This window comes from Reyranella soli (assembly GCF_007992495.1).
Classification (GTDB): Bacteria; Pseudomonadota; Alphaproteobacteria; order Reyranellales; family Reyranellaceae; genus Reyranella; species Reyranella soli.
Genome location: NZ_BKAJ01000122.1, coordinates 1 through 43,345 on the forward strand (window position 1 = coordinate 1; position 43,345 = coordinate 43,345).

Annotated in this window: 48 protein-coding genes; 25 read left to right on the top strand and 23 right to left on the bottom strand. The window is 66.8% G+C overall.

Annotated elements, in window-relative coordinates; genetic code table 11:
- Positions 1-42 precede the first annotated feature (42 nt).
- Complete coding sequence (locus tag RSO01_RS47710; protein WP_170303507.1) at positions 43-207, bottom strand: hypothetical protein; 165 nt, start codon at positions 205-207, stop codon at positions 43-45.
- Positions 208-218: 11 nt separating this feature from the next.
- Positions 219-1,268 carry an LLM class flavin-dependent oxidoreductase gene (locus tag RSO01_RS31700; RefSeq protein WP_170303508.1) on the bottom strand — a complete coding sequence of 350 codons (1,050 nt, stop codon included), beginning with the start codon at positions 1,266-1,268 and terminating at the stop codon, positions 219-221.
- Between the two features lie 38 nt (positions 1,269-1,306).
- Between RSO01_RS31700 and RSO01_RS31705 the strand changes: the two genes are divergently transcribed.
- On the top strand, positions 1,307-2,413 hold the full coding sequence (locus tag RSO01_RS31705) for an NAD-dependent epimerase/dehydratase family protein (protein ID WP_147154567.1): 1,107 nt from the start codon (positions 1,307-1,309) through the stop codon (positions 2,411-2,413).
- A 13-nt stretch (positions 2,414-2,426) separates the two neighbouring features.
- On the opposite strand, the gene RSO01_RS31710 is transcribed toward RSO01_RS31705, so the two are convergent.
- The 3 genes from RSO01_RS31710 to RSO01_RS31720 form a co-directional block, all read right to left on the bottom strand.
- The gene (locus RSO01_RS31710; protein ID WP_147154568.1) at positions 2,427-3,425 is read right to left on the bottom strand and encodes a VOC family protein; all 999 of its coding nucleotides are present in this window, start codon (positions 3,423-3,425) and stop codon (positions 2,427-2,429) included.
- Positions 3,426-3,588: 163 nt separating this feature from the next.
- Complete coding sequence (locus tag RSO01_RS31715) at positions 3,589-3,804, bottom strand: hypothetical protein (RefSeq protein ID WP_147154569.1); 216 nt, start codon at positions 3,802-3,804, stop codon at positions 3,589-3,591.
- 154 nt (positions 3,805-3,958) lie between these two features.
- Positions 3,959-4,825, bottom strand: a complete 867-nt coding sequence (locus RSO01_RS31720) for a LysR family transcriptional regulator (RefSeq protein WP_147154570.1) — start codon at positions 4,823-4,825, stop codon at positions 3,959-3,961.
- An 87-nt stretch (positions 4,826-4,912) separates the two neighbouring features.
- Between RSO01_RS31720 and dapA the strand changes: the two genes are divergently transcribed.
- Positions 4,913-5,788, top strand: a complete 876-nt coding sequence (dapA, locus tag RSO01_RS31725; protein ID WP_147154571.1) for a 4-hydroxy-tetrahydrodipicolinate synthase — start codon at positions 4,913-4,915, stop codon at positions 5,786-5,788.
- A 145-nt stretch (positions 5,789-5,933) separates the two neighbouring features.
- Here the strand turns inward: dapA and mscL are convergent, their stop codons facing one another.
- Both mscL and RSO01_RS31735 read right to left on the bottom strand, forming a co-directional pair.
- Positions 5,934-6,356, bottom strand: coding sequence for a large conductance mechanosensitive channel protein MscL (mscL, locus tag RSO01_RS31730; RefSeq protein ID WP_147154572.1), 423 nt, complete (start codon positions 6,354-6,356; stop codon positions 5,934-5,936).
- Between the two features lie 35 nt (positions 6,357-6,391).
- Positions 6,392-7,345, bottom strand: a complete 954-nt coding sequence (locus RSO01_RS31735) for an AEC family transporter (protein WP_147154573.1) — start codon at positions 7,343-7,345, stop codon at positions 6,392-6,394.
- Between the two features lie 137 nt (positions 7,346-7,482).
- Here RSO01_RS31735 and RSO01_RS31740 point away from each other — a divergent pair, with 137 nt between their 5' ends.
- The 4 genes from RSO01_RS31740 to RSO01_RS31755 all read left to right on the top strand — a co-directional run bounded on the left by RSO01_RS31740 (position 7,483) and on the right by RSO01_RS31755 (position 10,241).
- Positions 7,483-7,878, top strand: a complete 396-nt coding sequence (locus tag RSO01_RS31740; RefSeq protein ID WP_147154574.1) for a hypothetical protein — start codon at positions 7,483-7,485, stop codon at positions 7,876-7,878.
- 122 nt (positions 7,879-8,000) lie between these two features.
- A complete protein-coding gene (locus RSO01_RS31745) occupies positions 8,001-8,867 on the top strand; it encodes a sulfurtransferase (protein ID WP_147154575.1) in 867 nt (288 codons plus the stop codon).
- 14 nt (positions 8,868-8,881) lie between these two features.
- Positions 8,882-9,175, top strand: a complete 294-nt coding sequence (locus RSO01_RS31750; protein WP_147154576.1) for a DUF1330 domain-containing protein — start codon at positions 8,882-8,884, stop codon at positions 9,173-9,175.
- 55 nt (positions 9,176-9,230) lie between these two features.
- Complete coding sequence (locus tag RSO01_RS31755) at positions 9,231-10,241, top strand: hypothetical protein (protein WP_246158960.1); 1,011 nt, start codon at positions 9,231-9,233, stop codon at positions 10,239-10,241.
- Here the strand turns inward: RSO01_RS31755 and RSO01_RS31760 are convergent.
- The 4 genes from RSO01_RS31760 to groES form a co-directional block, all read right to left on the bottom strand.
- The gene (locus RSO01_RS31760; protein ID WP_170303509.1) at positions 10,178-10,600 is read right to left on the bottom strand and encodes an NUDIX hydrolase; all 423 of its coding nucleotides are present in this window, start codon (positions 10,598-10,600) and stop codon (positions 10,178-10,180) included. The genes RSO01_RS31755 and RSO01_RS31760 overlap by 64 nt on opposite strands.
- 5 nt (positions 10,601-10,605) lie before the next feature.
- A complete protein-coding gene (locus RSO01_RS31765; RefSeq protein WP_170303510.1) occupies positions 10,606-11,148 on the bottom strand; it encodes a lysozyme inhibitor LprI family protein in 543 nt (180 codons plus the stop codon).
- Positions 11,149-11,262: 114 nt separating this feature from the next.
- Positions 11,263-12,903 (bottom strand): chaperonin GroEL, encoded by a 1,641-nt coding sequence (groL, locus tag RSO01_RS31770; protein ID WP_147154580.1) that lies wholly within the window; start codon positions 12,901-12,903, stop codon positions 11,263-11,265.
- 50 nt (positions 12,904-12,953) lie between these two features.
- Complete coding sequence (groES, locus tag RSO01_RS31775; protein WP_147154581.1) at positions 12,954-13,271, bottom strand: co-chaperone GroES; 318 nt, start codon at positions 13,269-13,271, stop codon at positions 12,954-12,956.
- Positions 13,272-13,542: 271 nt separating this feature from the next.
- On the opposite strand from groES, the gene RSO01_RS31780 reads away from it, so the two are divergent.
- Positions 13,543-13,809, top strand: a complete 267-nt coding sequence (locus RSO01_RS31780; protein WP_147154582.1) for an usg protein — start codon at positions 13,543-13,545, stop codon at positions 13,807-13,809.
- A 99-nt stretch (positions 13,810-13,908) separates the two neighbouring features.
- On the opposite strand, the gene RSO01_RS31785 is transcribed toward RSO01_RS31780, so the two are convergent.
- The 3 genes from RSO01_RS31785 to RSO01_RS31795 all read right to left on the bottom strand — a co-directional run bounded on the left by RSO01_RS31785 (position 13,909) and on the right by RSO01_RS31795 (position 16,460).
- Complete coding sequence (locus RSO01_RS31785) at positions 13,909-14,886, bottom strand: NAD(P)H-dependent flavin oxidoreductase (protein WP_147154583.1); 978 nt, start codon at positions 14,884-14,886, stop codon at positions 13,909-13,911.
- A 13-nt stretch (positions 14,887-14,899) separates the two neighbouring features.
- Positions 14,900-15,736: a DMT family transporter gene (locus tag RSO01_RS31790; RefSeq protein ID WP_147154584.1), complete on the bottom strand. Its 837-nt coding sequence runs from the start codon at positions 15,734-15,736 to the stop codon at positions 14,900-14,902.
- Positions 15,737-15,833: 97 nt separating this feature from the next.
- On the bottom strand, positions 15,834-16,460 hold the full coding sequence (locus RSO01_RS31795; RefSeq protein ID WP_147154585.1) for a glutathione S-transferase family protein: 627 nt from the start codon (positions 16,458-16,460) through the stop codon (positions 15,834-15,836).
- 197 nt (positions 16,461-16,657) lie between these two features.
- Between RSO01_RS31795 and RSO01_RS31800 the strand changes: the two genes are divergently transcribed.
- The gene (locus tag RSO01_RS31800) at positions 16,658-17,434 is read left to right on the top strand and encodes an HpcH/HpaI aldolase family protein (protein ID WP_147154586.1); all 777 of its coding nucleotides are present in this window, start codon (positions 16,658-16,660) and stop codon (positions 17,432-17,434) included.
- Positions 17,435-17,469: 35 nt separating this feature from the next.
- Here RSO01_RS31800 and RSO01_RS31805 read toward each other — a convergent pair whose 3' ends face one another.
- Both RSO01_RS31805 and RSO01_RS31810 read right to left on the bottom strand, forming a co-directional pair.
- Positions 17,470-18,687 (bottom strand): cytochrome P450, encoded by a 1,218-nt coding sequence (locus RSO01_RS31805; RefSeq protein WP_147154587.1) that lies wholly within the window; start codon positions 18,685-18,687, stop codon positions 17,470-17,472.
- Positions 18,688-18,694: 7 nt separating this feature from the next.
- Positions 18,695-20,080 carry a DUF3592 domain-containing protein gene (locus tag RSO01_RS31810; protein WP_147154588.1) on the bottom strand — a complete coding sequence of 462 codons (1,386 nt, stop codon included), beginning with the start codon at positions 20,078-20,080 and terminating at the stop codon, positions 18,695-18,697.
- A gap of 157 nt (positions 20,081-20,237) precedes the next feature.
- Between RSO01_RS31810 and RSO01_RS31815 the strand changes: the two genes are divergently transcribed.
- Genes RSO01_RS31815 through RSO01_RS31825 form a run of 3 tightly spaced genes read left to right on the top strand, consistent with a single transcriptional unit; the run spans position 20,238 to position 23,273 of the window.
- Complete coding sequence (locus RSO01_RS31815; protein ID WP_147154589.1) at positions 20,238-22,160, top strand: potassium transporter Kup; 1,923 nt, start codon at positions 20,238-20,240, stop codon at positions 22,158-22,160.
- Between the two features lie 16 nt (positions 22,161-22,176).
- Entirely contained in the window at positions 22,177-22,875 is a 699-nt protein-coding gene (locus RSO01_RS31820; protein ID WP_147154590.1) for an alpha/beta fold hydrolase, read from the top strand.
- The gene (locus RSO01_RS31825; RefSeq protein ID WP_147154591.1) at positions 22,872-23,273 is read left to right on the top strand and encodes a GNAT family N-acetyltransferase; all 402 of its coding nucleotides are present in this window, start codon (positions 22,872-22,874) and stop codon (positions 23,271-23,273) included. Before RSO01_RS31820 ends, RSO01_RS31825 begins: the two co-directional genes overlap by 4 nt.
- 102 nt (positions 23,274-23,375) lie before the next feature.
- Here RSO01_RS31825 and RSO01_RS31830 read toward each other — a convergent pair whose 3' ends face one another.
- Together RSO01_RS31830 and RSO01_RS31835 are read right to left on the bottom strand one after the other, a co-directional pair.
- Positions 23,376-23,813, bottom strand: coding sequence for a CHRD domain-containing protein (locus RSO01_RS31830; RefSeq protein WP_147154592.1), 438 nt, complete (start codon positions 23,811-23,813; stop codon positions 23,376-23,378).
- 88 nt (positions 23,814-23,901) lie between these two features.
- A complete protein-coding gene (locus RSO01_RS31835; protein WP_147154593.1) occupies positions 23,902-24,783 on the bottom strand; it encodes a sigma-70 family RNA polymerase sigma factor in 882 nt (293 codons plus the stop codon).
- Positions 24,784-24,900: 117 nt separating this feature from the next.
- Between RSO01_RS31835 and RSO01_RS31840 the strand changes: the two genes are divergently transcribed.
- The gene (locus RSO01_RS31840; RefSeq protein WP_147154594.1) at positions 24,901-25,197 is read left to right on the top strand and encodes a hypothetical protein; all 297 of its coding nucleotides are present in this window, start codon (positions 24,901-24,903) and stop codon (positions 25,195-25,197) included.
- A 15-nt stretch (positions 25,198-25,212) separates the two neighbouring features.
- Positions 25,213-25,842: a DUF899 family protein gene (locus RSO01_RS31845; RefSeq protein WP_170303511.1), complete on the top strand. Its 630-nt coding sequence runs from the start codon at positions 25,213-25,215 to the stop codon at positions 25,840-25,842.
- On the opposite strand, the gene RSO01_RS31850 is transcribed toward RSO01_RS31845, so the two are convergent.
- From RSO01_RS31850 to RSO01_RS49115, 5 genes are all read right to left on the bottom strand, one after another.
- Entirely contained in the window at positions 25,843-26,325 is a 483-nt protein-coding gene (locus RSO01_RS31850) for a hypothetical protein (RefSeq protein WP_147154596.1), read from the bottom strand.
- A gap of 430 nt (positions 26,326-26,755) precedes the next feature.
- Complete coding sequence (locus RSO01_RS31855; RefSeq protein WP_147154597.1) at positions 26,756-28,306, bottom strand: hydantoinase/oxoprolinase N-terminal domain-containing protein; 1,551 nt, start codon at positions 28,304-28,306, stop codon at positions 26,756-26,758.
- Positions 28,303-29,385 carry an S-methyl thiohydantoin desulfurase family protein gene (locus RSO01_RS31860; protein WP_147154598.1) on the bottom strand — a complete coding sequence of 361 codons (1,083 nt, stop codon included), beginning with the start codon at positions 29,383-29,385 and terminating at the stop codon, positions 28,303-28,305. The genes RSO01_RS31855 and RSO01_RS31860 overlap by 4 nt, the downstream gene beginning before the upstream one ends.
- A complete protein-coding gene (locus tag RSO01_RS31865; protein WP_246158965.1) occupies positions 29,382-30,461 on the bottom strand; it encodes an S-methyl thiohydantoin desulfurase family protein in 1,080 nt (359 codons plus the stop codon). Before RSO01_RS31865 ends, RSO01_RS31860 begins: the two co-directional genes overlap by 4 nt.
- Before the next feature lie 56 nt (positions 30,462-30,517).
- On the bottom strand, positions 30,518-31,168 hold the full coding sequence (locus RSO01_RS49115; protein WP_147154600.1) for a flavin reductase family protein: 651 nt from the start codon (positions 31,166-31,168) through the stop codon (positions 30,518-30,520).
- A 140-nt stretch (positions 31,169-31,308) separates the two neighbouring features.
- On the opposite strand from RSO01_RS49115, the gene RSO01_RS31875 reads away from it, so the two are divergent.
- From RSO01_RS31875 to RSO01_RS31930, 12 genes are all read left to right on the top strand, one after another.
- Positions 31,309-31,629 (top strand): RedY/HapK family protein, encoded by a 321-nt coding sequence (locus tag RSO01_RS31875; protein WP_147154601.1) that lies wholly within the window; start codon positions 31,309-31,311, stop codon positions 31,627-31,629.
- Positions 31,630-31,636: 7 nt separating this feature from the next.
- The gene (locus RSO01_RS31880; RefSeq protein ID WP_147154602.1) at positions 31,637-32,650 is read left to right on the top strand and encodes an LLM class flavin-dependent oxidoreductase; all 1,014 of its coding nucleotides are present in this window, start codon (positions 31,637-31,639) and stop codon (positions 32,648-32,650) included.
- An 8-nt stretch (positions 32,651-32,658) separates the two neighbouring features.
- Positions 32,659-33,516, top strand: a complete 858-nt coding sequence (locus RSO01_RS31885; protein WP_170303512.1) for an FAD binding domain-containing protein — start codon at positions 32,659-32,661, stop codon at positions 33,514-33,516.
- Entirely contained in the window at positions 33,513-33,992 is a 480-nt protein-coding gene (locus RSO01_RS31890; RefSeq protein ID WP_147154604.1) for a (2Fe-2S)-binding protein, read from the top strand. The genes RSO01_RS31885 and RSO01_RS31890 overlap by 4 nt, the downstream gene beginning before the upstream one ends.
- Before the next feature lie 35 nt (positions 33,993-34,027).
- Entirely contained in the window at positions 34,028-36,253 is a 2,226-nt protein-coding gene (locus tag RSO01_RS31895) for a xanthine dehydrogenase family protein molybdopterin-binding subunit (protein ID WP_170303513.1), read from the top strand.
- 78 nt (positions 36,254-36,331) lie between these two features.
- A complete protein-coding gene (locus RSO01_RS31900; RefSeq protein ID WP_170303514.1) occupies positions 36,332-37,162 on the top strand; it encodes an IclR family transcriptional regulator in 831 nt (276 codons plus the stop codon).
- Positions 37,163-37,180: 18 nt separating this feature from the next.
- Positions 37,181-38,806 (top strand): ABC transporter substrate-binding protein, encoded by a 1,626-nt coding sequence (locus RSO01_RS31905; RefSeq protein ID WP_147154607.1) that lies wholly within the window; start codon positions 37,181-37,183, stop codon positions 38,804-38,806.
- Between the two features lie 10 nt (positions 38,807-38,816).
- On the top strand, positions 38,817-39,833 hold the full coding sequence (locus RSO01_RS31910; protein ID WP_246158966.1) for an ABC transporter permease: 1,017 nt from the start codon (positions 38,817-38,819) through the stop codon (positions 39,831-39,833).
- Positions 39,830-40,738, top strand: a complete 909-nt coding sequence (locus RSO01_RS31915) for an ABC transporter permease (RefSeq protein ID WP_147154608.1) — start codon at positions 39,830-39,832, stop codon at positions 40,736-40,738. Before RSO01_RS31910 ends, RSO01_RS31915 begins: the two co-directional genes overlap by 4 nt.
- Positions 40,735-41,712, top strand: a complete 978-nt coding sequence (locus RSO01_RS31920; protein ID WP_147154609.1) for an ABC transporter ATP-binding protein — start codon at positions 40,735-40,737, stop codon at positions 41,710-41,712. The genes RSO01_RS31915 and RSO01_RS31920 overlap by 4 nt, the downstream gene beginning before the upstream one ends.
- Entirely contained in the window at positions 41,699-42,667 is a 969-nt protein-coding gene (locus tag RSO01_RS31925) for an ABC transporter ATP-binding protein (RefSeq protein WP_147154610.1), read from the top strand. Before RSO01_RS31920 ends, RSO01_RS31925 begins: the two co-directional genes overlap by 14 nt.
- A gap of 94 nt (positions 42,668-42,761) precedes the next feature.
- The gene (locus RSO01_RS31930) at positions 42,762-43,328 is read left to right on the top strand and encodes an NADPH-dependent FMN reductase (RefSeq protein ID WP_147154611.1); all 567 of its coding nucleotides are present in this window, start codon (positions 42,762-42,764) and stop codon (positions 43,326-43,328) included.
- Positions 43,329-43,345: the final 17 nt, after the last annotated feature.

Below are 43,345 nucleotides of genomic sequence, written 5' to 3' on the forward strand. Positions count from 1 at the left end.
GCGCTCCGGCAAGAACATGAGCGCCACAGAGTGGCGACGTCATCACGGGACGTAGCCTTGGGGAGTTCGATGCGGATCGGCAGGTTCCCTGGGGCTCGGCGGCGCGTAGCCGGGAAACTCCTTGAAGGTATAGGGCGTGTACTTGTCAGCACACGCCCCCACCAAGCCGACAAGGGCAACGATGGCGAACTGGAGAAGGCGTTGCACGTCGTCGTCCCTCACTTGAAGCGCGGCATGACCTCCTGACAGAGCAGCCGCAGCGCCTCCAGCACCTGGGCGTGCGGAATGAGACTGCCCGGGTTGAGCTCGGCCAGAATGCCATTGAGGCCGAGCACGGCGCGCAACTCTTCCAGGCGGTCGATGACACGCTCGGGCCTGCCGACGATCATGCGCTCGCGCAGAACTTCCTCGTAGTCGATGTTCTGCATCTTGGCGCCGCGCTCGGCGCGATTCTCGATGGCACGCGCGCCCGAGGCGCTGGCCGAGGCGGCCAGTCGATCGCCGATATAGCGCAGCAGATGCATGACGCTCTCGCGCGGCTCCTCGCGTGCCTTCTCGTCGGTGTCGGCGACGTAGACCGGCACGCGCAGATAGACCTCGCCCTCGCCGGGATGACCTGCCTTCTTCCAGGCCTCGCGATAAGTCTTCACCAGCGGTGCCAGCTCGGAGATGTTGCCGGTACGCGCGGCGACGAAGATCGGATGGCCGAGCTCGGCCACCTCGACGTAGGTGTCGGGGCTCGCCGCGGCGACACGGATCTCGGGCCAGGGCTGCTGCAGGGACTTGGGCGCCAGCCGGACGTTCTCGTAGGTGAAGTACTTGCCCGAATGGCTGAAGCGTTCCTCGGTGAAGGCACGCTTCAGGATATGCAGCGTCTCGGAGAAGCGTTCGCGGCTTTCGCCGTAGTCGACGCCGTAGGTCTTGTAGGTATGGGCGAAGCCCGAGCGGCCGACACCGAAGATCAGGCGGCCTTTGCTCAGCTGGTCGACAGTGGCGACCTCCTCGGCCAGCCGCAGCGGATGGCAGAGCGGCAGCACCTGCACGGCCGTGCCGATCTTCATGCGCTCGGTGCGCTGGGCGATCGTCGCGGCGATCATCATCGGCGAGGAGAGCACCGAGCGCTCGGGCGCGAAGTGCAGCTCGGCGAGCCACATCGCGTCGAGGCCCCACTCTTCGGCGGCATCAACCTGCGCAAGCGAATTGGCGAAGGACTGCTGGGCGGTCTCGCCGGGCAGCGCCTGAAACTCGTGGAACATTCCGAATTCCATCGGTCCTCCTCGACAGGCGGCCATGGTATGACCGAATCATGCCGTCCAAAAGGGTCCTGATTGCCGGCGCAACCGGTCTTGTCGGCTATGCCGCCCTGAAGCACTTCGGCTCGCAGAAGGACTGCGAGGTGATCGCCCTCTCGCGTCGCCAGCCGGACGAGACTTTCGGAGCGCGATGGCATCCGCTCGACCTTACCGACGCTGCAGCCTGTGCGAGCCTCGTCTCCGGGCTCGGCGCCATCACCCATCTGGTCTACGCCGCGCTCTACGAGCGGCCGGGGCTGGTCGCGGGTTGGCAGGAAGACGAGCAGATCCGCACCAACGACCTGATGCTGCGCAACCTTCTGGGGCCTCTGGAGCAGGCATCGTCGTTGCGCCACGTCGCCCTGCTGCAGGGCACCAAAGCTTACGGCGTGCATGTCCGGCCGCTCACCGTGCCGGCGCGCGAGAACCGCTCGGAGATGCACGAGCAGCCGAACTTCTATTGGAACCAGGAGCGCTACCTGCGCGAGGCCCAAAGTAAAGCGGAACTGGCGGGCAAGGCGTGGAGCTGGTCGATCCTGCGGCCGGTGCTGATCGTGGGCGATTCCGTCGGCAGCGCCATGAACGTGATCCCCGCCCTCGGCGCCTACGCCGCGATGATGCGGCGCGCCAGCAAGACTAGGCTCGACTATCCCGGCGGCGTCGGCCGCGTGGCACAGGCGGTCGATGCCGACCTGCTGGCGCGCGCCATCGCCTGGTCGGGCGAGTCGACGAAGGCGCGCAACGAGATCTTCAACGTCACCAATGGCGACGTCTTCGTCTGGCCAAATGTGTGGCCCGCCATCGCCGATGCGCTGGGCTTCGAGCCGGGCGAGCATGTGCCGCTCCGCCTCGACAGCGAGATCCGTCCGCAGGAGGCGGCATGGGCCGAGATCCGCGCGGCGCACGGGCTGACGTCGGGCACGCTCAAGGAGTTCGTCGGCCTTTCGTTCGAATATGCCGACTACACGATGGGCTACGGCCGCGACCGGCCCGGTCCGCCCGCCATCGTCTCGACCATCAAGCTGATGCAGGCGGGCTTCTGCGAGGTGATGGACACCGAGATGATGTTCCGGAAGGCCTTCGCCGAGATGCAGGCCAAGAAGCTGCTGCCGCCGCGCTGACCATACGCCTCGATCAGTAGAAGATCGACAGGTCGGGTGCCGGCGTCTGAGCCTCGCCGGCGATGTCGGGCGTTCCGTACTGGATGAAGCTCTCCGGCAGGGCGGCGCCCCAATAGGTACCGGTACCGCGCTCGCGCTCGTTCCAGGTCACCGGCCGCCAGTCGGGTGCCAGCACGAGGTAGCTGCCCGAGTAGATCTCTACGCGGTTGCCGCCGGGCTCGTAGGAATACAGATAGAAGCCCTGCGAGTTGTTGTGCTTCGACGGGCCGGCCTCGATGAAGACGCCGTTCTCGACGAGGATATCGGCAGCGCGCAGCACGTCCTCGCGATTGTCGACCCACAGCGAGAAGTGATGCAGGCGACCGTGCCCACCCTTCACGTCGGCGACATAGGCGAGCTGGTGGTGAATGGCGTTGGGGCTCATCCACGAGCCGATCTCGTTCTTGCCGTCGTCGAAGACGACCTGCTCGCGCAGTTGGAAGCCGAGCAGTTCCTGGGCGAAGCGGCGATTGGTGGCGACGTCCGACGCCAGGAGCGCCAGATGGTCGGTACGACGCACGCCGACGCCCCGGCCGGTGTATTTCTGCGGCTGGTTCTTCAGGGCCGAGCGCAGGCCTTCCGCGGCTTCGTAGCGCTGTTCCTCGAAATAGATCTCCATGTGATGGCCGTCGGGATCGCGGAAGCGGAAGGATCGGCCGCGGCCGAAGTCGCCGTTGGTCCAGCCGATGCCCAAACCCACCTCCTGCAGTGCCGCGGCGCGGCGTTCCAGCGCTGCCGGACTTGTCGCCCGCCAGGCAATGCCGCCGACGCCCGGCGACGGCGCCTGGCTGAGCTTCAGCGTGCTGGCGGCATAGTCGCCATAGCCGCGCAGCCAGGCGGCGGCGGCCGTGCGCTGGACGACCTCCATCCCCAGGAGATCGCGGAAATACCACAGGCTCTTCTCGAGCTGTGGCGTCAGAAGCTCGACCGAGCCGAGGTGGGCGATATCGTGCAGCGGTTCCGGCGACGTCATCCATGAAAGCCTGAGCAATCACCTCACAGCCTGCCTTGACCCAGATCAATCGGCAGCGGTCCGTTGGTCGCGCGATGAGCCAGGTCGGAAAAAGAAGGACCCGGATCGCGATCCGAAGATCGCGGCCCGGGTCCATCGACGCCCCCTCAAAACACTGGCGCGATTACTTCAAGCTGTCGGAAATCTGCTCGAGGTTGGCCTGGGTCTGATTCGCGATGTCGCTGACCTGCGCATTGCGATTGACCCACTGGCGGGCCACCGGCGGCACCTCGAAGCCCATCACCGTCTCAGGCAGCTGGACCTTCAGATTGCCTGTCATGGTGAGACAGACGACGGCCAGGAAGCCGAGCTTGACCGTCCATCCGAGAAGAAATCGCATGCCCGGATGATAGTTTCACAGGCTCCGCCATGACAGCAAACGATCGTATCAATTGTGTAGGGCGTTTCGCGTCATGTTCTTCCGGACCGCGCGCTTCCAGCGCGCTCATGAGCTTGAGCGCGCTAAAAGCGCGCGGTCCGGAAGAGCATGAGGACTACCGCAACGCAAAGCTCGCGCGCACGTGGTCGGCGAGATCGCGCGCGGCGGGCGACAGGCCGGGCGGTGCGTAGAGATTGATGCGGAACTCGGGCAGCGGCGGCAGGCGCGCCTCGCGTGCGGCCTTGCCGTCGAAGATCTCGAAGCGCGGCGGCACCGAGGAGCGCAGCAGCGGCGCCACCGCCAGCCCCGCCTCGATCGCGGCATAGACCGGCTCGAGTCGGCTCACCTCGCAGACCGCGCGCCAGTCGCGCCGCAGGCGGCCCAGCGCCTCTACGGCGACGGGACGGAACACGCAGGTCGGCGCGCCCAGCGACACCGGCAGTGGATCGCGCAGATGGGCCTCGCCGCCCGATGCGCCGACCCAGACCAGCCGGTCGGTGCGCAGCGTCTCGCCGTGGCGGCCGCAGTCGGTCTCGGTGGTGAGCGCGAGATCGACGGCGCCCTTGCGCAGCTCGTCGCGCACGACGCGCGAATCCTCGCACACCAGGCTGACGCGCACGCGCGGCTGCGCCTTGGCGAAGCGGCGCAGGATCGGCGGCACGAAGCTGCCGATGATGTCGTAGGGCACGCCGAGCCGCACCTCGCCCTCGAACGAAGGCGTGCGCATGGCCGACCACACCTCGTCGTTCAACGCCAGCAGGCGCCGCGCCTGGGCAAGCAACCTCTCGCCCGCCGGCGCCAAGGCGAGCTTGCGGCCCCGGCGTTCGAACAGCCGGCAGTCGAGCGCCTCCTCCAGCCGCTTGATCTGCTGGCTGGCGGCAGCCTGGCTGACGCCCAGCGCCGAAGCGGCGGCGGTGACGCCGTCGGCATCGACGACGCCGACGAAGGCGCGGATCAGGGAGATGTCGAGGTCTCTTCTCATAACGGATACTGAACGATCATATCTAAAACATTCGTTTTCATTATAGCAGATCTGCTCTTACCGTCATCTGCGATCGGAGGACGACGAATGATCACAGGTCTTTGGCTGCCCATCGTGACGCCGTTCAAGGATGGCGCCGTCGACTTCAAGAGCTACGAGCGGCTGATCGAGCACTACCTGGCGTCCGGCATCGACGGAGTGTTCCCGCTCGGCACCACGGGCGAATCGCCGGCCCTCGATGCGGTGGAGATCGACGAACTGGTCGAGCGCACCGTGGCGACGGTGGCCGGCCGCGTGCCGGTGTTCGTGGGCGTCGGCGGCAACGCCACCGCCAAGGTCGAGAAGGAGCTGAAGCGCCTGGAACGCCATGCCTTCGAGGGCATCGTCTCGGTCTGCCCCTACTACAACCGGCCGAGCCAGGACGGGCTCCTGGCGCATTTCCGCGCCGTCGCCGCGGCGACCGACCGTGACGTGCTGATCTACAACATCCCCTATCGCACGGCGGTGAATCTCGCCAACGATTCGCTGATCGAGCTTGCCGAGGTGAAGAACATCGTGGGCGTGAAGGACAGCTCGGGCAGCATCGCCCAGTCACTCGAGCTGCTGGCGCGCAAGCCCAACGACTTCTCGGTGCTGACCGGCGAGGACGCGCTCTACTTCACCATGATGGCCAACGGCGCCGAGGGCGGCATCCTGGCGGCGAGCCATGTCATGACCGAACGCTTCGTCGAAGTCGGGCGGCGCTTCGCTGCCAACGACATCGTTGGCGCGCGTGCCGCGTGGGCGCCGCTCGCGCCCCTGGTGCCGCTGCTGTTCGCCGAGGCCAATCCGATGCCGATCAAGTACCTGTTGTGGCGTCAGGGCCTGATCGCTTCGCCGGAGTGCCGCCTGCCGTTGACGCGGATCTCGGACGGCCTGGCGCGGCGGCTCGATGCCATTGTCGGCGAGCGGCTGGCGGCATAACGCTCCGGAGCGCGGACCTCCAGGTCCGCTCATGCTCTTCGTCTTCCGGACCGCGAGCTTCCAGCTCGCTCATGATTCATGAGCGAGCTGGAAGCTCGCGGTCCGAAAGAACATGAGCGGACCTGGAGGTCCGCGCTCCAAAGAACTAAGCCCTCGCCTTCAGGAGATCGCGGATCTCCGTCAGCAGCTCCTGCTCCTTGGTCGGTGGCGCGGGCGGCGGCGGGGCGGCAGCTTCCTGCTGGAACAGGCGGTTCATGCCTCTGATCACCAGGAACAGGATCCAGGCGATGATGATGAAGTTCACCGTCACGGTGATGAACTGGCCGTAGCCCAGGGTGGCGCCAGCTTTCTTGGCGGCGTCGTAATTCGTGGCCTGGCTCGACGCCGAGGTGAGGCCGATGAAGTAGTTGGTGAAGTCGAGCCCGCCGAAGACGCGGCCGATGATCGGCATCATGATGTCGTTGACCATCGAATCGATGATCTTGCCGAAGGCGGCGCCGATGATGACGCCGATGGCGAGATCGACGACGCTGCCGCGCATCGCGAATTTCTTGAATTCCTGGAGCATCTCCACCCTCCGTCGGTTGGACCGGTCGTCGGTCGTCAGGACACGCGAAGCAGCACGAGCAAAGCAGAAACGGTGATCACCGAGAAGGCCGTCGACAGCAGAACTGACGCTGAATTCTGCTCGACCGCAATGTCGAACTGCTTGGCCAGCACGAAGGCGTTGGCCGCCGTCGGCAGGGCCGCCATCAGCAGCGCCACCTTGCCCGGCACGGATGTTAGGTCAATGAACAGCGGCAGCACCAGCCACGCCGCAAGCGGCTGCAGCAGGAGCTTGATCACTGTGGCGCATCCCGCCTCGGCAAGCCCGCTCCTGATCGACTTGTCCGACAGGAAGAGGCCGATGGCGAACAGCGCACAGGGTGCCGCCGCCGCGCCCAAAAGGTCGAGCCACTTCTCGACCGGCGTCGGAATCGGCAGGCCGACCGCGGACACCACGATGCCCAGCGCGATCGACACGGGCAGCGGATTGCGCGCCACGTTGAACGCCGCGCGCAGGAAGGTCCTAAGCGGCCCGTGCCCCGCCGCCACCTCGAGCTCGATCAGCATGACGCCGATCACCATGGCGACGATGGCGGTCACGATCACTGTCAGCATGGCGGGCGGCAGTCCGCCCTCGCCGAATGCCGCCAAGCAGAGTGGCACGCCCATGTAGCCGACATTGCCCCAAGAGGCGGCGATGCCCTGCAGGCTCATGGCGGCCAAGCCACCCCCCTTGCCCGTCACTCGCGAGACCAGCCGGGTCGTCGCCATGCCGAGCAGGAAGGTCGCCAGGACGACGACGCCGAAGCCCAGCATCAGGGCCGGGTCGAGCACGGCGGCCACCGGGGTGCGCGCCAAAGTGCCGAAAAACAGCACCGGCAGGGCGAAATAGCTCACGAAGGCGTTCAGGGCGGCGGTCGATTCCCCGCCCAGGATGCGCCAGCGGCCGGCCAGATACCCCGCCAGGATGACGCCGAAGATCGGCAAAGCGACGTTGAGAATGGCCTGCACGGGGCTGCCAGCGCCTTCAATTTCAGTTCTTGTAACTCATTAGGAAATTGACATAAATAACACAAATCCCATAATATTTCGGCACCATAACGAGGCCGCACCCGTCCCCTCCGCCAGCGGCCCGGGAGAGATCGAAAATGCGTCTGTTGATCGCCAGCATGGCCGCTTTGGCGGCTGTCGCCCTTGCCGCCCCGTCCTACGCCCAGACCCCGGAAGACAGCACGACGGCGCCGGCAGCTCCGGCCCCGGTTCCGACCGCCAAGCCCAAGCCCGGCACGGCGGCCTACTGCCAGAGCCTGAAGACGTCCAGCTCGCGCAGCTCCTGCCTCAAGAAGGTGAGCAGCGCCAGCAAGACCACGACGACCAAGGCGTCGGCCACGACGGCCAAGAAGACCAAGAAGAGCACGACGACGCCGGCCGCGCCCAAGCAGCCCGACGTCGGCCAGCTCAGCGCCCCGCCGGCCGCCGCTCCTGCGGCGACGACGCCGTCGGGCAGCGTCGCCGTTCCGCCGCTGCCGCAGAAGACCATTTGACGGGCGAAGCCCGTCACCCTGAGCGCAGCCGAAGGGTCTACAGCGCGACGAGGCCCCTCGACTTCGCTTCGCTTCGCTCGGGGTGAGAGATAAAGTCGCCTCCCATTTTTCGGGAGAGCGACATGGCCGGCCATTCCGCGGCGTTGATATCGACCGAAGAGCTCGCGCGCCGCATGGACGCGCCGGGCCTTCGCCTCTTCGACTGCACGACCTATCTGCGCCCCCGGCCCGAGGGCGGCTACAACGTCGAAAGCGGCCGCGCCAACTACGACCAGGGCCATATCCCGGGCGCCGCCTTCCTCGACATCGCCGGTGAGATATCCGAGCCGGACTCCAAGCTGCGCTTCACCATGCCGTCGCTGGGCGCGCTCACCACCGCCTTCGCGGCCAAGGGCATCGGGCATGGCACCTTCGTGGTGCTGTACAGCCATGCCTCGCCGAACTGGGCGACGCGCGTCTGGTGGATGCTGCGCGCCATCGGCTTCGACGACGCGGCGATCCTCGATGGCGGGCTCGACAAGTGGAAGGCCGAAGGCCGGCCGCTCAGCACCGCCGTCACGCGCTATCCGGCCGCGACACTCACCTTGCGCGGACGGCCCGAGATCTTCGTCGACAAGGAGGCGATCAAGGCGGCCATCGGCAAGACCGACACGCTGACGCTGAATGCGCTCAGCCACGACCAGCACAAGGGCACAGGCGGCGTCGTCTACGGACGCGCCGGACGCATCGCGGGATCGTCATGCGTGCCGGCAGCGAGCCTGTTCGGACCGGACAAGACCCTGAAGCCGATCGCCGAATTGCGCGCCGCCTTCGAAGGCGTCGGCGCGGCACCGGACAAGCGCGTGCTGGTCTATTGCGGCGGCGGCATCGCCGCCACGCTCGACGCCTTCGTGCTGACGGCTCTGCTCGGCCACAAGAACGTCTCGGTGTATGACAACTCAATGCAGGAATGGTCCAACGACGCCAGCCTGCCGATGGAAACCGGTTGATCGAGGAGGATGCCATGCCCGCTTACATGATCGTCGAGGTCGAGACGACCGACGAGGCCCTGATGGCCGAATACCGCAAGCACACGCCGGGGCTGGTCGCCAAGTTCGGCGGCAAGTTCATCGTGCGCGGCGGCAAGACGCGCACGCTCGAAGGTGGCTGGACGCCGCCGCGCGTCGTGGTGCTGGAATTCCCGAGCTACGAGGCGGCGGAGAAGTTCTACGAGTCGCCGGAATACAAGCCCGTGCTCGAGATGCGGCTCAAGGCCGGCAAGTCCAAGGCGATCCTCGTCGACGGCCACAGTGGCTGATTCTGGGGCTGATACGGCCGCGTATCGCGCGGTCGGCACTCTCTACAACGCACTGATGACCGCCCTGATCCTGGGGCTGGTCACGCGGCGTGGTGAGGACACCGCGCGGGAATATGTCTTTCGCCATTTCCGCCGGCAGCACCTCGAGAAGTTCTTGCCTGGCTTGCAGAAGCTCGGCATCGCCGGCGTGCCCGACGCGCCGGCCTGTGCGCTCTATCACTATCATTCGAATGCGCTGGGCGGCGTGAAGACGGGCTACCTGCGCGAAAGCGACAGGAAGGCCTGGGTGCGCTATCCGCCGCCGCGCTGGATCTGGCGCGGCACGGCGATCGCGGCCGTGCCGCATGCGGTGTCGGCAGCGATGCTGCACGGCTGGCACGGCCACAACGGCGTGTCGCTCGGCAATCCGGGCCTTGGCTTCGTCTGCACCGGCATGACGGTCGACGGCATGCCGGGCCTCGAAGGCTACTATTTCGATTACGGCCGGCCGCTCAAGGAAGAGGAGCGCGTGCGCTTCGCCTACGGCAAGGAAGAGATGCCGCGCGTCGATTGGGCGGCGCAGCCCAAGCTCGAGACGGCGAACTGGCCCGAGGAGCGCCGGCAGCGCACCTTCCGCGCCTATGCCCTGGAATATCTGCGCACCATGCTGCCGACGCTGCAGGAGCTTTTAGGACCCGCCGACGCGCAGATAGAGCTCGGCCGCGTGGCGCGCCTGGTCGGCCTGCAGTTCCATGAGGAGACGGCGCGCGACATGGGGCTGCCGACCGACGTCGAGCGCGGCGACCTGCAAAGCGCCCGCGACTTCGCGCGTTGGCTGGCGGCCGTGCTGGCGGCAGAGGGCGAGGAGGTCGAAACCTCGGAAGCCGATGGCGCGGTGACGGTGAGACAGGACGGCTGGCGTGCGGTGCGGGAGTTGTCGCTGCCTGATCCGCTGAAAGCCTTCGATGCCTGGAACGAACTATGGTTGGGCGCGGCCGCGGCGCACGACCGGTTCCTGAAGGTTCAGACGACGCGGTCGCTCGGCGATCGCGGCTGGCAGGCAGCCTGGCGGATCGCCGCCAGGTAGCAGCCCGGCAGCCTGTGGCCCGCGACGCTGTCACCGAGGTCGTCGAGGGCAAGCCAGCGTGTCTCCAGATGCTCGTGGCTGAGCACGACGGCATCGTTGCCGACCAGGCGGCAGACGAACGGCAGGATGCGCACGAAGCGGCTGGGAAGGACCTCGAACAGATGCTCGTCGAGCGCCGCACCGACCTCGACACTGAGCCCTGCCTCTTCGCGCACCTCGCGTTCGAGTGCCGTGGGATGATCCTCACCCGGATCGGGCCGCCCGCCCGGTAGATCCCATTCGTCGCGCTCGTTGAGCAACAGCAGGACGCGGCCGCGATCGATCAGCACGCCTTTCACGGAAATCGGGTACGTGGCCACGCCTCTCAATAGACGAAGCCGCGTCGATAGAGCAGCGCGCGCTCCGCCGTCCTGTCTCGCTGGCAACGGGCGGGCTGAATGATCCGGTCCGTTCCTGGACCAACCTGGGCAGCCGCGAACGCGCAATCCGCCTCCCCGGCCAGCCACGCCTGATGCGCCTCTCCCAGAAGAGGGAGCGCTGCTTCGAGCGGCGGATTGAAGGGGAGCTTCGCGGCCGCCTCGTCCCACTTGGCGGCCTGCCGACGCAGCGAGGCGTACTCCCTGTCGAGGATTGCCGCCCACGCTTGTCCCTCGGCCGAGGCGCAGTACATCGCCTGATGGGCTCTGGAATCGAGATCCGTCGTGTCCACGCAGCGACGAGTCTCCTGGCCGATACACCGGCGCGTCGCTTCCGTACCCGTCCGGAGCTGCTCCTTCTCCGCCGACGCGATGCACTCCAGGATTAGATGCTCGCTCGCCCTGAAGTCCGCTGCCGAATGCTGCGCATTGGCCTCGGAAGTCGTGCCGACAAGGCAAAGCATACCGACGACCGTCAACAAGCTTCGCATCGCCATCTCCCGTCGGCGCGCAGGCTATCGGGCCTCGTCGCGGCCGGCATCCGGACAAAGAAAAGGCCGGGGATTGCTCCCCGGCCCTTCCGTAACATCTGTCGTCGACTGGACTTAGAAGTCCATGTCGCCGCCCATGCCGCCGCCCGGCGGCATGCCGGCCGGCGCCTTCTTCTCAGGCTTCTCGGCGACCATGGCTTCGGTCGTCACCAGCAGACCGGCCACCGAAGCGGCGTCCTGCAGGGCGGTGCGCACGACCTTGACCGGATCGATGATGCCGGACTTGATCATGTCGACATAGTCACCCTTCTGGGCGTCGAAGCCGAAGTTGGCGTCCTTCTGGTCGAGCATCTTGCCCGCAACCACCGCGCCGTCGAAGCCGGCGTTCTCGGCGATCTGGCGGACCGGCGACTGCAGCGCGCGGCGCACGATCTCGATGCCGACCTTCTGGTCGTCATTGGCCGAGCGCAGCTTGTCGAGCGCACGGATGGCGTACAGCAGAGCCGCACCGCCGCCCGCGACCACGCCCTCTTCCACGGCCGCCTTGGTGGCGTGCATGGCGTCGTCAACGCGGTCCTTCTTCTCCTTGACCTCGACCTCGGTCGCGCCGCCCACCTTGATGATGGCGACACCGCCGGCGAGCTTGGCCAGGCGCTCCTGGAGCTTCTCGCGGTCGTAGTCCGAGGTGGTCTCCTCGATCTGCGCCTTGATCTGCGAGATGCGGCCCTCGAGGTCGACCTTCTTGCCTGAGCCGTCGACGATCGTGGTGTTCTCCTTCTCGACGATGACCTTCTTGGCCTTGCCGAGCATGTCGAGCGTCACGTTCTCGAGCTTGATGCCGAGGTCCTCGGAGATCAGCTGACCGCCGGTCAGGACCGCCATGTCCTCGAGCATCGCCTTGCGGCGATCACCGAAGCCCGGCGCCTTGACGGCAGCGATCTTCAGCCCGCCGCGCAGCTTGTTGACGACCAGGGTGGCCAGGGCCTCGCCCTCGACGTCCTCGGCCACGATCAGCAGCGGCTTGCCCGACTGCACGACCGCCTCGAGCACCGGCAGCATCGCCTGCAGGCCCGAGAGCTTCTTCTCGAACAGCAGGATGTACGGGCTGTCGAGCTCGGCGATCATCTTGTCGGCGTTGGTGATGAAGTACGGCGAGAGATAGCCGCGATCGAACTGCATGCCTTCGACGACGTCGAGCTCGGTGTCGAGGCTCTTGGCCTCTTCGACCGTGATCACGCCCTCGTTGCCGACCTTCTTCATCGCCTCGGCGATCATCTTGCCGATCGACTTGTCGCCGTTGGCCGAGATGGTGCCGACCTGGGCGACCTCGTCGGAGCCCGTGATCTTCTTGGCGCGGGCCTTGATGTCCTCGACCGCCGCGTCGACGGCGAGGTCGATGCCGCGCTTGAGGTCCATCGGGTTCATGCCGGCCGCAACCGACTTCACGCCCTCGCGCACGATCGCCTGGGCGAGCACGGTCGCCGTCGTCGTGCCGTCGCCGGCGATGTCGTTGGTCTTCGAGGCCACTTCGCGCACCATCTGGGCGCCCATGTTCTCGAATTTGTCGGCGAGCTCGATCTCCTTGGCGACGGTGACGCCGTCCTTGGTGATGCGCGGCGCACCGAAGCTCTTGTCGAGCACGACGTTGCGGCCCTTCGGACCCAGCGTCACCTTGACCGCGTCGGCGAGAATGTCGACGCCGCGCAGCATGCGCTGACGGGCATCGCCGCTAAAGCGGACTTCCTTGGCTGCCATTGCTTATCCCTCTTGGTTGGATTGAGTGTGTTGTCTGGATGGCGGAGCGATCAGGCGGCCTTCTTGGCGGCCGCGGCGGAACCCTCGAGGATTCCCATGATGTCGCTCTCCTTCATGATCAGATACTCGACGCCGTCGAGCTTGACCTCGGTGCCGGACCACTTGCCGAACAGGATGCGATCACCTGCCTTGACGTCGGGAGCGACCAGCGCACCCTTCTCATCCCGGGCGCCCGGGCCGACGGCGACGACTTCGCCTTCCATCGGCTTTTCCTTGGCCGTATCCGGAATGATGATGCCGCCCTTGGTCTTCTCTTCCTCCGCGACGCGCTTGACCACGACGCGATCGTGAAGCGGACGGAACTTCATGCTTCTTCCTCCAATATCCCTGGTTGAACCTGCGCGGCTAGGCAGCCGCGACGGAAAGGACTGCTATCAGCACTCTCCTGTGGTGAGTGCCAACGCGCCTGCGATTTAGGGGTGTGGACGGAATGAGTCAAGGCGCGGGAACAAAGTCACTTCGCATTAGCAGCAATCTCAAGGGAGTGCTGCTAATGCCTTGATGTGAAACGAATTTTCTTGGATTTTTGTTAAGCGTGCGTGACTATTCCCTTACGAGCGTTGTGTCAAGGAGTGCTCGATGGACCGTAGTTTTACTGCGCAGCTCAACAACTATCGCCTGACGACCGCCGAAATCCTCTATTGGATGCCAGATCACCGGCATGTCCTGCAGAGTTTCGTATGGCAGAACCTGGATCTGGCGCCGAGGTTTCCCGCCCTCACCAAGTTCCTCGACTTCTGGGAACACAATCTCGACGGCAAGGTGCACCGCGTGCGGGTGGCCAACGCCCAGCTGATCAAGCCGGCCGAGTTCCGCTTCTCCAACGGGCTATACGCGCTGCACTGATTTCCGTCGTCCCGACCGGAGCGCGAAGCGCGGAGTGGAGGGACCTTCTCTCCACAACAAGCCGCATATCGTCGAAAGAAGATCCCTCGACTGCGCCGCCTATGGGCGGCTTCGCTCGGGATGACGAGCTATTTCGTATTCCGCAGCCGTGCGCGCGATCAGCTCGGCGACCGACGGGATGTCGGCCACGCCCGACACGGAGTGACCGGCGCTCCAGATGTCCTTCCATCGTTTGGCATCCGGCTTATCGCGTTCCGCCGCGTTGATGTCCTTCGCGATATCGATCGAACCGCGCATCGGCAGGTTGTCGGGATCGAGGCCGGCGGCAGCGATCGACGGTCGCAGCATGTTGGTCTCGAGCCCGGTGAAGGCGCGGGTCAGCAGCACGTCGTCGAGCCGGCTCTTCACCAACATTTCCTTGTAGCCGTCCTTGGCCAGGCTCTCGCGCGTGGCGATGAACTTGGTGCCCATGTAGGCGAGATCGCAGCCCAGCGTCTCGGCCGCGGCGATCGCCTGGCCGTCGGCCATGCCGCCTGCCATGACGACGATGCCGTCCCAGAATTTCCGCACCGCGCGCACGAAGGCGAACGGATTGACCCAGCCGGTCTGGCCGCCGGCGCCTGCCGTCAGCAGCACCAGGCCGTCGACGCCGGCGGCGACGGCCTTCTCGGCGTGGCGCACGGAAGCGACGTCGGCCAGCACCAGGCAGCCCGCGTCCTTGAGCGGCTTCAGCACCGGCTCGGGCGAGCCGACGCTGGTGATGACGATCTCGACCTTGTGGCGCAGGACGGCAGCGAGATCGTCGGGCACGCGCGTGTTGGAGCGATGCACGATCAGGTTGGGGCAAAGAGGTGCCGTGGGCTTGCCGGTCTCGTCGGCAGCACGCTTCAAGTCGTCGGCCATGTCGGCCAGCCAGCGGTCGAGTTCTTCTACGGTGCGACAGTTCGCGGTAGGGAACGAACCGATGACGCCGGCGCGGCACGCGGCCTTCACCAGCGCCGGCCCGGACACCAGGAACATCGGGGCTGCGATCAGCGGCAGACCGAGGCGACTTTTCAGCGAGGCGGGCAATGACATGGCCAAGATTACCTCAGCGCGTGATGGCGAGAAGCATGATCCCGGCCGTCACCAGCAGCGCCGCAGCAACGCGGCGCGGGCCAAAGCCCTCCTTCAGGACGACCGTGCCCAGCACCGTGCCAAAGATCACGCTGGTTTCGCGCAAAGCCGTTACCGGCCCGAGCGGCAGGTGCTGGGCTGCGACGAGATAGGCGAGGAAACCCACCACGGACACCGCGCCTGTCAGCAGCCCCAGCGCGCCGTAACGTCGGGCGTAGGCCAGGACGGCGGCGTGCCGAACGGTGATGCCATAGCAAAGCATGCCCAAGCCCGTGACGATCTCCAGACACGCCTGAAAGCCCAGCACCGTGCCGGCGGTGCGCACGCCCAACCCGGCGAAGGAGCTGTAGGTGGCGACCGAGACGCCGGTCGCCAGGGCAAAGCCCACCGCGCCGCCACTGGCGCCGGCGCCGAAGGAAAGGGCCATGATGCCGAGCGAGATCATTGCGACCGCCGCGACCTGGCCCAGGCCCAGCGTCTCGCCGATCGCGAAGAAAGCGGCGATCGTGGTCAGCATCGGCGCCAGGCCGCGCGCCAGCGGGTAAACGACGCTCATGTCGCCGACACCGTACGAGCGAATCAGAAGAGCGTAGTAGGCGAACATCACCGCGGCGGTGAGAGCCAGCCACTTCCAGCTCTCGGGCGCGGGCCAATCGACGAATGGCAAGGCAACCAGGCCGAACAGCAATCCCACCGTCCGGATCGCCACCATCGTCAGGACGCGATCGCCGGCCGACTTCATCAAGGCATTCCAGACGGCGTTGGCGATCGCCGACAGGATGACCAGGCCGTAGAGCAGCGCCGCGGACATCAACCGATTACCGGGCGCATCCTGCGGGCGGTCAACGGCCGAGACGCCGTCGAGCCGCCACGCAGACAGTTGTAAGGTCGCGAGCCGCGACGAGAAATCAGACCGCCGCGGCGAGGCCTTCCTGCTCGATCGTGCGCTTCACGGCCGGGCGATTCTTCATGCGCTCGTAGTGGGCGGCGCAGTTCTTGGGCAGCGTCATCTTCATGCGCGCCGCGGCCCAGAACTCGACGTAGAACAGAGCGGCGTCGGCGATCGAGAACTGGCCGGCGACGTACTCCTTGCCCTCGAGCGCCTTGTCCATGATGGCGAGGCCCTTCTCCATGATCTCCTTGCCGCGCGCCTTGACCGTGTCGTGATCGGCCTCGCTCGGCGCGTAGTTGGCCGGACGGAACATGCGCGAGAAGCCCTGCATGTGCATGGTCGAGACGACGTAGTCCAACGCCTCGAGGACCTTCGCCTCGCTGTCGGGATCGCTGGGCAGCAGGCCCTTGTCGGGATTCTTGCGCGCGAGCCAGGTGGCGATCGCCGGGAACTCGGTCAGCACCGAGCCGTCGTCCTTCACCAGCGTCGGCACCTTGGACTTCGGATTGATCTTCACGAAGTCGGGGCCGTACTGCTCCTGCTTGGCGCCGTCGATCTTCTGCAGATCGTACGGCTTGCCGATCTCCTCGAGGAGAACGTGGATGCCGATCGAGCAGGCGCCGGGCATGTAATAGAGCTTCATGGCTAACTCCCTTGAGTTGGGTGGTCGTCGTGGACGGCGGACGCTAGAGCGTTTTCTGATCGGATGGAACCGTCCCGGTTCCATCCGATCAGAAAATCGCGCAACGGTGATGTTGGCTTCACAGGGCACATTCCGCTCGGCTGATTCCAGCCGGGCGGAATGTGCTCTAGCATCGCCGCCACAATGGGGGAATCACAATGCCGGCAGACAATCTCCGATCGCTTGTAGGGACTTCACAGACGAAAGTCGGCACGTTCCTCTTCGAATTCGCGACACCGGGCATCGGTCAGATCCTCAAGGCGGCGGGTGCGGACTTTGCGGTGCTCGACATGGAGCACACTGGTTTCGGATTCGATACCGTCCGCCAGGTAGTGCGGTACTGCCAGGCCGCAGGGCTACCGCTGGTGGTGCGCGTGCCGAGCCAGCAGCGCCATCACATATCGCGTGCACTCGACACCGGCGCGGACGGCGTCATGGTGCCCATCGTGTCGTCGGTCGAGCAGGCCAAGGCGGTGCTGGATGCCGCCAAGTACTGGCCCGACGGCACGCGCGGCGTGGCACTGGGCCTGGCGCACGAGCGCTTCGCCATGCGCGCCGAGCCATTGGTGCCGCGCTTCGCCGAGCAGAATGCGCGCACCGCCATCATCCTGCAGGTCGAGGATCCGCGCGGCGCCGCGGCGGCCGACGAGATCGCGGCGATGCCCGGTGTCGACATGCTGTGGCTCGGCCACAACGATCTCTCGGTGGCGCTGGGCGAGCCGGGCGCGTTCGATCATTCCGATTTCGCCAAGGCCGAGCAGGCGACGATCGCCGCCGCGAAGAAGCACGGCAAGTCTGCGGGCCGCTTGGCGGTCGACGCCAAGCAGGGCGCCGAGTTCGCGGCGATGGGTTACGACTTCGTTTCGATTGCCGGTGATGTGTGGCTGCTGCAGCAGGCGTTTGCGGCGGGTTTGGCGACGGTGAAGAAGGGATAGCTGGGGGCGCGCCACTCCAGTGGCGCGCCCCCAAGCTACGCCCTGATCACCACCGGCAATGAGCGGATGCCGCGGATGAAATTCGAGTAGAGCCTGACCGGTGGCCCGACGATCTCGACGTCGAGGTCGCGCAAAAGCATCTCCTGCCACAGGATCTTCAGCTGCATCTCGGCCAAACGGTCGCCGACGCAGCGGTGGATACCCGCGCCGAACGACAGGTGATGGCGCGGCCGCGGCCGGCCGACGATGAAGCGCTCGGGCTCCTCGATCGCGGTCTCGTCGCGATTGCCCGAGACGTACCACATCACGACCTTGTCGCCCTGCCGGATGGTGCGGCCGGCCAGCTCGCAATCGCGCGTCGCGGTGCGCCGCATGTGGATCACCGGCGTCTGCCAGCGGATGACCTCCGACACCAGGCTGTCGATCAGTTTCGGATCGGCCTTGACCTTGGCGAGCTCGGCCGGGCTCTCGCGCATCGCCATCAGGCCGCCGGTCATCGAATTGCGCGTCGTGTCGTTGCCGCCCACGATCAGCAGCCCGAAGTTGCCGATGAACTCGCGCATCGGCATCGCCTTGGTGGCCTCGGCGTGCGCCATCATCGAGATCAGGTCGAACTTGGGCGGCTGGGCAGCGCGTTCTTTCCACAGCGCGGCCATGGTCTCGGCCATCGTCGTGAGCTCGGCCATGCGCTCAGCCTCGCTCTTCACCACGGCGTCGGCCGCCTCGATGTTGGCGATGGCGACGTCCGACCAGTGCGTCAGCTTGCGCCGCTCCGCCTGCGGGAAATCGAACAGCGTCGCCAGCATCAGCGCCGTGAGCTCGGTCGAGACGCGATCGACCCAGTCGAAGGTCTGGTTGCGCGGCAGGCCGTCGAGCACCGCCGCCGTGCGCTCGCGGATCAGGCCTTCCATGTTGGCGAGGTTGGTCGGCGCCACGATCGGCGCCACCGTCTTGCGCTGCGCGGTGTGGCGCGGCGGGTCCATGCGGATGAAGTTGGGCAGCTCCTGGCCCTTGGGCTGGTCGGCGATCTGGATGCCGCCCATCTCCGAGGCCGAAGAGTAGGTCGCGTGGTCGAGCTCGACCTTCATGATGTCGGCGTAGCGCGTCACCGACCAGTAGGGCCCGTACGGGCTGTCGGCGTGGCGATGGACCGGATCGTCGCGGCGCATCGCCGCGAAATGCTCGCGCCAGGTATCGTCGCGATAGAGCGTGGGGCTGCTGACGTCGGCGAGGGCGAGAGGTGGCGCATTCATGGCGACCCTATGAAAAGACGCCGGCCTGTTGGACGGCAAGGGCGAAGAGAGCGATGGCAACGACCAGCAGAAGCCAGCGTGTTCCCGTTGGATTTTCCAATGCGGCGTTGGTCGGATTGGCGGGATCGTAGTGGACGTCGACGACCGCACCCTTGGGATAGCGGGCGGAGACGCCGGCGGCATAGGATTCGCTCGCCGACATGGTCACACCGAGCTTGACCTGGCGACCGACGTAGTCGACGTCGTTCACGCGGTAACCATACTCGACCGCAGGCGCGTAGGTGACCGTCGTCCGCCCGTCGGAGCGATTTTCGATGCGCTCGGTGCCGCTGCTGAGCACGGAGCCGCGCACCAGCGGCCAGTCGGCCGCCCGGCGCGACAGGCGCCAGCTGGCGATGAAGAACAGTAGCACGAGCAGCCCAAAGGCGGCCGCGAAGATGACAACGGGCGTGTTGGCGTGCGGATAGTGCTGCTCGATGAGGTGCGGCGCAGCCGTTACGAGCCAATAGACGATGCCCACAAAGACGATCACGCCGCCGACCAGGATCGCCAGCCCCTTGCCAACGCCTTCGGGCACGCCGCGTTCGAGCACGCAGTTCTTCGGGTTGGCCGGGTCGTAGTAGACGGTGACCGCCGCACCAACAGTATAGCGGCGCAGTGTCGCCTCGGTGTTGGCGCCCCCTGAATCCTCGCCGACGCTGATGCGGTCGCCGCGTATCTTGCGGCCGCCGACAGAGAACTCGTATTCCACGGCCGGCATTGTCTTCACCGTCGTGGTCTCGCCCGCGAAGCGGTGGTGCTCCGCCGCGGTGCCACTCTTCACGATGCGCCCGACCGCCGTCGACCAGCCCGCGGCACGCCGCACTTCCAGCATTTTGTTGGCGACCGCGACCACGAACAGCACGACCATGGGCAGGAAGATCAGGCCGATCCAGAAGTAGTCGGAATTGCCGAACGGCACCCATTGGCGCACAAGGCCGGCAAGGACCACAAGCGCGATCGAACCGACCACAATCGCCACCGCCCAGGTCGGAGGTTCGGACGACCGCCGCTTCGCGGCAGGCCGCGACTCTTCTTCCTCCTCGTCGGCCTCGCGGTCCCAGGTGAAGACCTCTCGCCAGCCGGGCTCGCGCGCGCAATAGCGCAGCAGGACGGCTGTCGCCTGTTCGGCAGTGAACGGCCGGGCGGGATGGCCCTCGCGATGCCCATCGTCGGCCGTCACGTCATAGGTGCCCTCGGGCCGGGCCGTCACCTCGATATTGGAGCCGTCGTCCTCATCGTCGAGGACGACATACCAGCCCTGGGGGTGGGGCGCGCCGTCGAACGCCCGGCCGATATCGTCGGCCGACGGATCGGTCGTGAACTTGCCGTTGATGCAGAGTTCCATGGCCATAGCTGGCTGCCCCTGAGCCCGTCCCCTGAACGCTCAGCACGGCCCGTGCAAAGGTCAAGCATTTTTGCCGCAACAGCTCTGTATTTGGCGCGTTGACAGGCGAAAGGCGGGGGCGCACACCGTCGCGCCGCCGCCACCATGGCGGCGTTTGAGCTTTATGGCCCCTGACAGTACCAGCCCGTCGACCGTCACCGACGCTGCCCACCCCTCCCATGACCACGGCAAGGCCAGGGCTGCGCTGATCGTCGGCGCGCTGGGGGTGGTATTCGGCGACATCGGCACCAGCCCGCTCTATGCGCTGCGGGAGACCTTCCTGCACGACACCAGCCTGGCGCCGACGCCCGACCACGTGCTTGGGGTGCTGTCGACCCTGTTCTGGGCGGTGACCCTCACCGTCACCATCAAGTACGTCACCCTGATCATGCGCGCCGACAACAAGGGCGAAGGCGGCGTGCTGGCGCTGGCGACCCTCGGCACCCATGGTCTGAACGGCAAGGGCCGGCGCATACGGGTCGGCATCACGCTGCTGGCCGTGATCGGTCTCGCCTTGTTCTACGGCGACGCCATTATCACGCCGGCGGTCACGGTACTCTCGGCCGTCGAAGGCCTGTCGGCCGTGGCGCCGGCCTTCGAGGCGTACGTCGTGCCGCTTGCGCTGGTCATCCTGGTGGCGCTGTTCATGCTGCAGTCGCGCGGCACTGCCGACGTCGGCCGGCTGTTCGGCCCGGTGATGCTGGTCTGGTTCATCGTGCTGGGCGTGCTGGGCGCCTGGCAGATCGCCAAGAACCCGTCGGTGCTGCGGGCGATCAATCCGCTCTATGCCGCCGACCTGATCGCCGACCAGGGGCTCGGCATCTTCTGGGCGTTCGGCTCGATCGTGCTGGCCGTCACCGGCGCCGAGGCGCTCTACGCCGACATGGGCCACTTCGGCCGCCGCCCGATCCGCACCGCCTGGCTCTCGCTGGTGATGCCCGGCCTGCTGCTCAACTACTTCGGCCAGGGTGCGCTGATCATCGAGAATCCCGCCCTCATCCGGCAGGTCTTCTTCGAATTGGTGCCGCAGGACTACATCATCTTCCTGGTGGCGCTCGCGACCTTCGCCTCGGTGATCGCCTCGCAGGCCGTCATCACCGGCGTATTCTCGCTGACCCGCCAGGCGATCCAGCTCGGCTACCTGCCGCGCATGGCGATCCAGCACACGTCGGAGACGACGATCGGCCAGATCTACATCCCCCGCGTCAACTGGATCCTGATGATGGGCGTGGTGGCCCTGGTGGTGGGTTTCGGTTCGTCGGGCGCGCTCGCCGGCGCCTATGGCCTTGCCGTCACCGGCGCCATGCTGGTCGATGCCGCACTCGCCATGGCCGTGGCGATCCTGGTCTGGAAGTGGCGCTGGCAGGTCGCGGCCCTGGTGTTCGGCCTGCTGGCGGTGCCCGACCTTGCCTTCTTCATCGCCAACGCGCTGAAGATCCCCGACGGCGGCTGGCTGCCGCTGGTCGTGGCGTCGCTGGTCTACTTCACCATCACCACCTGGCGGCTGGGCCGCCGCATGGTCGCCACCGAGATGAGCGAGGGCACCCTGCCCTTGCGCCAGTTCCTCGAGCGCATGGAACGCGCGCCCGACCGCGTCGCCGGCACCGCGGTGTTCCTGACGGCCGATGCCAGCCATACGCCGGCGGCCTTCCTGCACAACCTCAAGCACAACAAGGTGCTGCACGAGCGCATCATCATGCTGCAGGTCGAGACCATGGACGTGCCGCGCGTGCCCGAGGCCAACCGTGTCGAGGTCGAGCGGCTGGGCAAGGGGTTCCATACCGTGGTCGCCCGCTACGGCTTCACCGAGCAACCCGACGTGCCGGAGGCGCTGCGCGCCTGCCGGCCGCACGGCATCGCCTACGACGAGATGGAGACCAGCTTCTTCCTCGGCCGCGAGACCCTGGTGCCTAGCCAGCATTCCAAGCTCGGCAAATGGCGCCGCGACTGGTTCATCTCGCTCTCGCACTCGGCCTCGGCCACCAAGACCTTCTTCCGCATCCCGCCGAACCGCGCTATCGAACTGGGCAACCAGATCCAGATCTAGCCTTCGGCCCCCTCTGATGCCCCGCACGACGCTCGTTCTACTTCCCGGCCTGATCAACACGCGCCGCGTCTTCGAGCATCAGATCGAGGCCCTGTCCGACATCGCCGACTGCATCGTTCCCGAGCCGTGGCACCACGAGACGATGGGCGCGATGGCCGAGGCGGCGCTGGCAATGGCGCCGCCGACCTTCGCCCTGGGCGGCTTCTCGATGGGCGGCTACGTCGCCTTCGAGATGTTGCGCCGCGCCTCGCACAGGGTGGAGCGGCTGGCCCTGATCGACACCCAGGCCGTGCCCGACTCGGCCGAATCGACCAAGCGCCGCCGCGCTCTGCTCGATCAGGCCAAGGTCGGCCGTTTCCGTGGCGTGCAGCGCACCCTGCTGCCGCAGCTCGTGCATCAGCGCCACATCGACGATGCGGCGATCGCCCAGCCGATCTTCGACATGGCCCAGGAGATCGGCGCCGACGGGTTCGTGCGCGAGCAGCGCGCCATCATCGATCGCGCCGACAGCCGGCACCTGCTGGTCGACATCGACGTGCCGACCGTAGTGATCGTCGGCCGACAGGACCAAGTGACGCCGCTGCCGCGCTCCCAGGAGATGGCGGCCGACATCGCCAACTCGCGACTGGTCGTGCTGGAAGAATGCGGCCACATGAGCCCGCTGGAGAGACCGGCGGAAGTCACCGAGGCCCTGAGGAGATGGTTGAGCCAATGAACACAGTCTATGCCCGCGAGGATTATCTCGGCGCCGACGAGTACATCGATGTGGTGCGCAAGTCGGGCCTCAACCGGCCGATCGAGGATCGCGGGCGTGTCGAGCGCATGCTGGCCCATGCCAACCTGATCCTGACCGCGCGCCAGGACGGCCGGCTTGTGGGCTTTGCCCGCTCGCTGACCGACTTCTGCTTCTGCTGCTATCTCTCCGACCTCGCCGTCGACAAGGCCTGCCAGGGCCAGGGCATCGGCAAACGGCTGATCGAGGAGACGCGGGTGCAGGCCGGCGGCGAGGTCACCACGACGCTGCTGCTGTCGGCGCCGACGGCAATGACCTTCTATCAGGGCATCAAGATGCCCAACGCGGATAACTGTTTCCTGTATCGCAGGAAGCGCTAGCGGGCGCCCGCTCGCTCATGTTCTTCCGGACCGCGCGTGGCCTCGCGCGCTCATGGTCATGAGCGCGCGAGGACGCGCTGCGGTCCAGAAGACTATGAGCCCCTACTTCATGACCTGACCGCGGATCTCACCACCCTTGTTCGCGGCGGTGTGGATGTTGAAGTACCACTTGCCGTCGGCGAGGTCCTTGGCCTGTGCGTCGGTCAGCGTCGCTTCGCCCTTGATCGGGGTGGTGACGGCGCCGTTCACCGGAACGACGACGCCGGCATTCGTCTTGGCGTCGGCCGGGCCGTGGAAATGGGCCGCGGTCGCGGGACCCGTCAGGTCCTTGTAGTTCACGGTATAGGTGAGCTTCTTGCTGGCGGGATCGTAGGTCGCCGTCAGCGCGCCGGTGCCCTTGCTGTCATTGGGCGGGACCTGCGTCGATGCCTTGAGATCGGCCTTGTAGTTGACGGCCTGGGCGAAGGCCGCCGGGGCCAGGGCCAGGAACGATGCGGCCATCAGGCCGGCGACCGAGGAGCGAAGCAGCATTCTGCGCATGATCCCTACCTCCCTTGTAGACAGACGTCGACGCCAACGCATCATGCACCCGGACGTTGCCCGGACACGTCATCACAAGCAGTTGAGTTCACGGAAAGTCGATCAGCTCGGCATCCTCCACGGCGTAACGGGCATAGCGGAAATCGCGGATCTTGGTCAGGCGACCATCGGCCCAGTCGATCAGCATGAAGTAGATCGGTGGCCCCGCCGGCTCAGCCGGATCGAGCACCACGACTGCCGGCCGCCCTTCGACCAACCCCGGGACGAGATGCCAGTCGGTGGTCTGGCTGTAGTTGCCGAAGTAGCGGCTGACCTCGCTGCGGCCGTTGAGCCGCGTGCGGTTCACGACCTCGACCTTCACTTCGTCGGCGAGCTGGGCGCGCAGCGCGTCGAAATCGCGGGCGTTGAAGCGCGCCACGTAGGCGGCAAGCCGTTGGCGGTCGGCCTCGGCCAGCACCGGCGGCGGCCGGTCGTCGGGCTCGGCGGCGAACTCGCTCAAGCGCTGGCGGCCGCGATGCAGGTTGGCTTTCACCGCGGGCACCGTGCTCTCGAGCACTTCGGAGATCTCCTCCAGCGAATGGCCAAGCACGTCCATCAGGATGACACTGCTGCGCTGGGCTACCGGCAGGCGCATCAGGATGCGCAGGCTGGCGGCGGCGGCCTGGCGGCGCTCGATCGCACTGTCGGGGTCGGCGATCGTCTCAAGCTCTTCCTCTCCGTCCTGCACGCCCTCGCGGCGGGCGCGGCGGCGCAGGAAATCCAGAGACGCGTTGTGGGCGATGCGGAACAGCCAGCCCTCGGCATTGGCGAGCGGGCCAGTGTGCGGGAAGGCCTCGATCGCCTTGATCAGCGTCTCCTGCAAGACGTCCTCGCCGTCGATCACCGAGCCCGTCATGTGGGCGCAGTAACGGTGCAGCCGTGGCCGCAGCTCGGCCAGCAGGCGCTCGAACTCTGCTTTGGGGTCGGTCATACCCACCTCTTATGCCAGCACGACGTTCGGGACGGGCCAAAGGATTCGACTTTTTTCGCGAATCCTTTGCCGGCGGCCGGACGTCTTCCCGGGACAGTAACGTCCAAGGAGACAGCCATGAAATGGACCCTGGTACGCTATCGCGCCAAGCCCGAACGGGCCGACGAGAACCAGCGCCTGAGTGCCGCGGTGTTCGACGAACTTTCAGCCAAGTCGCCGGCCGGGCTGCGTTATGCCGTATTCCGGCTGCCCGACGACACGTTCGTCCATATCGCGATGTCGGACGACGGCGGCCCAGCCCTGTCGAGCTTCGAGAGCTTCCGCGCCTTCACGAAGGACATCCGCGAGCGCTGTGCCGAGCCGCCGCAGCCGGCCGAGCCTGCGATTGTCGGCAACTACGGCATGCTTGCCTGAACCGGAGGAATGATCATGCAGCACGACATCGTTTCCGGCGCGGAATGGCTGGCGGCGCGGCAGGCGCTGCTGGCCGAGGAGAAGCAGCTCGCCGAGTTGCGGGCGCGGATCGTCGAGCGGCGCCGGGCGCTGCCCTGGACGGCGGTCGACAAGGCCTATGCCTTCGACACGCCGGCCGGGCGGCAGTCGCTCAGCGATCTGTTCGAGGGCCGCGGACGGCTGATCGTCTATCACTTCATGTTCGCGCCGGAATGGACGGACGGCTGCCCGGGCTGCTCGCAGCTCGGCAACCATCTCGACAGGCTCGACGAGCAGCTGGCCCGCCACGACGCCACCTTCACTGCGGTCTCACGCGCGCCGATCGACAGGATCGACGACTACCGCCGACGCCGCGGCTGGCAGTTCCGCTGGGTGTCCTCGCAGCCGTCCGACTTCAGCTACGACTATCAGGCCGCCTACCGGCCCGAGCAGGTCGGCCAGGAAGTGGTCTACGGCTTCGAGCGCACCCGGATGGACCGCGAGGACGTGCCCGGCACCAGCGTGTTCGCCCGCAGCGCGGCGGGCGAGGTGTTCCACACCTACTCCGCCTACACCAATGGCGGCGACATGCCGCTCAGCCTGACCTATCTCAGCCTGCTCGGCTGATCAGCGGCCCTGCTGGGCCCGCACGGCGCGCTGATACTGGCTGGCGAAGCCCTGCAGTGTGTTGGTGAGCGGGCCCGCCATGCCGTCGGCCTGGGTCGAGAGCTGGACGGTGATCGACGAGCCCGTGAGCATGGTCTGCAGCAATTCGGCCGACTTGGGCTGGGTATAGGAGCAGGCGCCGCCGGTGCAGATGCTGGTCGACACGAACGGCCAGTTGTCGACCTGCATGCTGGCGCTCGAGCCGACGCCGTCGGCCACGATGGTGAGCGTGGTGTAGGCCACCGAGTAGGTCACGATCAGGAACGTGCCCAGAAGGTTGTTGGGGCCGCCGTCGATCATCGCCGACACGGTGCAGTCCTTGCCCTTCTCGTAGTTGCAGTTCATCACCCACTGGTTGGGCGGCTGGTTCTGGCCCATGGGCTGGGCCACGGCGGAGGCGGCCAGAAGACAGAGGCCCAGACCGGCGACAACAGATCGTTTCATTTTTCTCTCTCGTTAGCCTTCGGCCAACGTATCAGGTCGTTGCCTCTTCTCCGAGAACGATCTCGCTCCGGTCAAGACACCTGTCGAACGGCGAGCTCGAAGGCCTAGTAGTGAAACAGGTGACTGCAATGCTAGCCGCACCAGGCTCGATATGGGTCTAGTGAAACAACAGCGAGAGATACGTTCCCACAGACAAGGCGATCCATATCATCTTCGCCATCGGCCGCTTTCGAAGCCAATACAGAAGAGGAGTGACAACAAAGAAGAAGAGCCCAACCCCAAGCCCAGAGGTTCCAATATCGCCAGACCTGAAGCATCGCCACCATGAGGACAAGGCCTATCAAGACGCCTGGCACCCAGGCGCGTCGCTCGGGATCTGAGACCGGCCGAGGTGAGTCCGGTTGCAGGTCGCAGCCGAGTTGTAGCCGTTCTAACTTGCCGCCACATCCCCCACCACGCGCACTCTCACCCGGACCGAGTTGCCGGGCAGATAGGCGAGCGGCATGTCCTCGCTTTCGATGGTGCTGAGGGTCTTGCGGTCCGCCCCGGCGGCGACGGCGCGGTCGTTGGCGATGCCCTGGGCGGCGGCGATGGCGTCGGTGCGGGTCATGTCCTTGAAGATCTGGTCGCACTCGCCCGAGACCTGGGCGATGGCCGCCCCCACGGCATTGGCGCAGTCGCCGTGCTGGACATGGATCACCTGGGAGACGCCGGGCAGCTTGTCAGGGATCAGGAAGGCGCCGCCGCCGACGGCGATCAGGGGCACGTCGCCGGCCTCGGTCTTCATGCGGTCGATCGCCTCTTCGGCGAGGCGCGCGGCCGCGGCGAAGACCTTCTGGCAGGTGGCGGCGTCGAGATAGGCGACCTTGGCCTTGTCGCCGAGCTGCAGCACGTCGCTCGCGATGGCGATATCCGTGGTCGTGAGCTGCCTGCCGCCGAAGGCAATGCCGTCCCTCAGCAGCCGGTAACCCACCGACACCGGCCCGACCTTGATCGGCCCTCCAGCGGATTCCAGCGAGACGTGGCTGCCACCGCCCAGGCCGATCGACAGCAGGTCAGGCATGCGGAACAGCGTGCGCACGCCGCCGACCTTGACCACCGAGTTGGCCTCGCGCGGGAAGCCGTGCTTCAGCTGGCCCACGTCCGTCGTCGTGCCGCCGACATCGACCACCATGGCGTCGCCGAGGCCGGAAAGATACGCCGCGCCGCGCATGGAATTGGTGGCGCCGGAGGCGAACGAGTACACCGGCAGGCGCCGCGCCTGATGCGCCTCGGCCACCGTGCCGTCGTTCTGGGTGATGAACAACGGCGCGGCGATGCCGGAATCGGCGATCGCCTTCTCGAAGGCCGCAATCGTGTCGCGCGACAGGTCGGCCAGGGCCGCGTTCAGCAGTCCGGCATTCTCGCGCTCCAGCAGGCCGATACGGCCGAGGTCAGACGAGCAGGTGATGACGGCGTCGGGCAGCTCGGCCGCGACCAGCTCGGCCGCGCGCTTCTCGTGGCTGGGATCGAGTGGCGAGAAGATCGAGGAAATGGCGACCGACCTCAAGCCCTTGGCCTTCATCTCGACTGCTGCCTTGACGACGGCCGCTTCGTCGAGCGGCATGAACGGCCGGCCGTCATATTCGTGGCCACCTTCCACCATCCACACGCCGCCACGCACCAGCTCGGCCAAGTCCTCCGGCCAGTCGCAGAACGGCGGCAAGGAGGCCGAGGCCGGCATGCCAAGCCTGAGCGCCGCGACCTTGGTCAGGTGACGGCGCTGGACCACGGCATTGATGAAATGCGTGGTGCCGATCATCACGCCATCGATGCGCTTGCCCGCCAGCACGCCGGTCGAGCCGAGGCTTTTCAGCGAATCGAGGATGCCCGTGGTCACGTCCTCGCTGGTCGGCGCCTTTACGGCGCGCACGACTTTGCCTTCCTCGATCAGGACGGCGTCGGTGTTGGTGCCGCCCACGTCAATGCCAATGCGTCTCATGCCTCGAACACGCTCCTGAAGTCGATGTCATAGCCGAAGGCGCGCGGACCGACATGGTCCAGGCCGCGCGGCGAAAGGAAAACGGCGGGCGGCGGCAGGGCAATCACCGTGACTCGCTGGCCGTAGCGTACCGTCTCGCTGCCGACGGCTTCGCCGGACACCAAATCGAGCACGCAGATCAGGTCGGGCGTCATGGCGAGCGGTTTGTCGTCGCGCCAGGCCACGATCCACTCGTTCTGGAAGTTGATGGTCATGGCCGAGCCGCGCCAGTCGTCGAGCCCGTCCAACCGCAGCACGCCGCGCAAAAAGCCCTCGGTGGCGCGGCGCGCCACGTCGAGCACCTTGCCTTTGTATAGAAGCTTGCCCGGCTCGACTGACAGGATGGCGGCGATCGGGTCGTCATGCTTGCGCTGCGCCTCGCGCACCGCCTGGCCGATGGCGATGGCCTTGGTCGTGGTGCCGTGGATGCCCCATTTCTTGACCTCGGCGCCGGTGCGCGGCGGCTGACAGGTGGCGGCGACCGAACCGTATTCGACGCAGATCTTGCGCGCCACGCGCTCGGTCCATTTCCACGTCGGCACCTTGTGCACGATGCTCTCGAAGCCGCGCACGTCGACTGCCGTCAGGGGATAGGGCGTCAGCCCACCGACCGCGACCGAGGTCATCTGCGCCTCGGGATAGGCCCGCCCCATGGTGTCGGAATCGACCACGGGAAGATCGAGGTGCGCCGCCGCCATGAACGGCCGCACGCCGTTGGCGCCGCCGATCTCCATGCTCATCAGGGCGCGGAAGCGGCGGCCAAGATGGCGCTCCATCGCCGTGACAGCGCGGGCGAGCGTCAGGCTGTCGGTCAGCCGCTCCTGGCCGACCAGCGGCGCCCCCATGTTGGCGACGGTGCCGACCCAGTCGTCGTCGGCAAGGTCGGCCGAGTCCATCAGCTGCACGCGATGGCCGTCGCGATAGAGCGCGCGCATGTTGAGCAGCGGCAGATAGGGATTGCCGCCGCCGCCCGTGCCCAGCACCCAGGCGCCGACCGCCAGCGCTTCGATGTCGTCGAGCGAGAGTTCCCGCAGCGTCACGCGAACACGCTCTTGAAGTCGATGTCGTAGCCGAAGGCGCGCGGACCGACATGGGCCAGGCCCTTCTCGGACAGGAAGACCTTCGGCGGCGGCAGGGCGATCACGGTGACGCGCTGGCCGTAGCGAATGGTCTCCGTGCCGACCGCCTCGCCCGACACCGAATCGAGCACGCAGATCAGGTCGGGCGACATGGCGATCGGCTTGCCGTCGAGCCAGGCCACAATCCATTCGTTCTGGAAGTTGATCTCCAGCGTCGCGCCCTTGTGGTCATCCATGCCGTCGAGCCGAGTCTTGCCGCGCAAAAAGCCTTCGGTGGCGCGGCGCTCGACGTCCGCGACCTTGCCCCGGTAGAGGATCTTGCCCGGCTCGACGCCGAGGATGGCGGCGATGGGATCCTCGTGGCGCCGCTGGGCCTCGCGCACGGCGTGGCCGATGGCGATGGCCTTGGTGGTGGTGCCGTGGATGCCCCATTTCTTGACCTCGGCGCCGGTGCGCGGCGCCTTGCAGGTCGAGGCGATCGAGCCGTATTCGACGCAGATCTTGCGGCTGACGCGCTCCATCCACTTCCAGGTCGGCACCGAGTCGACCACCGATTCCAGGCCGCGCACGTCGACGGTGGTGAGCGGACAAGGTTTCAGGTCACCCACGGCGACGGAGGTCATCTGCGCCTCGGGATAGGCGCGTCCCATCATGTCGGAATCGATCACCGGGCGCTTGAGATGCGCCGCCGCCATCAAGGGCTGGATGGAATTCCCGCCGCCGATCTCGAGCGACATGATCCCGCGGAACCTGGTGCCGGTGTGCTCCTCCATCAGCGCCACGGCGCGGGCGATGGTGCGGCTGTCGGTCAGGCGCTCCTGCCCCACCAGCGGCGCGCCCATGTTGGAGACGGCGCCGACCCAATCGTCGTCGGCGAGTTCCTCCGCGGGCATGAGCTGCACGCGATAACCCTCTTTGTAGAGGGCGCGCATGTTCAGAAGGCCGAGATAGGGGCTGCCGCCGCCGCCCGTGCCAAGCACCCAGGCGCCGACGGCCAGAGATTCGATGTCATCCAGTGTAATGTCGCGTAACGGCACGTTCGTATTTCCCGATATTTCTATGTAGCGCCTGCTGCAGTGCTGACAAGCGCACCTTAGACGCTGACGAGGTCGGTCAGTCGGCAGTAGTTGCGTCCGCCGATGCGGCCGAGTGGCGCGTAGCGGCCGATGTCGACACGGCCGTCGTCGATCAGGCCAGGCGCGGTGTGGATCATCACCACCTCGCCGGCGATCAGCGTGCTGGCGCCGGCGAAAGGCACCATGCGGTGCAGCTGGCATTCGAATTGCACCTTGGATTCCGCGACGCGCGGCACCCTCACCCGCGTCGAGGGGACGACATGCAGCCCGGCATGGCCGATTTCACTCTGCTCCGGAGGCAATTCGTCGGCGCAGAGTTGCACGGCCAGCGCCAGTTCCTCGGGCGCGGTGTTGATGACGTACTCGCCGAGGCGGCTGATGTTGGTCAGCGTGTCCTTGATGGGCCCGTTGTCCTGGTTCTGTCCGTCGCGATACCCGCCGTCGCGCTGACCGACGATGATGCCCAGCAGCGGCGGCTCGGAGGAGATCAGGAAGAACTGGCTGAACGGCGCTGCATTGATGACGCCTTCCGGCGAGAGGCTGGTCACCAGCGCGATGGGACGCGGAACGATGCAGCCGCTGAACAGCTTGTAGCGGGTTTGCGCCGAGAGATGCTCGGGCAGGATCGTCTCGCTGGCGACCGCATCGCGCTGTGATGAGCCTTGCACCGCCGACCTCCATCATCGTGCAGACGCTTTATTGTTGACACATTCGAGAGCCGACTACCACTATGTTTCGAAAGACGAGCCACTGTCTCGATTAACGAGACACGCTTTTCGCGAACGGGTTTCAGTGTCGGAGGTGTCGTATGCCAGTTCGGTATGTTCTCATCACGCTCAAGCCGGGCGTGACCGCCGAGGCCTACGAGAAGTGGGTGCGCGAGTACGACTACAAGGTCGCGGCGACCCGCGAGAACCTCATCAAGTACGAGGTCTACCGCATCACCTCGCCGATCAACGGCCACGAAAATGCCGGCTGGACTCACCTCGAGCGCATCGAGATGAAGAGCCTCGAGCAGGCAGCCATCGACGCGAAGACGCCGTCGGGTGTCGAGCTTCGTCGCCAGCTGTGGGGCACCTACGTGGAGAAATCGCAGATGATCGATTTCGCCACCGAAGTGGTGAAGTAGTCACGCGATGATCCCGGGTATCCTCAACGTCGGCCATCATCCCGCATCGCACGCGGTCGAGGTGGCGCAATTGGGCGAGAGTGTCGGCTTCGAGCAGTTCTGGGTCGCCGACGAGCGGTTCTACCGCGACGCCTATGCGTTGCTGACGGCAGTGGCACTCAGCACGCAGCGGATCACTATGGGCACCTGCGTCACCGATCCGTACACGCGCCATCCGGCGCTGACGACCGTGAGCGTGGCGACGCTGGACGAGATGTCGAACGGCCGCGCGCTGTTCGGCCTGGGTTCGGGCATCTCGGGCTTCATCGAGCTCGGCCTCGAGCGGCCGAAGCCGATTGCAGCCATGCGCGAGGCGATCGAGCTCTTCCGGCGCATGCTGACCGGCGAGGTGGTGGATTACGACGGCAAGATCATCAAGTTCCACAGCGGTCGGCTGAACTTCATGCCACCGCGCGCCACGATCCCGGTCTACGTCGCGAGCAACGGGCCGCAGGGTCAGCGCATGGCCGCCCGTATCGCCGACGGCGTGATCATGGAAGCCTGCTCGCAGCCCGAGGAGGCGGAGGCCTTCGTCAAGGGGGTCCGAGATGCGGCGAAAGAGGCCGGCCGTGATCCGGCCTCGGTGCGCTGCATCGCTCGCCTCAACGCCTGCGTGGCGTCGGACGGCAAAGCGGCGCGCGACGCCGTGCGGCTGCGTGCGGGTCGCATCATGGCGGCGGGTCGCACGGTGTTCGCGACGCACGACGAACTCGGCCTCAGGCTGCCGGCGGCCGTGCTGGCCGAGGTCGCCGACGTCCCCTATGCGGCAGGCGGCGCGCCGTACGAGCGCATCCTGCCGCACGTGACGGACCGGCACGTCGATGCCGTGGCGCTGGCCGGCACGCTCGAGGACGTGACGGCTCGTGTCGCCGCCCTGAAGGCGGTCGGCATCGACGGCATCACCATCTCGCCCTATGCGCCGCCGGGCGAGACGACGGCGTCCACCGTCCGGGCGCTCGGTCCCGTGATCGCCGCGGCCTGACCATGCACGTGCACCGCGCCACCAGTGTCCGGCAGGCCGCCACGATGATGGCGGCCCTGGGCGCAGGCGCACGGTTCCTGGCGGGCGGCACCGACCTGCTGATCCAGTTGCGCCGCGGTGCGCTCGCCTGCGATCACCTGATCGATATCGGCCGCATCGCCGGCCTCGACGGCATTGCCATAGAAGGCGATGCCGTCCGTATCGGCGCCCTGACTCTTCATCATGCTGTCGAGCGGCACGCGGGCTTCGCCGGTCCTTTGCGGTCCCTCATCGAGGCGTCGCGCGTCGTCGGCGGCTGGCAGGTTCGCAACATGGCCACGATCGGCGGCAACGTCGCCAACGCCTCGCCGGCGGCCGATCTGGTGCCGGTGCTGTTGTCGCTCGACGCCACCGTCGAACTCACGGGCGCCGACGAAACACGGCGTCTGCCGCTGCCTCAATTCCTGCTTGGCCCGCGCCGGACCGCCGCCCGCCGCGACGAAGTGCTGACGGCCTGCCACTTTGTGCCGCCGGCCGGGCGCCACGCCACGGCCTTCTTGAAGGCCGGCCGGCGCAAGGCGATGGAAATATCGATCGTGAACGTGGCGGCGCTGCTGGCCGTGGACGACGCGGGCCGTTGCCGGAGCGCTCGCATTGCCCTGGGGGCGGTCGGCCCGGTCGCCTTTCGGGCCACCGATGCCGAGACCGGCCTGCAGGGAGGTCCGCTGTCGGACGAGGCGTTCGAGGAGGCGGGAGCCGCCGCGGCGGCGGCGAGCACCCCGATCGCCGACGTGCGCGCCTCGGCGGTCTACCGTCGCCATCTCGCGGCCCGGCTGACGGTAAAGACGCTGCGGCTCTGCCGTGAGCGTCTGCAGGAGGTGGCATGAGCACGCGGCTGTTCCGTCTGCACGTCAACGGCGCGGTCCGCGAGGTCGAGGCGTCGGAGTCGGCGACCTTGCTCGACGTGCTGCGCGGGCCGCTGGCGCTCGTCGGCACCAAGGCGAACTGCCTCGAGGCGGAGTGCGGCGTCTGCACGGTGCTGTTGGACGGTCGAGCGGTGACGTCATGCCTGGTGCTGGCGGCGCAATGCGAAGACCGCGAAGTCGTCACCATCGAAGGGTTGGCCGAAGCGGGCGAACCGCATCCGCTGCAGAGCGCGTTCCTCGAGCACGGCGCCGTGCAGTGTGGCTACTGTATTCCCGGAATGATCATGACGGCGGCGGGGCTGCTGCGCGAGAAGCACGACCCGGACGACGAGGAGATCCGTGAGGCGATGGCGGGCACGCTCTGCCGCTGCACGGGATACGGCAAGATCGTCGCGGCGATCAAGGCGGCGGCGCGCAACATGAGGCAGGGGCGATGAGCGGCGCGACTTCCCATCGGTATGTAGGTCGTCGTGTGGTTCGGCTGGACGGCGCACCGAAGGTCCGCGGCGAAGCGGCCTATCTGGGCGACCGGGCGGTGCCGGGTCTTCTGCACGGCGTCGTGCTGCGCAGCCCCCATCCGCACGCCTTGATCCGTCGCCTCGACACGCGCCGCGCAAGCGTGATGCGGGGGGTACGGGCGGTGATCACGGCCGCGGACGTCCCAGAGACGCGTTACGGCATCTATATCAAGGATGCGACGGTATTCGCGCGTCATCGCGTGCGTTTCGCGGGCGAGGCCGTGGCGGCCGTCGCGGCCGACACGCTCGAAGCGGCACGGGCGGCCGTCGCGGCGATCGAGGTCGACTACGAGCCGGTGCCTGCGGTGTTCAACGCCGAGGACGCGCTGCGGGACGATGCGCCGCTGGTGCATCCGGAATGGGAGCAATACGATGCCGCGCCGATCCTGGTGCGCCTCGGCAACCGTTCGACGCGCGGTGTCATCCGTGTCGGCAACGTCGAGGAGGGCTTCGCCAAGTCCTTCCGCATCTTCGAGCATCGCTTCACGACCGCAAAAGTGCACGCGGGCTACACCGAGCCGCGCGGCGCCATCGGCTTCTGGGACGACGATGGCAGTTGCACGGTCTGGTCGTCGACGCAGCTCCCCTTCGCCGTCCAGGAGACCCTGGCCGATGCGGTGGGCCTGCCATCCAGCAAGGTGCGCGTCGTGGCGACGACCTTGGGCGGCGGCTTCGGCGGCAAGCTGACGGTCGGCGTCGAGCACCACGCGGTGCTGCTGGCGCGCTCGGCCAGGGCGCCGGTGAAGGTCGTGAGCACGGTCGAGGAGGAACTGACCTCGTCCCTACCGCGTCAGCCGGCCATCGTCGACGTGAAGACCGGCGTCGACCGGGACGGCCGCATCCTCGCCAAGCAGGGGCGCATCATCCTCGACACCGGCGCATTCTCCGGATCAGGACCACAGACCGCCTCGAGCTGCACCAACACGCTGCACGGTCCCTACAACATCCCGAACGTGCTGCTGGAAGGCGTCTCCGTCTACACCAACAACATCACGACGGGCGCGTTCCGCGCGCCGTCGGGCCCGATCGGCAACTTCGCCTGCGAATCGCAGATGGACATCATCGCCGACTCGCTCGGCATCGATCCGCTGGAGCTCCGGCTCCGCAACATCTTCCACGAAGGCGACAAGGGACCGTCGGGCGCGGTGCTGGCGGCCGTTGGTCTCGAAGAATGTCTGCTCCGCGCCGCCGACGCGATCGGCTGGAACGAACGCCGGCCGGGCAAGGACCGCGGCAAGGGCATCGCCTGCGGCTGGTGGATGACGACCGGCATGACCTCCGAGGTCGACGTCACGCTGCATCGCGACGGCCGCGTCGTGCTGAACAGCGGCGCCGTCGAGATAGGCACGGGCGCCCTCACCGGCGCGGCGCAGGTCCTGGCCGACGATCTCGGCGTTGCGGCGGAGCAGGTCACGGTCATCGGCGGTGATACCCGAGACTCGCCCTACGACTACGGCGCCCAGGGCAGCCGCACCACGTTCTGCGTCGGCAATGCCTGCAAGAACGCCGCCGTCGAGATGCGTCGGGCGCTGGCGATCATGGCGGCGCCCGTGCTCGGCGTGGCGCCGGACGTCATCGAGCTGCGCGACGCCGCGGCGCATGGCGACGGGCGATCGATTCCGTTCGCGGAGCTGCTCGGAGATGAGGGCGTCAAGGTGCGTGGCGTGTTCACAGCGCCGGCCGTTCCACACGAGGCGTCCCGGCTCGAGAACCACATGTCGCCCGCCTGGCATGCGCCGAGCTTCCACGCCCATGCGGTCGACCTTTCGGTCGACGAGGATACCGGTGACGTCACGGTCCATCGCTACGTCGTCGCGCAGGATGTGGGCTTCGCCATCAATCCGACCTACGTCGAGGGCCAGATCGAAGGCGGCGCCGTGCAGGGCATCGGCCAAGCCCTGTTCGAGGAGATCGTCTCGCGCGACGGCATCGTGCAGAACCCGAACCTGACCGACTACAAGATGCCGACCATGCAGGATGTCCCGACCGTCGAGACGATCCTCGTGCAATATCCCACTGCGCACGGCCCATCCGGCGCCAAGGGTGTCGGCGAGCCTCCCTGCATCGAACCGCCGGCGACGATCGCCAATGCCATCGCGGCCGCAACGGGTGCGCGCGTGCCGACCTTACCCATGACCGCGGAGCGCATCTGCGCGGCGCGGGGGCAGATCGAGGCATGATGGTGGTCAGTGTGCGCATGAACGGTCATCTGCGGCGCTTCATGCCGGACAATGCGTCGACGATGGCGGATGGCTGAGATGGCGACTCGCACGCGCACGACGAAGACGGCCACCAAGAAAGCGACCAAGGGCGATCGCAGTCAAACCGTCGAGCGTGCGCTCGAGGTTCTCGCCGCATTCGACGATGCACATCCCGAGCTCGGCATCCGCGAGCTGGCTCGAATGTTGCAGATGGATCGCACGGTGGTTTATCGGATCGTCGCGACGCTCGAAGCGCGCAAGTTCCTCGAGCAGAACCCGGCAACGCGCCGCTATCGCATCGGCCAGGCGGCCTTCATGACGGGTCAGTATTATGTGCGCTCCAACCCCATCTTCAACGCGGCGGTGCCGCGCCTGCAGACGGTGGCGACGACGCACAACGTCAACGCCTTCCTCGCGACACTGCACGAAGACTCCGTCCTCTACATGAGCTCGATCCAGCTTCGCGAGCCCATCACATTCCTGTTGTCGGCAGGCAGCCGCGGCCGCCTGCATACGACGTCGCTCGGCAAGGTGCTGCTGGCAGGCCTGGAGGATGCCCAGGTCGAGAAGACCCTGCGGCGCATCCGCATGGTGCCGCTGACACCACGCAGTCAGGTTTCGGTCAAGGGCCTGATGAGCGAAGTGCGACAGGTACGCCGCCAGGGCTATGCGACGTCGCGCGACACGATGGTGATGGGGCTTGCGAGCGTGGGGGCGCCGATCCGCGATGCCAGTGGCGCCGTGGTCGCGGCGATCAGCCTGTCGCTGCCGAGCGACGAAGGAGACGAAGCCTTCATGCGCAAGCTGACGCGCACGGTGATCCAGTGCGCCCAGGAGATCAGCCTCGCGGTGGGCGCGACGATCGATGGGTGTGTCGATGCTGCTTAGAGAAGGGGGTACCGAAACATGAGCAAGTTGCGGCGACGGTCGGTCTTGGGAGCCGGCGTGCTGGGCGGAGTTGCGGCGTCATTGGGCGCGCCGCTGGTGAAACGCGTCGAGGCCGCGGATCCGCGGACGCTGACCGTGGCGTCGACGACGGACGTCGATACGCTGGATCCCGCGTCCTTCCGGACCGACGGCGCCTACACGGTGACCACCAACGTGTACGACACCTCGGTCGGCTGGGAAGTCGCGCCGTCGGCCACCGTTCCCGGCGTCTCGACAGCGGTCCCCTCCAAGTTCGTCCCGAACCTCGCCGAGTCCTTCGCGACCGAGGACGACGGCGCGACCATCGTGCTCAAGATCCGGCGCGACGCCAAGTTCCCGAGCGGTCGGCCGATCACGGCGCACAGCATCAAATACATGCTGGATCGCGGATTGCAGTCGCCGGGCTACGTGCGGCTGACGATTCCGCGGTACCTGCGCGTGACGTCACCGGACAGCTTCATCGTACGCGATGACTACACCTTCGTGATGAAGATGCCCGGACCGACGCCGCTCGCCTACCACATCCTCTCGCTCTGCACCCTGTCAGTCGTCGACGAGGTGATCGCCAAGGCCAACGCCACGCCATCCGATCCCTGGGCGACGGATTGGTTCCGCCGCAATACGACGGGCGGCGGCGCCTACACGCTGGCCAAGAACGAGCCCGGCGTCGGCCTCGTGATGGAATACAATCCGGGCTCCTGGCATCCCAAACCGTTCTTCCAGCGCGTCAACAGCCGCTTCGTGCCGAACGAATCGGACCGCATCCTGCTGCTGAAGCGCAGCGCCATCGACATGATGACCGGCGTCGGCATGTCACCGCGCAACATCAAGGCGCTGGAAGCGGAACCGAAGATCCAAGTCGTCTCGGTACCCGATACGAGCTGCCACTTCCTGTGCATGAACGGCAAGAAGGCGCCGCTCGACAACGTCAAGCTGCGCCAGGCAATCAACTACGCCATCCCGATCGACGCGATGCTGCAGAACCTTCTGTTCGGCTATGCGACCCAGATGAAGAGCCCTCTGCCCTCGCTGATGCCGGGCTACGATCCGACACTGTCGCCCTATCGCTACGACGTCGCCAAGGCCAAGGCGCTGGTGCAGGAGGCAGGGCTGGGCAGCCAGCCCGTGACGCTGGAACTCGCCGTTCGCGTCGGCTGGACGACCCACGAGCAGGCCGCCACCTGGATCCAGGCCGAGCTCGAGAAGATCGGCCTGAAGGTCGCGATCGTGCGCGAGACGGACGCGGCCTTCCGGCAGGCCGCGATCGGCGGCAAGCACCTGCTGTCGATCGAGGCTTGGCAGTCCTGGGTCAACGACCCGATCTTCCACATGAACGCCAACTTCCACAGCACGTCGACCAACACCAACAGCTCCTTCTACAACAATCCGGTGCTCGACAAGCTGCTGACCGACAATATGCACGAGCCCAACGCGGAGAAGCGCGCCGCGGCGGTGAAGGAGGCGCAGACGATCCTCATCAACGACGCGGTATGGGGCTTCCTGTGGTACGAGAACTGGACACGCGTGGCGCGCAAGGATCTCACCGGCTTCACCAAGCGCTGGGATACCTTCGATCGCTATCGGGATCTCCGGCTCAAGAGCTGAGGAGAGCGACTTGCAGTTCGGCCGCTTCGTTGCCAAGCGCGTCGCTCTGGTGATCCCGACCCTGTTCGGCGTGATCACCGTGGGCTTCTTGCTGGCCTACATGCTGCCGGGCAATCCCGTTCTGGTGCGGGCGGGCCTGCTCGCCACGCCGGAATACATCGCCGAGATGACCCAGAAGATGGGTCTCGATCAGCCCTGGTACGTGCAGTACGGCCGCTATGTCGGCGGCCTGCTGCATGGCGATCTCGGGCAGAGCTCGTCGACCGGGCGGCCGGTGCTGGAGGACTTCCTGCAGCGCCTGCCTGCGACGCTCGAGCTCACCCTGGCGAGCCTCTGCATCGCGGTGGCGATCGGTGTGCCGCTGGGCGTGCTGTCTGCGGTGCATCGCAACACGCTGCTCGACCATGTCGGCCGGGTCGTGAGCGTGTTCGGCGTGGCGATGCCGACCTTCTGGATGGGCCTGATCGCCATCCACCTGTTCTACTACGAGCTTCACCTGGCGCCGGCGCCGCTCGGCCGCATTGCCATGAACCTCGAGCCGCCGACGACCGTCACCGGCCTCTATGTGGTGGATTCGCTGCTTACCGGCAACTTTCCCACGTTGTGGTCGAGCCTGGGGCAGCTCGCCCTGCCGGCCATGACGCTCGGGCTGAGCGTCATGGCGCCGGTGGCGCGCATGGTGCGCGCCTCGATGCTGGAGGCACTCGAAGCCGACTATATCCGCACTGCCTGGGCGGCGGGGCTGCCGGCGCGGCAGGTCATCTACGGCGATGCCCTGCGTAATGCCCTGATCCCCGTCGTCACGACCTTCGGCCTGGTCTTCGGCTTTCTTCTCGCGGGCAACGCGGTGGTGGAAAGCGTGTTCGCATGGCCCGGCATCGGCAACTACGCCGTCTCGGCGCTGCTCACCAAGGACTCCGGTCCGCTGCAATCCTTTGTGCTCTTCGTCGCCTTCAGCTACGTGCTGGTGAACCTCGCGGTCGACATCCTGTACGGGCTGATCGACCCGCGGATCAGGCTGTCATGAGCGTAGTGGCGCAGGACGTCGCCGACGACCGTGACGATGATGCCATCGTCGCGCCGACCGCACGCTGGCGACGGGCCGCGCGATGGCTGCGCCGCAATCCTGTCTCGGCGGCCGCCATCGTGGTCATCGGCCTGCTCGTCTTCATCGCGGTCTTCGCGCCGGTGCTGGAGCCATACAAGCCGGACGTGCCCGATCCGATGGCCGTGCTGAAGCCGCCGTCGTGGGCGCATCCGCTCGGCACCGACGGTTTCGGACGCGACGTCCTGTCCCGCATCATCGATGCGACGACCCTGGACCTCAGCATCGCTCTCGCCGCGACCCTGGTGGCGCTGTCGATCGGCATGGTGGTCGGGGCGCTGAGCGGCTACCGCGGCGGTTGGGTCGATTTGATCGTCCTGCGCCTGGTCGATGTGTTGATGGCCTTCCCGGCTTTCGTCCTGGCCATGGGCATCACGGCGGCGCTGGGCAACAGCATCGCCAACGTGGCGATCGCGCTCTCGATGACACAGCTCCCCGCCTACATACGCCTGGTGCGCGGCGAGATGCTGCGCGTGCGTACGCTGGAATATGCCGAGGCGGCGGTCTCGATCGGCAATCCATCATGGCGCGTCGCCCTGGTGCATCTCCTGCCCAACTGCCTGCCGCCGCTCACCGTGCAGGCCACTCTGGCGATGGGCTACGCGGTGCTGACCATGGCGTCGCTGTCCTTCATCGGCCTCGGCATCGCACCGCCACAGAGCGAATGGGGGTCGATGACCGCCGACGGCGCCACCTACATGTCGACCGGCGAATGGTGGCTCTTCGTCTTCCCCGGCGTCGCCATCGTCGTGACCGTGCTCGCCTTCAACCTGGTCGGTGATGCGTTGCGCGACCTTCTCGATCCACGGCTGCGGGGAACGCGATGAGCGCCCTGCTCGAGGTCGAGGATCTGTCGGTCGAGTTCGCGACCGACGACGGCATGGTGAGCGCGGTGGACGGCGTGACGCTGTCGGCGAAAGCGGGTGAGATCCTGGGCATCGTGGGCGAATCGGGCTCGGGCAAGTCGGTGCTGATTTCTGCCATTCTGCGGCTGGTCAGGCCACCCGGCCGGATCGTGAGCGGACGGCTGCGCTTCGAAGGCAACGACCTGCTGGCGTTGCCGGAAGCGGAGCTCGAGGCGATCCGCGGTGCGCGCATCGCCCTGGTGCCGCAGACGCCCCGCACCTCGCTCAATCCATTGATGACGGTCGGCCGCCAGGTCGAGCGCCTGCTGCGCCTGCATCGCGGCATGGACAAGCGGGCGGCTCGGGAGGCCGCGATCGCCATGCTGGAGCGCGTGCGCATTCCCGACCCCAAGCGGCGAGCCGGCCAATACGCGCACGAGCTATCGGGCGGCATGTGCCAGCGGGTCATGATTGCCATGGCGCTGGCGACCGAGCCGCGCCTGCTGCTGGCCGACGAGCCGACGACCGGGCTCGACGTGTCGATCGGCGCGCGGATCCTGGAGCTGCTGCGCCAGCTCGGCGAGGAGTCCGGCGCAGCCATCATCCTGGTGACCCACGACCTCGGCGTAGTGGCTCAGACTTGCCATCGCGTCGCCGTGATGCATGCCGGCCAGCTTTCGGAGCTGGCCGGGGTCGACGAGCTCTTCGAACGGCCGCTGCATCCCTACACGCGGGCGCTGGTTCGTTCGATCCCGCGTATCGACCAGCAGATCGCCCTCCAGCCGATCGCGGGCGCCGTGCCCTCGCTGGTCAACGTCCGATCGGGCTGTCGTTACGTCCGGCGCTGCCCGGATGCACTGGCGGCCTGTCGACGGCAGCGGCCCCCCTTGATCGCCGCGGCGAACGGTCGTCGAGTCGCCTGCCATGCCGTGGAGCAGTCGAATGTCGTTCGTTAGCGTCCGCGGCCTCGACAAGCATTTCCCAGTGCGGGGAGCCGGCTGGCTGTCCCGTCGCAACAGGCCAGCTCCCGTCGTGCGCGCGGTCGACGGCATCTCCTTCGACATCGACCGGGGTCGTACGCTCGGCCTGGTGGGCGAATCGGGTTGCGGCAAGTCGACGGTAGCGCGTTGCGTCACGCGCCTGCTGGCGCCCTCCGCCGGGACCATCCGCATCGGCGACAAGCAGCTCGACCGGCTGGAGGGCGAGCCGCTGCGCGCGGCGCGCCGTGACGTGCAGATGGTGTTCCAGGACCCGCTGGCGGCGCTCAATCCACGCATGTCGGTGGAGCGCGCGGTGTCGGAGCCGCTGCGGCTGCACACCACCCTGAGCCCGGCAGAGCAGCGCGAGCGGGTTCGCGAGATCCTGACCGAGGTGGGGCTGCGCACCGATGTGATGGGGCGCTATCCGCACGAGCTATCGGGTGGCCAGCGCCAGCGCGTGAACATCGCCCGCGCGCTCGCCTGCGCGCCGAGCTTCGTGGTCCTCGACGAGCCGACCTCGGCGCTCGACGTGTCGCTGCGGGCGCGCGTCATCCTGATGCTGGAGGAACTGCGGGAACGCCTCGGGCTCACCTATCTCTTCATCTCGCACGATCTCGCGACCGTGAAGTATCTCGCCCAGCGTGTCGTAGTGATGTATCTCGGCACCGTGGTGGAGGAGGCAGATACCGACGAGCTGTTCGCCCATCCTCGGCATCCCTACACGCGGGCGCTCCTGGCGGCCGTCCCCGTGCCCGACCCCAAGGTACGCGGGGAGCCGTTCGTTCTGTCGGGCGAGATTCCCAGCCCGCTGGAGCGGCACGAAGGCTGCCCCCTGCGCTCACGCTGCCCCATGGCATCCGCCATCTGCGCCCAGCCCGTCGTGCCCCGCGAGGTGTCGCCGGGCCATGTCGTCGCCTGCCACTTTGCCTGATCAGACTGGCATTGCGTTGCCAAGCCTCCCAACGGCTTCTATGTAGCGGCCTGCTTCATTGCTGACAAAGCAGTAACCAAGGAGATACCGAGCAATGTCCGAGCCAATCAAACTGGTCGCTTTCTGCGGCAGCCTGCGCAAGGCCTCGTTCAACCGCCTGGCGCTGAACGCATTCGTCGAGAGACTTCCGGCTGGCGTGACGTCGCAGACGATCGAGATCGATTGGCCGCTCTACAATGCCGACGTCCAGGCACAGGGCTTCCCGGCGCCGGTGCAGGCCGCGCAGCAGGCGATGCTCGCGGCGGACGGCATCGTCCTGGTCTCGCCCGAATACAATTACGGTCCGTCGGGCGTACTGAAGAACGCCATCGACTGGCTGTCACGCATGACGCCGCAGCCCTTTGCCGCCAAGCCGATCGCGATCTTCGGTGCCGCAGGCAGCGTGCTGGGCTCAGCGCGCGCGCAGTACCAGCTGCGCCAGATCCTGGTGTTCCTCGACGGCCGCCCGGTCAACAAGCCCGAGGTCATGATCGCCCAGGCGCAGAACCGCTTCGCCGACGGCAAGCTGACCGACGAGGTCGCGGGCAAGCTTCTGGCCGATCTCGGTGCGTCGCTGGCGCTCGCCGTCCGCCATGCCAGGGCCGCCGCCAACGTCAAGTAAAGGTCTTACTGGAGCGC

Excerpts from the sequence above, each read along its gene's own strand:
- RSO01_RS31745 (WP_147154575.1), top strand. The coding sequence starts at position 8,001 with ATGGCCGGCCATTCCGCGGCGTTGATATCGACCGAAGAGCTCGCGCGC.
- RSO01_RS31805 (WP_147154587.1), bottom strand. The coding sequence starts at position 18,687 with ATGAATGCGCCACCTCTCGCCCTCGCCGACGTCAGCAGCCCCACGCTC.
- RSO01_RS31815 (WP_147154589.1), top strand. The coding sequence starts at position 20,238 with ATGGCCCCTGACAGTACCAGCCCGTCGACCGTCACCGACGCTGCCCAC.
- dapA (WP_147154571.1), top strand. The coding sequence starts at position 4,913 with ATGATCACAGGTCTTTGGCTGCCCATCGTGACGCCGTTCAAGGATGGC.
- RSO01_RS31790 (WP_147154584.1), bottom strand. The coding sequence starts at position 15,736 with ATGTCCGCGGCGCTGCTCTACGGCCTGGTCATCCTGTCGGCGATCGCC.
- RSO01_RS31830 (WP_147154592.1), bottom strand. The coding sequence starts at position 23,813 with ATGCGCAGAATGCTGCTTCGCTCCTCGGTCGCCGGCCTGATGGCCGCA.
- RSO01_RS31930 (WP_147154611.1), top strand. The coding sequence starts at position 42,762 with ATGTCCGAGCCAATCAAACTGGTCGCTTTCTGCGGCAGCCTGCGCAAG.
- RSO01_RS31810 (WP_147154588.1), bottom strand. The coding sequence starts at position 20,080 with ATGGCCATGGAACTCTGCATCAACGGCAAGTTCACGACCGATCCGTCG.
- RSO01_RS31900 (WP_170303514.1), top strand. The coding sequence starts at position 36,332 with ATGGCGACTCGCACGCGCACGACGAAGACGGCCACCAAGAAAGCGACC.
- RSO01_RS31845 (WP_170303511.1), top strand. The coding sequence starts at position 25,213 with ATGCAGCACGACATCGTTTCCGGCGCGGAATGGCTGGCGGCGCGGCAG.
- RSO01_RS31705 (WP_147154567.1), top strand. The coding sequence starts at position 1,307 with ATGCCGTCCAAAAGGGTCCTGATTGCCGGCGCAACCGGTCTTGTCGGC.
- RSO01_RS31850 (WP_147154596.1), bottom strand. The coding sequence starts at position 26,325 with ATGAAACGATCTGTTGTCGCCGGTCTGGGCCTCTGTCTTCTGGCCGCC.
- RSO01_RS31715 (WP_147154569.1), bottom strand. The coding sequence starts at position 3,804 with ATGCGATTTCTTCTCGGATGGACGGTCAAGCTCGGCTTCCTGGCCGTC.
- RSO01_RS31755 (WP_246158960.1), top strand. The coding sequence starts at position 9,231 with ATGACCGCCCTGATCCTGGGGCTGGTCACGCGGCGTGGTGAGGACACC.
- RSO01_RS31825 (WP_147154591.1), top strand. The coding sequence starts at position 22,872 with ATGAACACAGTCTATGCCCGCGAGGATTATCTCGGCGCCGACGAGTAC.
- RSO01_RS31800 (WP_147154586.1), top strand. The coding sequence starts at position 16,658 with ATGCCGGCAGACAATCTCCGATCGCTTGTAGGGACTTCACAGACGAAA.
- RSO01_RS31835 (WP_147154593.1), bottom strand. The coding sequence starts at position 24,783 with ATGACCGACCCCAAAGCAGAGTTCGAGCGCCTGCTGGCCGAGCTGCGG.
- RSO01_RS31875 (WP_147154601.1), top strand. The coding sequence starts at position 31,309 with ATGCCAGTTCGGTATGTTCTCATCACGCTCAAGCCGGGCGTGACCGCC.
- RSO01_RS31905 (WP_147154607.1), top strand. The coding sequence starts at position 37,181 with ATGAGCAAGTTGCGGCGACGGTCGGTCTTGGGAGCCGGCGTGCTGGGC.
- RSO01_RS31795 (WP_147154585.1), bottom strand. The coding sequence starts at position 16,460 with ATGAAGCTCTATTACATGCCCGGCGCCTGCTCGATCGGCATCCACGTT.
- RSO01_RS31880 (WP_147154602.1), top strand. The coding sequence starts at position 31,637 with ATGATCCCGGGTATCCTCAACGTCGGCCATCATCCCGCATCGCACGCG.
- RSO01_RS31820 (WP_147154590.1), top strand. The coding sequence starts at position 22,177 with ATGCCCCGCACGACGCTCGTTCTACTTCCCGGCCTGATCAACACGCGC.
- RSO01_RS31740 (WP_147154574.1), top strand. The coding sequence starts at position 7,483 with ATGCGTCTGTTGATCGCCAGCATGGCCGCTTTGGCGGCTGTCGCCCTT.
- RSO01_RS31920 (WP_147154609.1), top strand. The coding sequence starts at position 40,735 with ATGAGCGCCCTGCTCGAGGTCGAGGATCTGTCGGTCGAGTTCGCGACC.
- groL (WP_147154580.1), bottom strand. The coding sequence starts at position 12,903 with ATGGCAGCCAAGGAAGTCCGCTTTAGCGGCGATGCCCGTCAGCGCATG.
- RSO01_RS31710 (WP_147154568.1), bottom strand. The coding sequence starts at position 3,425 with ATGACGTCGCCGGAACCGCTGCACGATATCGCCCACCTCGGCTCGGTC.
- RSO01_RS31750 (WP_147154576.1), top strand. The coding sequence starts at position 8,882 with ATGCCCGCTTACATGATCGTCGAGGTCGAGACGACCGACGAGGCCCTG.
- RSO01_RS31925 (WP_147154610.1), top strand. The coding sequence starts at position 41,699 with ATGTCGTTCGTTAGCGTCCGCGGCCTCGACAAGCATTTCCCAGTGCGG.
- RSO01_RS31890 (WP_147154604.1), top strand. The coding sequence starts at position 33,513 with ATGAGCACGCGGCTGTTCCGTCTGCACGTCAACGGCGCGGTCCGCGAG.
- RSO01_RS31765 (WP_170303510.1), bottom strand. The coding sequence starts at position 11,148 with ATGCGAAGCTTGTTGACGGTCGTCGGTATGCTTTGCCTTGTCGGCACG.
- RSO01_RS31915 (WP_147154608.1), top strand. The coding sequence starts at position 39,830 with ATGAGCGTAGTGGCGCAGGACGTCGCCGACGACCGTGACGATGATGCC.
- RSO01_RS31720 (WP_147154570.1), bottom strand. The coding sequence starts at position 4,825 with ATGAGAAGAGACCTCGACATCTCCCTGATCCGCGCCTTCGTCGGCGTC.
- groES (WP_147154581.1), bottom strand. The coding sequence starts at position 13,271 with ATGAAGTTCCGTCCGCTTCACGATCGCGTCGTGGTCAAGCGCGTCGCG.
- RSO01_RS31855 (WP_147154597.1), bottom strand. The coding sequence starts at position 28,306 with ATGAGACGCATTGGCATTGACGTGGGCGGCACCAACACCGACGCCGTC.
- RSO01_RS31785 (WP_147154583.1), bottom strand. The coding sequence starts at position 14,886 with ATGTCATTGCCCGCCTCGCTGAAAAGTCGCCTCGGTCTGCCGCTGATC.
- RSO01_RS31700 (WP_170303508.1), bottom strand. The coding sequence starts at position 1,268 with ATGGAATTCGGAATGTTCCACGAGTTTCAGGCGCTGCCCGGCGAGACC.
- mscL (WP_147154572.1), bottom strand. The coding sequence starts at position 6,356 with ATGCTCCAGGAATTCAAGAAATTCGCGATGCGCGGCAGCGTCGTCGAT.
- RSO01_RS31840 (WP_147154594.1), top strand. The coding sequence starts at position 24,901 with ATGAAATGGACCCTGGTACGCTATCGCGCCAAGCCCGAACGGGCCGAC.
- RSO01_RS31780 (WP_147154582.1), top strand. The coding sequence starts at position 13,543 with ATGGACCGTAGTTTTACTGCGCAGCTCAACAACTATCGCCTGACGACC.